A 56,826-nucleotide genomic window follows, 5' to 3' on the forward strand; every position below is an offset into this window, starting at 1 on the left:
CGGTTTTTCTTTGGTCCTGTGGTGCATTTTTGAACACCTGGGAGAGAGAAGCCGCCGCACGAACCCTGTCGTGGAAACTGGGCACTATATATAGGGCGTGCGACGGTCGCGCTACCCCGCTTGCCGAATTGTTGCGGAAAGTCTGATATGCCCATCATGCAAGGCTTGGGCGAAGCTTAGGCAAAGCTCAGACGTGCGGACATAAAATGCATGAACTCATGCGCAAAGATGAGCGACAATCCGGGCTTAGTTTGATTGACATTTTTTTCGCGAGCGCCAATATACGCCCATGAATAATTGTGCCGCCCGGTGGGCGGCTTTTTATTTCGGCAGGCTTTTCACGCGCGAGGCGCATGATCCACCTGCTGCAATCCTGTGATGACCGGCCGGAGAGAGGGTCGGATTATCGCTCAAAATGGCAAAGGCTGACAGTCCGTTTTCCTCGGATATGCAGCATTTAGAAGGGCTTATGGAGGCCTGATTGCAATGACCGACGCTACGACCGTGCAACCGCTTTACGACACCTATAATCGTGCGGCTCTGCGCTTCGAGCGAGGTGAGGGCATCTGGCTGATCACCGAAACCGGCGAGCGCTATCTTGATTTTGCGGCTGGCATCGCGGTGAACTCCCTTGGCCATTCGCATCCACATCTGGTCGAAGCCCTGAAAAATCAGGCTGAAAAGCTGTGGCATCTGTCCAATCTTTATGAAGTTCCCGGACAGGAAAAGCTCGGCCAGCGTCTGGTCGACAACACATTTGCCGACAAGGTCTTCTTCACCAATTCCGGCGCGGAAGCGCTTGAATGCGCGATCAAGACCGCGCGTCGCTATCATTTCGCGAACGGCCATCCGGAGCGTTTCCGGATCATCACCTTTGAAGGCGCATTCCATGGCCGCACGCTTGCGACCATCGCTGCCGGTGGTCAGGCCAAGTATCTCGAAGGTTTCGGCCCTAAGGTCGAAGGCTTCGATCAGGTGCCGTTCGGCGACGAAGCCGCCTTGCGCGCCGCTATTACCGATGAAACCGCCGGTATCCTGCTTGAGCCCGTGCAGGGCGAGGGCGGTCTGCGCGGCTTCCCGGAAGAATTCATGCGCCTTATCCGTCAGATCTGTGACGACAAGGGCCTGCTGATGATCCTTGATGAAGTCCAGACCGGCGTTGGCCGTACCGGCAAGCTGTTTGCCCATGAATGGTCGGGCGTCACGCCGGACATCATGGCTGTGGCCAAGGGTATTGGCGGCGGTTTTCCGGTTGGCGCCTGCCTTGCGACGGCTGAAGCCGCCAAGGGCATGGTTGCCGGTGTGCATGGCACGACCTATGGCGGCAATCCGCTGGCTATGGCTGTCGGTAATGCCGTGCTGGATGTCGTGCTGTCTGACGGTTTCCTGGAAAATGTTCAGGCCACCGCGCTTGTCATGAAGCAGGGCCTTGCCTCGATCATCGACCGGTTCCCGAATGTGGTTTCCGAAGTTCGCGGTCGCGGTCTCCTGATGGGCATCAAGTGCGTTGTTCCGAACACCACGCTCATTCAGGCGCTGCGTGACGAGCATTTCCTGAGCGTTGGCGCTGGCGATAATGTCGTTCGTCTGCTGCCGCCGCTGGTCACGACGCCGGAAGAAGCCCGTGAGGCGCTGAACCGCATCGAAATGGCCGTGGAACGGCTTTCCGTCGCAAATCCGATCAGCAAGACGGCGTAATCATGGCTCAGGATAACGGTATCAAGCACTTCCTCGATCTGTCTTCCGTCCCGGGAAGCGAATTGCGCTCCATCCTTGAGGACGCCAAGGTGCGCAAGGCGCGCCTGAAGGCAGGCGAGATTGAAAAGCCATTTGCCGGCAAGGTGCTGGCGATGATTTTCGAAAAACCGTCGACACGCACCCGCGTGTCGTTCGATGTGGGCATGCGCCAGCTCGGCGGTGAAACGCTGATGCTCACCGGCTCGGAAATGCAGCTCGGCCGCAGCGAAACCATCGCTGATACGGCGAAGGTCCTGTCGCGCTATGTGGATGCGATCATGATCCGCACCACATCGCATGACCGTATGCTGGAACTGGCCGAATATGCGACCGTTCCCGTCATTAATGCATTGACCGACGACACCCACCCTTGTCAGATCATGGCCGACGTTCTTACATATGAGGAACATCGCGGCTCGATCAAAGGCAAAACCTTTGCCTGGATGGGGGACGGCAACAACGTCCTGCATTCGCTTGTGGAAGCCGCGGCGCGGTTTGACTTCAACGTCAATATCGCGACGCCGGAAGGCAGTGAGCCAAACCAGCACTTTATTGACTGGGCCAGGGCGCATGGTGCGGACATCATGTCTACGACAGACCCGGAGAAAGCGGCAAGCGGTGTGGATTGCATCGTGACCGACACCTGGGTTTCGATGGGGCAGGAAGACCGCGCCCGTGGACACAATGTGTTCATGCCCTATCAGGTCAATGCAAGGCTGATGGCACAAGCTGATCCGAAGGCGCTCTTCATGCATTGCCTGCCTGCGCATCGCGGGGAGGAAGTGACCAACGAAGTGATCGACGGGCCGCAATCGGTCGTGTTCGACGAAGCCGAAAACAGGCTCCACGCCCAGAAGGCCATTCTGGCCTGGTGCTTGCAAGGCGCGTGATTGGAGTTTTCTGTGGCTGAGGATACCAGCAACATTCATATCGAAGCCGAAAACGGCCAGTCGGGTCCCAAGCTCGATCTGGGTGATTTCGGCTTTGCAGGCGACAATGCGGTCGTGCCCTTCCAGGTGGAAGGGCTCGATGTGCGCGGTCGCGCGGTTCAGCTTGGCACGAGCATCGACGCCATTCTGAAACGCCATAAATATCCCGAGGAAGTGGCCCGCCTGCTGGCTGAGGCGACGGTTCTGACTGTTTTGCTCGGCACTTCGCTCAAATTCGAAGGCAAGTTCATCTTCCAGACCCAGTCCGACGGTCCGGTGGACATGCTGGTGGTGGATTTCAGCACGCCGCATGCGGTGCGCGCCTATGCGCGTTTCGATGATGAGCGCCTGAAGGATGCCATCGCCGCTGGCAAGACAGAGCCGGAAGAGCTGCTCGGTCGCGGCACGCTGGCCTTCACGGTGGATCAGGGCGCCTATATGCAGCGCTATCAGGGCATCGTGGCGCTTGACGGCTCGACGCTGGAAGAAATCGCGACGACCTATTTCCGCCAGTCGGAACAGATCCCGACCGATCTGAAGCTCAGCGTCGCCAAGCTGGTCGAACGGGGTGCCGATGGCAAGCTCGTCGAACAATGGCGCGCTGGCGGACTGATCATCCAGTTCCTGCCGGAATCGGAACTGCGCGCGCGCATTCCCGATCTGCCGGGCGGGGACGGCGACGAAAATGAAGCCGTGCATCATCCGGTGGATGACGCCTGGGATGAGGCGCGGTCGCTGGTTGGAACCATCGAAAGCTCGGAACTGACCGATCCGACGATTGGCTCTGAACGGCTGCTCTATCGCCTGTTCCATGAACGCGGCGTGCGCGTCTTCAACGCCATCAAGGTGGTGGACGAATGCTCCTGCTCGCGTGAGAAAATCCAGGGTGTTCTCGCCGGTTTCACCGCCGAGGAAATTCAGGACAGCATTGAGAACGGCAAGGTTTCGGTGACCTGCGAATTCTGCTCGACCAGCTACGAGTTCGATCCCGCGCTGTTTGCGAAGTAATGAATGAGAATAATGAAAAGCCGGGGCGGTTCAGGAGAGCCGCCCCGGCTTTTCTATGTCTTGTGATGCAGTTGCGGCTCGGCTTGGCTTAATTCAGCGTGCGGCGCTGCTCGGGCACATCCAGCGAGAAAGCCGGAATATCCACTTCGAATGTGTTGCCGGTCGGATTTTGCATCTGATAGCGGCCAACCATCACGCCGGACGATGTGGTCAGCGGGCAACCGGACGAATACTGGAACGAGTCACCCGGATCGAGAACAGGCTGTTCGCCCACGACACCGGCGCCGCGTACTTCCTCAACGCGGCCATTGGCGTCGGTAATCTGCCAGTAGCGCGAGCGCAGCTGCACCGTATCGGATGAATTATTGGCGATAGTAATGCGATAACCCCAGACATAGCGATTGTCTTCGGGAGCCGACTCTTCTTCCAGATAAAACGGCTCAACCGTTATTTCGATCCCCTGCGTCACCGCCCTATACATCGCATCCGCCTTTATCATGTGCCTGATGTCCACCTATCGCCAAAGTTGCGTTGGAGGTCAACGCGAAGCGGTAATCTGGACAGGGTCAGCGAGGTAGATTTTCTGCGTTTGGATCGTTCTTGCGGGGGATTGCAGCGAAAAGGTCACATTTTTTAAGACGAAACACCGTCTTTTACATGATCCCGAGATGCTTCAGGATGAAAATGGACAGAAATCGAGCTGATTATCCGGCCCGATTCCATTGAGCCGGATAATCAATTTATGTGGGTTTAGCGAACCGCTGCCTTCAGCGCTTCTTCGACGTCTTCCAGGAGATCGTCGGTGTCTTCAAGGCCGACCGAAATGCGCAGCACGCCATCGGAAATACCCAGCTCGGCCTTGGCCTCATCGCTGAGGTTCTTGTGCGTCGTGGTGGCCGGATGGGTGATCAGGCTCTTGGCATCGCCCAGATTGTTGGAGATGCTGAACACCTGTAGCGCGTTTTCGAACTTGAATGCAGCATCCTTGCCGCCTTCCAGTTCCAGCGCGATCAGGGTCGAACCGCCCGTCATCTGCTTGGCGATGATATCCGCCTGCGGATGGTCGGCGCGGCCCGGATAGATGACGCGCTTGACGCCCGGCTTGCCTGCGAGAACATCGGCAACGGCAGCCGCCGACTGCGTCATCTGGCGCACGCGCACGGACAGCGTTTCCAGACCCTTCAGCATGATCCACGCATTGAACGGGCTCATGCCGGGGCCGGTGTGGCGGTAATAGTCCTGAAGCGTGGTCTCGACCCATTCGCGGTCCGACAGCACGATGCCGCCAAGGCAGCGGCCCTGACCGTCAATATGCTTGGTGGTCGAATAGACGACGATATGCGCGCCAAGCTCCAGCGGCTTCTGGTAAAGCGGGGTCGCAAACACATTGTCGACGATGAGCTTCGCACCGGCTTCATTGGCCACCTGGGCCACGGCGGCGATGTCGATGATTTCGAGCGTCGGGTTCGACGGGCTTTCGAGGAACATCACCTTGGTGTTCGGGCGAACGGCGGCTTTCCAGTTTGCGATATCCGAGCCGTCGATGATCGAGATTTCCACGCCATAGCGCGGCAGCAGGGTCTCGACGATATAACGACACGAGCCAAACACGGCGCGCGCGGAAATCACATGATCACCCGCCTGCACCTGGCACAGAATGGCGGCGGCGACAGCAGCCATGCCGGAAGCCGTGGCACGGCCTTCCTCGGCACCTTCCAGCGCGCACATGCGCTTTTCGAACATGTCCGTGGTGGGGTTGGCATAACGCGAATAGATGAAACCCGGATTTTCGCCCTTGAAGCGCGCTTCGGCAGCTTCGGCATCGGGATAAAGGAAACCCTGCGTGAGGAACATCGCTTCCGACATTTCGGCGAAACCGGAGCGGAGCGAACCGGCGTGCACGAGCTGTGTCGCGGGGCGGAACTTGCGGGTAGTCTCAGTCGTCATTTTTCCAACCTGTCAAAAGCTGGTCGGCCGGGACGCCCAAAAGCGTTTAGTGGCATCTCGGCGGCCAATAAAAAACCGGCCCAAAAGGCCGGTAACGAACCGCGGCCCTTTTTAGCGAATTCTTTAACGTGGCTGCAAGCCGGCCGGCCAAATCACCACGGAACACATTTTCATTATGCCTGTTGTGCAAGGTCGTCAATGCTAGAAGAACCAGATTCGCGGAAAAGCCTGCCTCGTTGGTTTGCGATTGGCTTCGATTCCTGCGGAAAACCCCGTTTCTCCGGGTGCGAAGGGTTGGCATCGGGCCTTTGAGTGGTCAAAGGTCTTTTGAAGAATTGCTCAGACTATGGAGTACGAGGTCGATGGCGCTAAGAGATGCGGGAATTCTGGCGGATGCGGATATCGCTGCGCTGTTCGAAAGCGGTTTGCTGGCTTCGCCGCGTCCATTGGATGCCGACCAGATCCAGCCTGCGAGCCTCGATCTTCGCCTTGGCGCAAAGGCCTATCGTGTTCGCGCCTCCTTCATGCCGGGTCCGGGCACGCCGGTCATCGACAAACTCGAGCGCCTCAAGCTGCACGAGATCGACCTGACCGCAGGCGCGGTTCTCGAAACCGGCTGCGTCTATATCGTGCCACTGTTGGAAAGCCTTTCACTGTCGCCGGAACTGTCGGCTTCCGCCAATCCGAAAAGCTCGACCGGTCGTCTCGATATCTTCACCCGTGTAATTGTCGATGGCGCGCAGGAATTCGACAAGGTGCCCGCCGGTTACAAGGGCCCGCTTTATCTGGAAGTCAGCCCGCGCACATTCCCGATTGTTGCGCGCACCGGTTCGCGCCTGTCGCAGATCCGCTTCCGCAAGGGCCGTGCCCAGCTGGATGAGGCGGAACTGGCCGCGCTGCACGATTCCGAGACGCTGGTGGCTGCTGAAATGCCGAATATTTCCGGTGGTGGCATTGCGCTTTCCGTCGATCTTTCCGGTGGCCCGGACAGGCTGATCGGCTATCGCGGCAAGCACCACACCGGGGTTGTCGATGTGGACAAGCGCGCCGCCAATGATGTGCTCGATTTCTGGGAGCCGATCTATGATCGCGGCGCGCGCGAACTGGTGCTCGACCCGGATGAATTCTATATCCTCGTCTCGCGTGAAGCCGTGCATGTGCCGCCGCTCTACGCCGCGGAGATGACGCCTTTCGATCCGCTGGTCGGTGAGTTCCGCGTTCATTATGCGGGCTTCTTCGATCCGGGCTTCGGCCATAGTGCTGCTGGCGGCACGGGCAGCCGCGCGGTTCTCGAAGTGCGCAGCCATGAAGTGCCGTTCATTCTGGAACATGGCCAGATCGTCGGTCGCCTTGTCTATGAGCATATGCTGAACCGCCCGAAGGCGCTTTACGGCACCGATCTTGGTTCCAACTATCAGGCGCAGCAGTTGAAGCTTTCCAAGCATTTTCGTTGACGGCACGAGTAACTCCGCGCAGATATGTGACAAGGGCGGAGGAGAGCGACTGACGTGGCAAACGGAACGGGATTGGATACAAGCCGAAGGCCGGATTTACAAAACGCGCAAGGCGAAGCTCAGCCACGCAGGCTGTCGGTTGGCATTGTCGCGCTGCCGGGTTTTACGCTGACGGCGCTGAGCCTGTTCCTCGATCCCTTCCGTCTGGCTGCCGATGATCGTGACAAGAGCCGCCAGATCCGTTGCGCCTGGAAAATCTGCACGCTGTCCGGCGATCCGGTTGCGTCCAGCTCCGGCATGGTGATCGAGCCGACGGCTCCCATCGGCGAACTTGACGAATGCGATTATGTCGCCGTCGTCGGCGGGGTGCTTGCCCAGTATCGTCCGCGCCAGCAGGCATTGATCGATCTCATCAAGCGCGCCGACAAGCGCGGCAAAACCGTGGTGGGGCTGTGCACCGCCGCTTTCCTGCTTGCCGAGGGGAGCCTGCTTGAAGACCGCAATTGCTGTGTGAATTGGTTCCACCGCGACGATTTTCTCGACCTGTTCGACGGCTATACCGCGGACACGACCAGCCTTTTTCACCGCAGCGGGCGGCACTATACCTGCGCGGGCGGGCTGGGAGCGGCGTCGCTGGCTCTCTCCATCATCCAGAACGAGATTTCCGAAGAACTGGCGCGCAAGAGTGCGTCGATCCTGATGATCCCTTACGAGCTGGTGCGCTCCGAGCAGCCAGCGCTCAGCTTCAACGGCGTGCGCTCGCCGATGATCCGCAAGGCCATCCGCATTTTCGAGGAAACGCTGGAAGACCCGGTGCCGATGATCGATGTGGCGCGCAGGCTCGGCATTTCGGTGCGGCAGATGGAGCGCGGCTTCCGGCTGGCGCTGGAACGCACGGCCTTCGAAGTGCGCGAGGAACTGCGCGTCAAAAAGGCAAAGGAACTGCTGGCCGAAACAGGATTATCGCTTCTGGAAGTGGCCGTCGCCAGCGGCTTTACCGATACGCGCAGCATGAACCGGTCCTTCTCGCGCCAGAAGCAGAAGGCTCCACGCGATTATCGTAAGCAAAGATAGAGCCTGTTCCAAAAGTCGCCCTGTGTGGCTGCAAATGGCAATTTTCTACGTTCCGGTGCTCACGTACCTTTAAGTACGCTGCGCTCCGGTACTCGAAAATCACCATTTTCGCACACACATGCCGCTTTTTGATTCAGGCTCTTTAGGTTCAGACGCTCAAAACTTGCGGATGTCATCATCACAGCCTATGTCTTGCGCGATGAATCTGTCCGCATGGCGGCAATCGAGACGCAGGAGAGTTGCATGTCTGATGGTGTAAACCGTTTTCTTGGCGATACGCCTGCTCGCATCATTGTCAAACTGGTGCTGATCTCGCTGGTGGTCGGCGTAGTCATGAGCGCTTTCCACTGGACGCCCTATGATATTCTATGGGGCATTCGCGATTTCTTCCTGCGCCTGTGGAATATGGGCTTCTCCGCCGTCGCGCGTTTTGCGGATTATCTCATTCTGGGCGCAGCCGTTGTCATCCCTGCCTTTATTTTGCTCCGTATCCTCAGCTATCGCAAATAGCAGATATTGGCAGCAGGTTAGGAGCATTTCCAGCAAAAGTGCGAAGCGGTTTTGCGTTGGACAATGCGGCAAACAAAGACATTCGGACGATGCAGCAAAAACAAGGATTAATGCTTTCCCGGCGTGGCTTTCTGGTGCTCGCCGGGGGCGCGGTTTCGCTCTCCGCCTTGCCGTTTGACGCGGCTGAGGCGGCGACAAATGTGGTAAGCGCTGGCGATCCTACCGGGCTTTTCAACGCCATCCGCAAGGCAAATGGCCTCTCATTGATGGCGACCGATTCCAAGCTGGAACAGGCTGCGCTTTTTCAGGCGAAGCGCATGGCAAGCTATGGCAAGATTGGCCACAGCGTGGGCTGGGGCAATGGGTTCGTTGCGCGGTTGCGTCAGGCGGGCATTCGCGGGCCAGCGGCAGAAAACGTCGCATCCGGCCAGTCGAGCACCGAGGCGGTGTTTGACGCCTGGATGAAATCGCCCGGTCATCGCAAGAATATGCTCGATCCCACATTCAGCCATTACGGCCTTGCCTGGGCAACGCCGGAAAACAAGCCCAATCGAATTTACTGGGCGATGATGCTCGGTCTCTGATCTCCACAAACTCCTGACAGATAGCTGTCAGGAGCTGCGACAATCTATGGGCCGAATTCTCTGTAGTTTCGAGCGATTCCAGAGTAGACGTTCTCGAACAACAGGCATGAATTCGGGGACAGTTGACTATGGATCAGTCGCAGCGCGTTGGAAGCGTTACGAGGCCGTTCGATGTGACGCATCGCATGGTCATGCTGATCGCTATTCCCATGACACTTGCCGCCGTCACGACGCCACTTCTCGGCCTCGTCGACATGGGCGTGGTCGGCCAGATGGGCAAGGCCGAGCTGATCGGCGGATTGGCCATTGGCGCGCTGGTGTTCGACTTCCTGCTGTCCATGTTCAATTTCCTGCGCTCCGGCACCACCGGTCTGGTGGCGCAGGCCATGGGTGCTGATGACGCCGTCGAAGAACAGGCGATCTTCTGGCGCGCCATCATCATCGCTGTCGCTGCCGGCGTGCTGATGATCCTGACACTGCCGCTGACACTGGCGGCGGCTTCAAGCTTCATGCATCCGACAAGCGCGACCCAGGAAGCCATGGCGACCTATGTGTCGATCCGTATGCTGGCGGCCCCGGTTGCTCTCATCAATTACTCCGTGCTGGGGCTGGTACTCGGGCGCGGGCAGGGGCTGCTCGGCCTTGGCCTTCAGGTTCTGCTCAACGGCATCAATATTGTGCTGTGCATTGTTCTCGGTCTGGAACTCGGCTGGGGTGTGACGGGCGTGGCATGGGCCACGGTCACCGGCGAAACGGTCGCGGCGATTGTCGGCCTTTTTCTGGTGGTCCGGCATTTCCGCAAGGATGCAACCAAGCGCCCGAGCCGCCAGCGCATTTTCCAGAAGGAAGGCATTGTGCGCATGTTCGCGGTCAATCGCGATATCATGATCCGCTCCTTCCTGCTTCTGACCGCTTTTGCCTTTTTCACACGTGCGGGTTCCGATCTCGGACCGGTGACGCTTGCGGCCAATGCCGTGCTGATGAATTTCTTCCTTGTGGCGGGCTTCTTCCTCGATGGCATGGCCGCCGCCGCCGAACAGATCGTTGGGCGGTCCATCGGTGCTCGCTATAGCCCGGCCTTTGTGCGCGGTGCGAAACTGACCTTTGTCTGGGGGCTGGTGATGGCAAGCATCATCGCCTTCGCGCTTCTGGTTTTCGGTGATCCGATCATAGGCCTCTTGTCCAAGGCCGAGGATGTGCATGCCGAGGCGCTCAAATATCTGCCATGGGCCGCACTGACCGGGATGACCGGGCTGCTCGCCTTCCATATGGACGGCGTCTATATCGGGGCCACATGGTCGCGCGACATGCGCAACATGATGTTCCTGTCGCTGGCCTTCTTCATGGCCGTGCTTTATGCCGCAAAGCCCGCGATGGGCAATCACGGGCTTTGGCTGGCGCTCAATCTGTTCCTGTCGGTGCGCGGCATCACGCTTCTGGCGATGCTGCCACGCCGTTACAGGCTGGAATTCACGAGATAATCAGGCAGGCAGCTGACGGGCTGCCCAGTCTTTTGCGTCGCGGTTGCGCAGCTCGGCAATATTGGCAACGCCTTCGCGTTTGACCGCTGCCGACAGCCCACGCAGGATATCACTCGGCAGACCCGGGCCACGATAGATGAGACCCGTATAAAGCTGCACCAGATCTGCTCCGGCCTTGATCTTGGTCAGGGCGGTTTCAGCGCTGTCGATGCCGCCAACGCCGATCAGCGGCATGTCGGGGCCGACGCGCTCACGCATGCGGGCCAGCACCACGGTTGACCGTTCAAACAGCGGCGCACCGGAAAGTCCGCCGGTTTCATCGCGGTTTTCGGCGCTTTTCAGCCCCGTGCGCGACAGGGTCGTGTTGGAAACGATGATCCCGTCCAGCTTCTGCTCGGTGGCCTCGGCGGCGATGTCGTCCAGTTCCTCATCGGCCAGATCAGGCGCGATCTTGAGGAACACGGGGCGCTTCAGCGTGCACATGCTGCCTTCTTCGTTACGCGCTTCCAGCACGCGGCTCAAAAGCTCGCGCAAGCTGTCGCGCGCCTGAAGATTGCGCAAGCCCGGTGTGTTGGGCGAGGAAATATTGACGGTGAAATAGCGCGCCAGCTGGTAGAACCGGCGAATGCCCGCCACATAATCGGCAATGCGATCTTCCGCATCCTTGTTGGCGCCGATATTGACACCGACAATGCCGCTCTTGCCTGCGCGTTGCGACAGGCGCTTGAAAGCCGCTTCGTGGCCCTCATTGTTGAAGCCGAGGCGATTGATGACGGCCTTGTCATCCACGAGGCGGAAAATGCGCGGACGCGGATTGCCGCTTTGCGGGCGCGGCGTGATGGTACCGATCTCGGTGAAGCCGAAGCCGAGCTTCAAAAGCGCATCCGGCACTTCGGCATTCTTGTCGTAGCCGGCGGCCATGCCGAGCGGATTGGGAAACTGCAAGCCCGCAACCTTCACCGACAAAGCGGGGTCGCTCGGCGCGCTGCAGCTGACGAGCCCGGTTTTCAGCCCGGCAATGGACAGGCCATGCGCCTGTTCGGCGTCGAAAGAGAAGAGGGCGCGTCGGCCGAGAGTTTCAAAAAGTCCGCTCATTCGTCTTTCAGCTCCGGGAAAATATGAAGTCCGTCGTCATCGAGCAGCAAGGGCTCGACAGTCACGACCGCATCAAGCGGAAGATCCGCATAGAGATGAGGGAAAAGCGCGCCGCCGCGCGAGGCCTCATATTTAAGGTTTTCACCAAGACGGGTCGCGTCCACGCTCACAAGAACCAAGTTGTTCTGGTTCGCAAAATGCTTAGCCGCTGTTTCGCGCACCTGTGTTGCAGTAGAGAAATGGATATAGCCATCGGCAATATCAACCGGCGCGCCCGTAAAGCTTCCCGCCTTTTCCGCTTGCGCCCAGAGGTCGCGCGGGGCGATCTTGTAGATGATCTTGTTGGTCATGGCTGCTCTCTAGACCGAAATTGTCAGGAAATCAAAGTCTCCAACGTTCGATTTTCGTCGCAAAGCTCCCATATGATGACAGGAAGCCAAAGGGAGATCGGATTATGTCGAACAAAAACACCTTTTTTGCTGCGCGTCCCGTCATCCGCGGTCTGGCGGCGGTGGCTCTGGTCGCGCCGGTTCTGACCGCATCCGGAGCAGTCGCGCAGGAAACTGGCCGCTATCGTCTCGAACAGACCGAAACCGGCTATGTGCGCCTCGATACCAAGACCGGCGCGATTTCGGTTTGCACCGAACAGTCGCAGGGTCAGATGGTCTGCAAGATGGCGACGGAAGACCGCGAGGCTTATGAAAACGATCTGGCGGATTTGCAGGATCGCGTGAAGGTGCTGGAAGACCGGCTGGCGGCCATCGATCAGAAGGGCAGCGGCAACACGGCATCGGGCCTGCCGAGCGAACAGGAGTTCGAACAGTCCATGAGCTATATGGAGCGCTTCATGCGCCGCTTCATGGATATCGCCAAGAGCTTCGATAGCGAGCCGGAAAAGCCTTCAAATCAAGCTATGCCTGATAAATCATGACGGCCACAACATGTGTTTTCTACAATCCTCGATGAGGGCTGGAATTAGGGACAATATAGCGGCGATAAGTGCAAATTTTAGGAACGCTACGCCTTGGATTGGTGCATTTGTTACAAACGGCCCTATGGAAAACCCGACAAGATATCCGGCTTTGCGAAAATAATAATTAGATAATGATAAATTAAAGCCAGAAATACTGTTGTAAAAAATAAGCGGGATTATCACTGTCACAGGGATAATATGGAGAAAGAAACGTATTATCAAATCGTACGAATTGTGGCCTGTCCAGCAAAGTATGGACGAAGTGAAGCCAAGGAAAATTGGGAAATGGAGATTTGAGAAATATCTCATATTGCATGACCTGAATGATAAAAATTGATGATAAAAAGACGGCGCCATTTGGCGCCGTTTATTGTTTCAATGAGAATATCAGGCTGCGAAGCGCTTTGTCGCTTCGATCAACTCATGCACAATGCCCGGCTCGGTCACGGCATGGCCGCTATCCTCGACGATCTTCAGATCGGCTTCCGGCCACAGCTTCTTGAGCTGCCATGCATTGATGAACGGCGTGCAGATATCGTAGCGGCCATGCACGATGACACCCGGAATATGCCGGATACGCTCGACATTGCGCAAAAGCTGGTCGTCGGAATCGAGGAAGCCGCGATTCTGGAAATAGTGGCATTCGATGCGCGCAAAGGCGATTGCATATTCATCCGCGCCGAAGGCATCCACGCGCGATGGGTCTGGCAAAAGCGAAATCACCGAGCCTTCCCAGCGCGCCCAGCGACGGGCGGCTTCCAGCTGCACTTTCGGATCGCGATCCGTCAGGCGCTTGTAATAGGCAGCAATCATGTCGCCGCGCTCGGCTTCCGGAATATGGTCCTGATAGGCTTCGAAGTGATCCGGGAAAATGATGCTGGCGCCGTTGGTATACATCCAGTCGATTTCGAACCGGCGCAGCATGAAGATGCCGCGCAACACCGCTTCCGACACGCGCTCCGGATGGGTCTGGGCATAGGCGAGGCCAAGCGTCGAACCCCACGAGCCGCCAAAGACCTGCCATTTATCGATGCCGAGATGCGCGCGGATATGCTCCATATCGGCGACCAGATCCCAGGTGGTGTTTTCGCGCAATTCGGCATGGGGCGTAGAGCGACCGCAACCGCGCTGGTCGAACAGGATGATGCGATAGCGCTCCGGATCGTGCAGGCGGCGCATGGCGGGCGTGATGCCGCCGCCGGGGCCGCCGTGAATCATGATCACCGGCTTGCCGTCCGGGTTGCCGCACTGCTCAACATGGATGCGATGCAGCGGTGACACCTGCAGCATCTCTTCCTTGAAGGGTTCAATCTCGGGATAAAGCGTATTGCGCGTCATGAAATGCCTTCTGGTTCCCGCCCTCTGCTCACGTGTCTGGCGGGGCCTGTGTTTTTAATTGCCGGCGCAACCCTACCACACAATGCGGCCAGATGGCGGCAATGAGAAATGCGAAAACACGTTAGCAACGTGATTTTTGGTTGCTCCGGATAAAAATAGGCATAAAAACTTGATTGGTCGCATTGGATGCACCGCACGGGGAGGAACCACTTGAAATTGGCGCGCGAGGCACATGCACTTTATCATCGCTGACGATCACCCGCTTTTCCGCGGCGCATTGAGACAGGTTCTGTCGGGGCAATCCGAAAACGTGGAGATTGTCGAAGTTGGCGATTTCGATGCTGTCAGGAAACTGGTTGCCGAGCGCGACGATATTGACCTTCTGTTGCTCGATCTGACGATGCCCGGCGGCGCAGGTCTTTCAGGACTGGTCGCGCTGAAGGCGTTGCAGCCGGCTTTGCCGGTGGTGATCGTTTCCGCCACGGATGACGCCGCCACCATCCATCATGCGGTGGAACTGGGCGCATCGGGCTTCATTTCCAAATCGGCCAGCATGGAAACCATCGGCGAGGCGGTTCGCGCCGTGCTGGCTGGCGATATCTGGACGCCGGAAGGTATCGATCTCGATCACCCGAAAGACCCGGAAATCGAAGGACTGATTGCGCGCCTGCGCACGCTGACACCACAGCAGACCCGTGTGTTGACCATGCTTGCCGAAGGTCTCCTCAACAAGCAGATCGCCTATGAGCTGAGCGTATCGGAAGCGACCGTCAAGGCGCATGTTTCGGCAGTGTTGCAGAAGCTTGGCGTCGATAGCCGCACCCAGGCCGTCATTCTTCTGTCGCGCATCGGCAGTGATGTAATCAGCAGCTGATCCAGTTTTACTGCGCAGCCGTCTGTGCCGAGCTGCTGTCCTGTCGCGCATGATAGAAATGCGACAGCAGCGAGCGCAGGGCCGCCGGACGAAGCGGCTTGTTCAACAGGGTTATATTCTCTTCCTCGGCGCGCTGGCGCACTTCCTTGGACCGGTCGGCGGTCAGCAATATGGCCGGTATCTCCGTTTTGAAATGCTCTCGCGTGTAACCGATCATGTCGATCCCGTTTTCATGGATCAGGTGATAATCGGCGACGATCACATCCGGCGCGGTGCTGCGATTGGCGCAGAACGCTCTCAACGCCGCTCCGTTGCGCAGCGTGGTCACATTGCAGCCCCAGCCGGAAAGCAGCGTTTCCATGCCGGACAGGATGTCGGCATCATTGTCGATGCACAGTACGTCCAGGCCGGTCAGTTCCAGCGCACGTGCATGGCCGCGACGGCTTCTGGTTTCCTCCACCGGAACCGGCGCGTTTGAAACGGGAATGCGCAAGGTGAACGTGGTGCCTTTGCCCTGAACCGAGCGCACCGACAGCGGGAATGCCAACAGCCGGGCGATGCGGTCGACGATGGACAGGCCAAGCCCCAGCCCTTCCGCCTCGCGCATGCCTTCATCAAGGCGGGTGAACTCACGGAAAACGAGCTTCAGCTTGTGTTGTGGAATGCCGATGCCGGTGTCGAGCACCTGCAACTCGACAAAAGCCCCGCGGCGCCGCACGCCGAGCAGTATGCCGCCGCTGCGGCTGTATTTGATCGAATTGGAAACGAGGTTCTGGATCAGGCGGCGCAGCATGTTGCGGTCAGTTTTCACGACGATGCTCGACGGTACCACGCGCAGTTTCAGCGCCTTTTTGCGTGCCAGCGGGGTGAAATCGGTGGCGATCTGGGTCAGCAATTTGTCCAGCCGGAACACCGAGACTTCCGGCTTTAGCGCTCCGGTATCGAGGCGCGAAATATCCAGCACCATGCCCAGAATGGCCTCGACCGCCTCCAGCGAGGAATCGATGTTGCGGGCAAATTCGCTGGTTTCAGAACGCCCCAGTTTTTCCGAAAGCGCGGTGGAATAGAGGCGGGCGGCATTGAGCGGTTGCAGAATGTCGTGGCCAGCGGCAGCGAGAAAGCGCGTCTTGCCGAGATTGGCCTCTTCGGCAGCAGCCTGCGCACGCGCCAGCGCCTGGTTCACATGCGTCAGCTCCGCCGTGCGGTCGGCCACGCGCTGCTCCAGCATTTCGGCAGCTTTCTGGCGCATCAGGTCCGCTTCAACGGCAGCGGTGATGTCGGTATAGGTCGCGACGATGCCGCCATCCGGCATTGGATTGGACTGGATTTCGAGGGTCTTGTTGGTGGATTTCATCTTCATGCGCAACGGCTTGCGGCTGGCCGTCAGCGAATGAATGATGGTGTTGCGCGTGTTGAAGGCGATATCTTCGCGGCGGATCAGATGCTCGACGATCTCCGAAACCGGTATGCCGACCTGCATCACCTCGTCGGGCAGGTTGAGCAGGGTGCGGAACTGGCGGTTCCAGAATGCCAGCCGGAAATCCTTGTCGAACACCGTGATGCCCTGTTCCATCTGGTCGAGCGCGATCTGCAACAGGTCACGATTTTGTTGCAGTGCGGCGGAGGCGTCATCGAGAAGCTGGCGCGCATCCCGCCCGGAAGCATCGTTGCGTTGCAAAAGCAGCGACAGTACAAGCCGCGCCGACGCCGTGCCTACCGCCGTGCCGAGCAATTGTTCGGCATAGCGGATCAGGGGCGTGTCCACCGTCATGCCCGGATCGAGCCTGCGCTGCTGATGCCCTTCAAATCGCAGCAAGGCGCGCTCGACACGCTCGGAGCCCAGATAGCGCGCCATGGTGGCTTTCAGTTCGGCCACGGTGACCGTGGTGCGAAAGCGTTTCAGGGTTGGCGCGGCGATGGAATAGCGCGGCAGGAAGATGCTGGCCTGAATGCGCTCCAGCGGCGTCGAGGCGCGCGACAGCGAACCCAGAACATAGAACAGCGTATTGGCGGCAAGGCTCCAGATCACGCCATTGGTCAGCGGCAGCGCATCGGTGCCGAACAGCGCTTCGGGGCGCAGTGCTGTGAAGCCGAGAAAACCGTCGCGCAAAATGGCGGCGTCTTCCGGCGCCATGGTGGGCAACAGCAGCGTATAGGCCCAGACGAGGAACCCTGCGGAAAGGCCAAGCATCGCGCCGCGCCCATTGGCATTGCGCCAGAACAGACCGCCGATGAAGGCGGGCGCAAATTGCGCAATGGCGGCAAAAGACACAAAGCCGATCGAGGCCAGATGGATATTGTTGGAGGTGAAACGATAATAGGCGAAGGCAAGCGCCAGAATGGCGATGATCGTCACGCGCCTTGTATTGAGAATGACCTTGGTGAGGTCAGGCTGTTCGGCGGGATGGCGCTTGGCCATGCTGCGGATGAAAAGCGGCAGCACGAGATGGTTGGAAATCATGATCGACAGCGCCACGCAGGCGACGATCACCATGGCGGTTGCAGCGGACAACCCGCCGAGGAAGGCAATGAGCGCCATCCAGTGTGCTTCGGCGGCAAGCGGCAGGGCGAGCACGTATAGATCGCCGCTGACCGTGTTGCCGAGCGTCATCACGCCGATCAATGCAATTGGAAAGACGAAGATATTGATCAGCACCAGATAGACCGGGAACAACCAGGATGCGGTGCGCAGTTCCTTGTCGCTGCGGCTTTCAACAACCGTGACGTGGAACTGGCGCGGCAGCATGATGATGGCAGCAGCACTGAGAGCCGTCTGGATAATCCAGGTGCCGATGGAGGTCTGATAGTGAAACGCTTTCAGCGCATCCGTGGATTGGGAAACCTGGCTGATGAGCTGCGAGGGCGAGCCGAACAGAAAGAAGGTGCAGGCGAGACCGACCGTCAGAAATGCGCAGAGCTTGATGACGGATTCCACCGCAATGGCGAGGATCAGCCCATTCTGGTGTTCGGTCGCATCGGTATGGCGCGTGCCGAACAGGATGGCGAAAACGGCCAACACCGCAGCGACGGCCAGTGAAATATCGCCGAAGATGAAGGCTGGCGGGGCAAGGGTGCGGCCATAATGGTCCATCACCAGCCCGACGCTGCCCGCAACCGCTTTCAGCTGCAAGGCGATATAGGGGATGGATCCAACGGCGGCGATGCAGGTGGCAAGCGACGCCACGCCGAAACTCTTGCCGTAACGGGCAGCCAGAAAATCGGCGATGGAGGTGATGCGCTCCGCCTTGGCCAGCCGCACGATATGGCGCAGCAGCCGGTTGCCGAGCGTGAAAACCAGAATGGGGCCGATATAGATGCCGAGGAATTCCAGTCCGCGCTGCGCGGACAGACCAACGGAGCCGAAAAAGGTCCACGACGTGCAATAGACCGCGAGGCTCAGCGCATAGACATAGGGGCGTGGCGCACTGTTCCAGCGCGACGATCTGCGGTCACCGATACTGGCGACAGCAAAGAGCAGCAGCAGGTACAAGAAGGCAGCGCCGATGATTCCCCAGCCTTGCATAGGCGGTTTTATTCCTCTCCCAGGTCTTCAAGTCTGTTTGACGCAAGCACTTTCACGCCATGCGCGCAAGAATATTGATGGAAAACCGGATGTTTTACCGGCGGATACACGTGTTTATCTTTTCTTTGAAGATTTTCGAATACAAACTGCGAGCACATCCTGAAAAGTGTGAAACGGTTTTCGGATGGGATGTGCGTGAAAACAAATATCTGGAGCGGCAAGCTGATCCAATCGGATCGAAATGCGCTCTGAGAGTGTGTCGGGATATGTGCGGTTTCGCAAAGATTGTGCAGCCGTTCCTCTCTCGGCAATTGAATGCAGTATAGTTTGATAGAACGGTTCTTCGAGCCTCCCCCAGTCAGGAGCAGTTCTATCGTTCACCGTCAGAGCGATCTGACGCCAGATTAATTCGACGAGCGCACCGCAACAACGACGGCCCGGTTATGCAGTCGCACTCGTGAGGGAGACAGGCTAATGTTGAAAGAATTCAGGGAATTCGCTCTCAAGGGCAATATGGTCGATCTGGCCATCGGTGTGATCATTGGCGGCGCTTTCGGTGGCCTCGTCAATTCCATCGTCAACGATATCATCATGCCGATCATCGGTCTGGTTACCGGCGGTATCGACTTCTCGAACATGTTCATCCAGCTTGCCGGTGAGCCGAAGACAACGCTTGCCGCCGCCCGTGAAGCCGGTGCGACCGTTGCTTATGGTAACTTCGTCACCCTGCTGATCAATTTCCTGATCATCGCCTGGGTTCTGTTCCTCGTCGTCAAGGGCATGAACCGCATGAAGAAGAAGGAAGAAGCAAAGCCTGAGCCGGAAGCCCCGCGCGAGGAAGTGCTGCTGACGGAAATCCGCGATCTGCTTTCCAAGAAGGCCTGATCGGGATTTTTCCTTTGGAATGCAAAGCGGAGCCTGCAAAGGCTCCGTTTTCTTTTTTGCATTCATCAATACCGATGATCGGATCATCACAAAATGCCGAGTGATTTTGTGCTCGCGTCTTGGTAAGGCCGATATACACATACCAAGCAGCGCAGGATCATCATGACACTTTTAGCCAGTCTCCGCCGCGAAGCAGCGCAAGCGCCAGAAAGCGGCATTGTCGCCGTTGCCAATCATGGCCGAGGCCGCGAGGGTCTCATTCCGTTGTGGGTCGGCGAGGGCGATCTGCCGACGCCCGATTTCATTCGCGATGCGGCACAGAAGAGCATTACCGATGGCGAGACCTTCTATACCTGGCAGGCCGGTATTCCTGAACTGCGCGAGGCGCTGGCCCGTTATCATGCGCGTCATTTCCCGCTGCCCCTGAAGCCCGAAAATTTCTATGTCACCGGCTCCGGCATGCACGCCATCGAAATGGCGCTGACGGCGACAGTCGGTGCGGGCGAGGAAGCGATTTATCTGTCCCCGGCCTGGCCGAATTTCGTCGGCGCAGCTGGTCTTGCCGGCGCGGTGCCCGTTGCGGTCGAACTGGAATTCGGCGCGAATGGCTGGGTGCTCGATCCGGAGAAAATCGCCGCCGCCATCACGCCGCGCACGCGCGCGCTGTTCATCAACACGCCGTCCAACCCGACCGGATGGACGGCTGATCGCGAGACGCTGCGTTTCATCCTCGATCTCGCGCGCAAGCACGGGCTATGGATCATCGCCGACGAAATCTACACGCATTTCTATTATGGCGGCGGCCATGCCCCGTCCTTCATGGAAATCATGGAGCCTGACGACCGCATCATCTTCGTCAATTCCTTCTCCAAGAACTGGGCTATGACCGGCTGGCGCGTCGGCTGGATGACCGTGCATCCTTCCGTCGGTCCGGTGATCGAAAACATGATCCAGTATTCCAATTCCGGCGTGGCGCCGTTCATGCAGCGCGGTGCGGTGGCGGCGCTGGATCAGGGCGAACCGTTTATTGCCATGCAGGTGGAGCGCGCCCGCGCCACCCGCGACAGGCTTTGCTCGGCATTGCAGGCAACCGGCAAGGTGCGCCTCACACCGCCACAAGGCGCATTTTATCTGTTCTTCGGCGTTGAAGGTGTAACGGATTCCGTCAAGGCGGCCATCGATATGATCGACCGGGCCAATGTTGGTCTCGCTCCCGGCAGCGCCTTCGGACAGGGCGGCGAGGCGTTCTTCCGGCTTTGCTTCGGTCGTGCGCCGCATCAGATCGACGAGGCCGCAGCGCGGCTCGTAAAATGGATCGAGCAGCTTTAATCTAAAACAAAAGGCCGGTGAAAACCGGCCTTTTTTCATTCAGCACTTTGCGAAGCGCTTAGCCGCCCGCTTTGGAAACCATCAGCGGCACGACGCGGTCAGAACTGGCTGCCTGCGGGGCATCGTTTTCGGCAAAGGGAATGCCAAGCGCGTTCCAGACTTCCAGCAGCGCATCCTTCAACCCGTCGATCAGCGCATCGTCATGCAGCGGCGATGGCGTGATGCGCAGGCGTTCGGTGCCGCGCGGCACAGTCGGATAGTTGATCGGCTGGATATAGATGCCATGGACATCGAGCAGGCGGTCGCTGGCCTTCTTGCAAAGCTCGGGATCGCCGACCAGCACGGGCACGATATGCGTGTCCGAAGGCATGACGGGCAGGCCCGCTGCCGAAAGCACGTCCTTGGCCTGCTGCGCCTGACGCTGCTGACCATCGCGTTCAACCTGTGATGCCTTGAGATGGCGGATCGAAGCGGTTGCAGCCGCTGCTACCGATGGCGGCAGGGCGGTCGTGAAGATGAAGCCCGGCGCATAGGAGCGAACAGCGTCGATGATGGCGCGTGAGCCGGTAATATAGCCACCGAGTGCGCCGAAAGCCTTGGCAAGCGTGCCTTCGATAATGTCGATGCGGTGCGCCAGACCATCGCGGTCCGTGATGCCGCCGCCGCGCGTGCCGTACATGCCGACGGCATGAACTTCATCGATATAGGTCATGGCATTATATTTGTCGGCCAGATCGGCAATCTTTTCGATTGGCGCAATATCGCCATCCATCGAATAGACGGATTCGAACACGATCAGCTTGGCGCGCGCCGGATCGGCGGCCTTCAGAAGCTGTTCCAGATGCTCGACGTCGTTGTGACGGAAAATCTTCTTCTCTGCGCCCGAGCGGCGCACGCCTTCGATCATCGAGGCATGGTTCAGCTCGTCGGACAGGATCAGGCAGTTCGGCAGCAGGCGTGCAATGGTCGAGATCGAGGCTTCGTTGGAAATGAAACCGGAGGTGAAAACCAGACCGGCTTCCTTGCCGTGCAGATCGGCCAGTTCGGCTTCCAGCTCAACCAGCGGATGGTTGTTGCCGGAAATGTTGCGCGTGCCGCCAGCGCCGGAACCGGCATTGCTTGCGGTGTCGCACATGGCCTTGATCACGTCGGGATGGTGACCCATGCCGAGATAATCGTTGGAACACCAGACGGTGATTTCACGGGCCGTGCCGTTGTTCCGCCAGATCGCACGGGGGAAACGTCCGACGATGCGTTCAAGATCGGCGAAAACGCGGTAACGCTTCTCGGCGTGCAACTGATCAATCGCTTCTTCGAAAAACCGGCGATAATCCATCATGCGCTCCTTAGAGGGCCGCGCGTCCTTCCGGGCGCACAAAACTCGCTCTAACTATTTGATTCGACGCACCGTGTTTCCGAAAAATCGCTCCCGATTTTTAGGCCGATGCGCTTGTCTTTGCCTTAACTAGCGCTTTTGGCCTTTGTCGTCCATGGCGCGGTTGCGGGCAATTTGCCACGTTTTATTGAAGCAGCATTGATCGAGATCAAGCAAATGCAGCCAAAAGCGCGGGGCTGGCAGATATCGGTGTTCACGCATTCTTGTCGCGACATAACACAGCGTGATTCGTGCGGGCATAGATTTGCCAGCAAAAAACACCAATATGTCGCTGATTAGTTCCCCGTGAAAGACAACCCACTTATGAAGTCCGCTTTGCCGCCCATGCACTATCCAGCGTCAAACGAGTTGGATTGGGCCGCCTATTGGCGCGCCTCGTCGGCACAGCAGTTCAAGTTGCGCTGGCGTCATGCGCGGTTGTCTGTTCCCAAGAGGCGCGGCAAGGCCAATCTGATTGCGTCGTCTGGAAGTTTTGCAGCTTTGCTGCCGGATGATCTGCCGCTGATCTGCGTGGTGCGCAATGCCGCCGCCTACCTGAATTCGTTCCTGCGTTATTATCGTGCGCTGGGTGTGACGCGTTTCATCGTCGTGGATGACAAGTCGGATGACGGGACGGCTGAGATTCTCACCAATGCCGCCGATGTCGATCTGTTCGTCTCCGATGTTCGCTATGCTGAAGCCGATCGCGGACGCGCCTGGCGCGATGCGCTGTTCAATATTTACGGTCGCCGCCGCTGGTATCTTTCGGTGGATGCCGACGAGTTCTTCGTCTTTCCACGCATGGACCAGCGCAGTCTGCGCGATTTCATTCAGGAACTGGAAGCGAGCGGTATCCGGCGCTGTCTGGCGCCGATGATCGACATGTATCCCGCCGGTCTGCTGCGCGACGGTGTATTCGTCGATGACGGAACGAAATATCCGTTTGAAGTGTCGTCACATTTTGATGGCGACGGCTATACGGTCCGGCAGGAGCGCTTCGGCGTCGCCGTGCGCGGCGGTCCGCGCCAGCGCCTTTTTGGACGCAGCATGCGCCTGTCCAAGTTCCCGCTGATCTGGGTCGATCACAAGACCGACTACCGCCGGGGCAGCATTCACGGGCCGGGGCCCTGCTTCCGCAACTATCTGCCTGTTACCGGGGCGCTGCTGCACTACCGGTTTTCGTCGCGCTCGGTGGAAGAGTTTCAGCGGATTGCGTCGGAAGGAAGCCACGCAGGCGGGTCGGAGCATTACAAGGCTATCGTCGGAAGTGGCCGGTTTTCTGACGACCTGTCGCTGGTCTATTCCGGCTCCGTTCAATATACGGGACCGGAATGTCTGGTCGAACGCGGCTTCATGGTAGATCTCCAGAAGCGGTTAGCCGCGTTTCCTGCGATGAAAGCATAAGTTTGATTGCTAATCTGAGCTTGGCACTGAGATTGGCTTCGGATTGGTGGGAATCTGGACTTAATGATCACCACCACCCTGGTTACGAATGCCAGCGAATGTGATTGTTCGCCATAACGCGCGAACGCCCCTTTTTATCATAGAGCGATTGTGAACGGCGAGTTGTGAGCCAGCCCAGCGCAAGGGTTGAGTGACACGCCAAGACGAGCTGGATCTAAGCGAATTTAACTCGCCTTGGGCTGCTGCAAGCGCGGCCTGCAGATCTAAGACCTTGCTTTCGGTCTCGTTGCGCAAGGCGGTTTCCTGCGTAAGCGCATTTTGCAAAGCCGCTGCCGTGTTTTCAAGGCGCCCCATTTCAACATGAGGAATTCTCAGGACATTGGACAATTGTCCTCGGGTTACATTGGTCTTGCGTTGGCGACTGACGGGCCACTGATGCTTGTCCGTTAGGAACAGATCCATGTCTATACCGTGCGCCGGGAGACCAGTGACAGAAAGAGCATAGTTAAGTGATAATTGGTCTCTTCGCGAATAACGAAGTATCTGATCGTACCATAGGCGCATCGCTTCGCGCAGGTGGGTGGTGTGTCGGCGCGCCATAAAATTGGTCGCGTATGGCTTTTCTTCCAGTACGGCAGGACGTACTGCTGCATAGGTGATCATCTGTTCGTAAATGCGTGATGGATCGTCGTAGCCAGCGGCGTCGACAGCATCGAATTCACCCGCGACGCTTTCGCGAAAACCATGCAGGGGAAGTGCGAAATCCGCATCGGCGATCCATTCATCAAGAATAGACTCAGGCGTTGCGCGAAGAACTATGGAATTATCGATCCATAAGGACTCATCATATTCACCCAGTATATCCGGTCCCATGACTTTCAGATACCGAGCGCTGCGAATAGTGTCCCTTGGGAATCGTGGTTCAATCAATCGAATTTCCCAACTATCGCTGACAAGGACTGGGTCATCTGTAAAGCAGATGAAATCGATGTTGCTACTCTTTGCGATGGGTTGTTCGTTGAGCAGTTCATACGCACCAATCAGCGCCGTATACACCACACGCCTTGGAGCACTTTCCGTTGAATTTGGGTGACCAAGTTTGTGCGCCTGGAGTCCGCCGTTGTCGGCTGGCATCTGGAACAGTATTTTATCGTTGATGATCGTATCGGAACTAACCAAGAGAGCGTCTTGTAGATAAAGCGAAAGGTCAGAAATTTGATGTTCCAGGCGGCTGGGGTTGGCAGCGTCTAGCTTGACAATTTTCTCCGAGTTCTTTTCGAGAACATAGAGGGAATAATCTTTCGCAAGTTTCGATATTTCTGTAGGGCGCATATGTAGAATTTCGAGTACGACCGCCCAATTCGCGGCTTGCTCAAAAAGATTCTTTGCACCTGCCAGAACGGAAAACTCATGGCCCTCGACATCTATTTTGATGCAGATATTCGCTGGCTGGCTTTCCAGAAATTCATGATCCAGCGTAGTCACGGCAACCGAAATATCGGAATGTCTATGATTATGACCAAAAACTGTCTCGTCTGTCTCTTTCGGCAGGCCAGAAGTTCCAGACCAGTCTTCATCGACCACAAAAATGGTCGATTCCTTAACAGTATCGGCGACGGCACGTTCGATCAATCGGACGGGCGTTCCACTCTCTGATAGGGTCTTCCTCAAATAAGGAAGTATGCGTGGGTTCGGTTCAAATGCGACGATCTCGGCATGGACGGGTAAATCCGCAGAAACCAGCATCTCTCCATAATTGCACCCGACATCAATCACGTAGTCCCACGGACACAGCTTCAATGCGACATTCCAAAGGGCCAAAGAATGCGGGGCTAATGTCCCTTCGGAACCCGCAAGTTGTTCACCACGCTTATCGGTGGGATCAAAGTAAATCCGTTTCCCAGATCTATTGATAATGCTTTGGTCGATTTGCATCGGTGAGTTGCCTAGATTGTTGTCATTGCGATTCGGTGAATTCCGATTGTCTAAATTAGACATTACGCAATTAGATCGGGCAACGAATGAGTAGGGTGGAATCACATTTTGTGAGGCCAATGTAGACTAAGAATATCTAAAGCTAACCCAACATGCACTTCCGCAGGAACTGTAGCCATATATCATTACGCCGGATTGTCAGGCGCGGAATGCCGAATGGGTCGTCTGTCGGCTTTGCGCGACGTCTTTCCGTCGTGGTCGCATATTTATAGCCTGCCTGCTCGACGATCTTGCGCGTTCTGTCGTTTTCGCCGCCATAGGGATAGGCGAAGGAGATCACTTCCTGCCCGAGCATATCCTCGATCTTTTCGCGGGATTGCCGGATCTGCACTTGCGCCTCTGCGTCGCTGGCCTCACGCAGATTGATATGGTCGAGCGTGTGCGACCCCACCTCGTGACCGAGCGCGGCCCATTCCCGCATTTCGGCGGTGCTCATGCAATTGGCCCGCGCCACGCCGATCTTCTGATCCCAGAGGTTGAAGCCGCCGATCTGGTTGGCGACGAAATAATTCGTGGCGGTGAAGCCATGCTCCTGCAAGACAGGCAGTGCGTTACGGAAGACATTTTCAAAGCCGTCATCGAAGGTGATAACCGCGACTTTGCCCCTTTTGCCGCCATAGATGTAGGGCAGCGCATCCTTGAACGACAATCCCTGGTAACCGAGGCGTTTCAGCCAGGTCATCTGGCTGCGAAAGCGGTCGGGATGCACGGTCATGCTGCGAAAGGGCGCCTTGTGCCGGGGTGGAACGTCGATCTGGTGATAAAGAAGAATTGGAACTGACAAGGCAATCCTCACGAGAATATTCCAGCAAAGCTGCGCGGTTTCGCGGATCGCGACATGCGCAAGACAAATAGCTAGGGCAGTTCTATTTCAAAGGAAACCGCTTTATCCTTTAAGAGAGCGGGACTTGATTTTCCAGCGATAGAGCGGACGCAGGATTTCCCGCTTCAGCTTATCCGGCAGTGAACGGGATTTCTGGATAGTGCTGCCACCTAATCGCACTGACACTTCGCGCACGCCGCCGGGCAAGACCGAAAGCGGTTTCAGCCCCGTCACCCAGTTCATCTGCGCCGTGGTGTCGACCGGCCGGTCAAACATCTCGGTCGCGGCCAGCAACCGTCTTGCAGCCTCGCGCCCGACAAGCTGGGCGACCATGCCAAGGCCAACCGGTACAGGCAGGATAACACGGACGCCGTCGATATTCAGCACTTCCCGGCCTGTTTCCCGCTCGCGAAAGGGGAAACGGATGAAGCTGTCATGGTCAACGAGTTGCAGAGCAGCCTGAAAAGCCGCTGCAAATTCCGGCGTCAGTTCGACATCATCTTCCAGCACGAAACCGGCGTCGATCTTCTGATCGACAATGGCCTGCCATGCCTTGCGATGCGACAGAAAGCACGCAATTTCGTTGGTGCTGAGGGGAAAGGGGTAGTGCGGCTTGTGCACTGAGCGGTGATAGACGCGCTGGATGGTGTCTTCATCGAGCACACGCCCGTCAATGGCGTCGATCACTTCAGCCCGCATTGGCAGGCTTTCAATGAGCTGCGCCACCTGCGGCTGGCGATCGCTTGCCCGCTTCAGATGGATGATGAAGGCCTTGACGGCCCTCTTCGGGCCGTCTTTTGACACAACAGAGCTGGCCCTCTTCGGGCCGTCTGGTTTTTGCTGCGCGGCAGGCTTTTGTGGTTCGCCTTGCGCTGGAGATTCATGACGCGTTTCGTTCATGGCATCTATGTAGCGTGGAGCCGGTTAAAAAGCTGTAGGATTTTTCGCGCGATCAAGGCTGGCGATCAGATCGGCTTCCAGCCCGGTTCAACAATGTCGGCCTCGGCGCGCCAGAGATCGGCATAATCGACATTCTGCCAGTCCTTGAACCACGGACCGCCGCTCGTGTAATGCACGACTTTCGGCAGGCCCTGTTCCGGCTTTTCGTTCCAGCCTTCAAGCCAGTTATATTCGGTCGGCAATGCGCCGATTTCATCGTCGCCAGCCCATTGCATGCGATGCAGGAAAGCGCCCGTTTCGCGGTTGATGAGTTCCGGCGTCAGCTGGCGCGTCGAAGGATGTTCGCAGTTGAACAACATGCAGGACGACCAGTTTTTGCGCGGATAGGTGGTCTGCACCTTGCCATCCATCTTGACGCTGTCTTTCGGCTGATAGTCGTGCTGAACGCAATAAACCGCCTTGGACGGGTCGTTATAGGCCTGCAATCCGGCAATATCGCCGAGAAACAGGAAGTCGCAATCGCAGAACAGCGCCCAGCCCTTATAGCCCGCAAGCCATGGAGTGAAGAAGCGCGAGTAGGTGAATTCCGTGGAGGCCAGCGGATCGATGTCGCGTGTATAAACGCCCTGATCAACCAGGTCCTGCAGCTTGATCGGCACTATCTCAAGCGGAATGGAAGAATGCTTCAGCGCCGAGGCCTTGGCGACTTCATATGCGATTGGTTCGCGGGAATCCCAGCCAATGAAAATGCGTAACGGTTCAGTCATTCAAATACTCCTTTAACGAGATCTGCTGCCAAGACCCGAGCTAATCGGGTTATTCGATGATACTGATGCGTCCAGAGGCCACTTTTTTCTCGACCCAGCTGCGCTCGTCGCCCCATGTGTGCCGCTTCCAGCCTTCCCAGGTGAAACCGCACAGCTTCACGTCCCAGCTTTCGGCGGGACACTTGCCCAGCATGTGCCAGATGCCGAAAAAGCCGGTGCTCGGAAACACCTTGCTCAGGTTCTCCTCGTCGACGCCCAGTTCCTTGCAGCCGTTGATGTAGAACTGCGGCGGCATGAGGCGGATTTCCTTGCCTGCGCCGCCGACGACTTCGATGGTCTCGACGGTCCAGTCGGAACGCCGTCCCTTGAGGCGCGAGAGAATGTTCGGCTTGGGGTGATACAGGCGCATGATGCTCGGATGATAAGCGAGCATTACTTCCTTAGCGGCCCTGAATGTCGGGGTTTGCACAAAGCCCGGATCACGCAGGCGGCGCTGCATCGGCTTGCTGGAGGTCGCCAGAATCAGAAGGTCGGTGCGCGTGCCGCTCATGCCGATGGACTGCTTGGGCTCGTTGAAACGAACCACGAAATCCGCTGCATCGACCTCACGCGACAGGTCGCGGGGCAGGGGAGCGTTACCGACTATAATGAGCGTTTTTTTCATTCTTACCGGCTTGCATCGACTTTAGAAGGCACTCGACCTCCCGTCTAACCGGAAAAGTTTCACTTTAAAAGAGCAACCTAAATTAGAAGAAAAATTATTTGAGCTAAATTTGTAGGATTTCGCCAATCACATTGCAGCCATGCAGTAACTGCACTTCTCAAAGAAGCGGGAAAAGCGGAAGCTCATCAATGGGAGGAAGATAAAAACAAGGGGAATATCACCATGAGCCTTCCAATCAATCTTCGTACCCAATTCAATCGCTGGATGCAGTATTGCGAAAACCTGCGCGAGCTTGAAGGCTGCAGCGACCGCGAACTGAGCGATCTGGGTCTCAGCCGCAACGACATCCGTCGTGTCGCGCGCGAAGCTGCCTACGCAGCCGCCTGATCATGCCGACAGAAGGAGCCGCACGCGTTCGGCGCTATACCGGACGCGCGCTCCAATCGCGATTGATTAAGTCAGCCGTTAAACATCTCCGGGCTTCTTAAAGCGGACGTGAATATCGTCGCCCGCAAGGTCAAAGCCGGCATAGTTGCGCTGGAAGGCGATCAAGGCGTCATTGACGCCCTTGGAATAATCGTCGTCCTGCACTTCGATATGATGCCGGTAAAGGATCCTGTCGCCTTTGTAGAATATAACCTGACCGTCCATCATAGCCTCCTTCTTAGTTGATAAGGGTCAAGACGGAACGCCGCCGGATGGCGCGTAGAGTAGGTGTCTATTTGAGATAGGCGCTGGTTCGCGCGCTTCAAGGGCTTTTTGAAGTTCCACTACTAGCAAGTGTGAGCCAGGCTCGCGCCGCATGGGACAGAAACGCGCCTTTGCGCCAGATCAGAGCCATGTTCCAGTTCATGTCCGCATCGGTGATTTTCTGAATGCGGACGCCGGAATGGTGGCGTTGCTCGGCGATCATCAGGGGCAGGAAGCCGACGCCCATGCCCGCCGCCACCAGCTCGACGATGAAATCGATCTGGCTGGAGCGGACCGCGACATTCGGGGCAAAGCCATGCTGCTGGCAGGCATCGAGGATAATATGATTGAGTGCGAAGCCGCTTTCAAAAAGAATGAAGGGCGAGCCTGCGATCTGGTCCAGCGTGACGCCGTCGCCGGAAGCCGCTTCATGGGTCGCGGGGAGCAGGGCCACGACAGGCTCACAGCGCACGTCCTGCCACTCGAAACTGTCTTCGACCGGCAGAAGCGAGGCGGCAAGCTCGACATCGCCCGCCAGCAGAAGCTCTTCCAGACGGCGGCTGCCATGCTCGACCAGCTGAATGTCGATATCCGGGTAAAGCTTGGTATAGGCGGCGAAGACCGGTGCAAACAACATGCTGGAGCCGATGGGCGGCAGTCCGAGACGCAGGAGGCCGCGTTTCAGGCCGCGCAATTCACCAAGCTCCGCCAGCAGATCGTCTTTCTCGGCCAGCATGGCCAAGGCGCGGCGATAAACAATGTCGCCCGCCGCAGTCAGGCGGGGTGGGGAAGCATCGCGGTCGAGAAGGGCAAGGCCCAGCTCTTCCTCCAGCTGCTTCACCGCTTTGCTGACCGTGGACTGGGTCGCGTGAATGGCTCTGGCCGCCGCGGAAAACCCGCCCTGGCGCACCACCTCCACAAATGCCTGAAAGCTCCTCAAATTCATGAGCTATTCTATATCGGAATAGCTGCAATGAAATCAATTCATTTCTAGAATAAGCCAAGACGGCCTATATTGAGCCTCAACAACAGACCGAATGCAAACGGGCAACGGCCCGGGAAGAAGCCCATGAACGCCTCCAGAAATGCTCGTACTCTTGCTGTCCGCTTCCGCTATGCGCTGCACCACAGCCGCATGATGCAGATTGCGACGCTGGTCGGCTTCTGGCTGGCGGGTGAAGCTTTTGTGCGCGCGGTCGGTCTGCCCCTGCCGGGTGGTATCATCGGTATGGGACTGGTGCTGGCGCTGCTGTTGAGCGGTCGCGTCAGCCTGTTCAGCATGAAGCGCGGCGCGGAATGGTTTCTCGCCGAGATGCTGCTGTTCTTCGTGCCCGCCGTTCTGGCGATCCTTGAGCACCGCGAACTGATCGGCGTGCTCGGTCTCAAGATCATGGCTGTCATCCTGCTCGGCACGCTGACGGTGATGAGCGTCACCGCATTGACGGTAGACCTCTGCTATCGCTGGAGCCTCCGTTATGCTGCCAAGTAACCCCTTCGTGGCAACGCTATTCTGGTCGGCGGCCACGATCCTGCTTTATCTTGCGGCAAAGCGCGTTTATCGCCGCTTTCCCATGTGGTGGCTGACGCCTCTGGCCGTCACGCCGCTTCTGCTGATGGGGCTGGTGGTCGCGCTCAACGAAAACTATCGCGGCTATTTTGGCGCAACGCACTGGCTGGTAGCGCTGCTTGGGCCTGCAACGGTTGCCTTCGCAATTCCCATCTATCAGCAGCGCGCGACGATCCGCCGGTACTGGCCGGTTCTGCTGGCTGGCGTGCTGGTCGGCAGTTCGTCGGCCATGGCTTCGGCCTGGGGACTGGCGCATCTGCTCGGCCTCAACGAGGCGATCAGCCTCAGCCTGATGCCGCGTTCGATGAGCACGCCTTTTGCGATGACTGTTTCGGGTGATATTGGCGGTACGCCGGACCTGACCGCCATCTTCGTGGTGCTGACCGGTGTTTTCGGTGCGGCGCTCGGCGAAATGATGCTCAACTGGCTGCCGCTGCGTTCGACGCTGGCGCGCGGCGCACTGTTCGGCATGGGTGCGCATGGCGCTGGCGTGGCGAAGGCCCACCAGATCGGCAGCGAGGAAGGTTCCATCGCCGGTCTCGTCATGGTGCTGGTTGGACTGGTGAATGTGCTGGCTGCGCCGCTGATTGCACAGTTCCTGTAAGTTTCTGATATATAAAGATAAAAAAACTGAACAGGCGCCCGTTTTGCGGGTGCCTGTGCAATTTTGGCGACTGCCTGTTTCTTGAGCATTGTCGAATTTGCATAACTGACATGCATTATTAACCGTTGTTGAAAAATGAGCCACCGGTTAGAACTTGGTCATCGAGTTCACTCCTCCTCCCAGAACTCGATACCGGAATACGGCACTCCTCCTCCCAGCCGTATTCGAAGATCAGGCCGCGCATCCTCCTCCCGCGCGGCCTTTTTCTTTTTCTGAACCTCCCCAGACAAGCACTGTTCCCGTACCGCACTTTGACCGCATGCGTTGACAATCCGTCACCGCATAGCCCCATGGGCAATCTGCGCTGGCTGTATTATCTCTCCTGCAACGCATGAAGCATTTCCAGCAAAAGTGCGAAGCAGTTTTGCGTTGGATAATGCGTGAAAACAAACAGATAGAGCGGTCCCGATGATTCCCTTAAAACAGGGACCGCTCTCGGGAGATCGCAATCATGACCAGTGGCATCCATCATCTCACGCTGATCACGCGCAAGGTGCAGGCGAATGTCGATTTCTATGCGGGCTTTCTGGGTCTGCGTATCGTCAAGCGAACGGGCGGCTTCGAGGATGCGGAGCAGCTGCATCTGTTCTATGGCGACCGCTCCGGCACGCCGGGCTCCCTGATCACCTTTCTGGTCTGGGAAGACGGTTCAAAAGGCCGCGTCGGTCACGGACAGGTCAGCGAAATTGCGCTTTCCATCGACCGGACGGCCATCGGCTTCTGGCTGGAGCGCGCCTTGCGTCATCACGTACAGTCCGAAGGTCCCGTGCAGGAATTCGGCGAACCGGTTCTGCGGCTGCGCGATCCCGATGGCGTGATCGTCAAGCTGGTCGGCAGTGATCTGGCAGCCAATGATCCGTGGTCCGGCGAGGGTATTCCGGCTGAATTCGCCATTCGCCGGATACGCTCCGCCACCATCCTGTCGGAACAGCCAGAACAGACTGTCGCTTTTATCGAGCGCTATTTCGGCTTTCACCGTCAGGGGAAGGAAGAAACCATCGACCGGCTTGTGTCGGATTCCGGCGACGCCATCGATGTGCGCGATGCGAGCGGCTTCTGGCCTGGCATTCCGGGAACCGGCATTGCCGATCATGTGGCCTTTCGCGCCAGCACGACCGACGATGTGACAACGCTGGAAAAGGAGCTGTCGAAGCTCAATTCCAGCGAGGTCAACGTGCACGACCGCAAGTATTTCACCTCGCTCTATGTTCGTGAGCCGGGCGGAACTTTGTTCGAATTTGCCACCGACGCCCCCGGTTTTACCGTGGACGAGCCGGTGGAAACACTGGGGCAGCTTCTGTTCGTACCGCCGGGCAATGAGAAGCAGGCCCATGCGATCCGCGCCCGCATGCCGCAATTCGGCCTGCCGGGTGAGGAGCGGGTGATCTATCGCGATCTGCCCTTCGTCCATCGTGTTCATCAGCCGGAAGACCCGGATGGCAGCACGCTGATCCTGCTGCATGGTTCGGGCGGCAACGAGAATGATCTCATGCCGCTCGCCCGCATGGCTGCGCCGCGTGCTACGCTTATCGGTGTTCGCGGTCGCAGCACGGAAGAGGGTATTCAGCGCTGGTTCCGCCGTTTCGACCAGAAGCGGTTCGACCAGAAGGATATCCGTTTTGAAGCGGAAGCCTTTGAGGCTTTTGTCGAGGGCGCGATTGCGGCCTATGACATCGACCCGGACCGACTGGCCTTTATCGGCAATTCCAACGGGGCAAACCTGCTTGCAGCCTTCATGCGGCTTCATCCGCATATCGTGCACAAGGCGGTTCTCCTGCGTGCTTCGGAAGTGCTGGAAGAACAGCCGGATGCCGATCTGTCCGATGCTTCCGTTCTTCAGTTGAACGGTGCAGCCGATCCGTTCGGCGATGCTTCTGGCGCATTGGCAAAGGCGTTGCGGGATGATGGTGCCGATATCGACGTTCGCGCAATCGAGGGTTGGCATGGTCTGACCGACGACGATATTCGGGTCACGGCTGAATGGCTGAAACAGAAACTCTGAGTGCTTGTCGATCAAACAACGAAAAGGGCCGCCGGATCTCTCCGGCGGCCCTTTTTACTTTTTAGTCTAATGGCTTGAGGCCTTTTTCGATGGCTGCGCGCTTGCTTTCCAGGAAAGGCGGCAGCGACAGGCTTTCACCGAGGCTCTCCAGCGGTTCGTCGACGGCAAAGCCCGGGCCGTCGGTTGCGATCTCGAACAGGATGCCATTTGGTTCGCGGAAGTAGAGCGAACGGAAATAGTAGCGTTCGACTTCACCGCTGGATGGCACCCGCAGCGACCGCAGGCGTTCGACCCATTCCTGCATGCTTTCCTGATCGGGCGTGCGGAAGGCGACATGGTGCACCGCGCCCGCACCCTGCCATGCTGTTGGCAGGTTTGGCTGTACGGCGACATGCAGTTCGGCTGCCGCGCCGCCCGGTCCCATCGAGAAGACATGGACATGGCCTTCGCCATCGGGCGAGGCATAGTCGCCGGTCTCGCTCATGTTCATCAGCTTTTCGAGCACGATCCTGGTCGGCGCGAGATCTGGAACGCTGAGCGTGATCGGGCCGAGGCCACGAATCTGCCTGTCGGCAGGAACAGGGCTTCTGTCCCAGCTATGGGCGTCGCCTGCGCCGCCATCGTCGGTCAGCCGCAGACGCTGGCCTTCAGGGTCTTCGAAATCGAGTACGGCGCGGCCAGCCACTTCAAAAATATCGCCGGTTTCGATGCCTTGTTCGTTCAGGCGCTTCTGCCACCAGTCGAGACTTTCGACGCCATTCACGCGCAGACCCGTGCGGGCCACGCTGTTGGTGCCGCGGCGTTCGCGCTCAACCGGCCAGTCGAAGAAGGTGATGTCGGTGCCCGGCGATGCCAGACCATCGGCATAGAACAGATGGTAGGCGCTGGTATCGTCCTGATTGACGGTCTTCTTGACGAGCCGCAGCCCGAGCGTATCGGTGTAAAAGCGACGGTTGCCCGGCGCATTGGCGGTGATAGCCGTCAGGTGGTGCAGTCCGGTAAGTTCCAAAGCCATGATTGCCTCCTTTGTTCAGGGAGTTACGTTTGCTGTTGGTCCCTATATCGGCGGTCAGGGTGTTCGCGAAAAGTGTTAGTTGCTGAACAGTGTGTAACCGATAAGTCGCAGCCGGCCTGTGATCGTTCTGCGGGTGATAAAAGGGGCTTGGCAGAACTTCCCCGGTAAAGAATATGTTAATTTGCAGAATTCGCGGTGTAAAAGAAACTCGGGTTTATTGACGTGGCGCGTCTTGGCTTCCAGAAATCGGTTCTGGTTTTTGGTTGAAGCGGTGGCGTAAAGGGAGCTTGGTTTTGCAGAGCATGTTTCGTCGGGCTGTGCCTGCATTGCTTGTTTTGATGACACTGCTCGCAGGCTGCGCTGGCCGTCCTGAAGGCGTGCTTCTGCCTGTTGGCAACGTGTCCACGCCCGGAGCGACCAAGGTCGACCTCCTCGTCGCGACTACCCGCCGCCCGTCCGACAATCCCGGCATTCTCTTCTCCGGCGAGCGTGACAAGCTGGTCTCTATCAATGATATCGTCGTGTCCATTCCGCCGGAAAAGAACCGCAAGGCGGGTGAGGTGCAGTGGCCGAAGAAGCTGCCGCCCAATCCGCAGACCGATTTTACCACCGTCAGCGTGACGCCGATCAAGACCGATGTTGAAGTGGCAGGCTGGGTTCGCCCGCATCTTACCAAGAGCCGCCGCGTGATGGTGTTCGTGCACGGCTTCAACAACACGTTCGAGGATTCCGTCTATCGCTTTGCGCAGATCGTGCACGATTCCGGGGCCGATGTTGCGCCGGTGATTTTCACCTGGCCGTCGCGCGCCAGCGTGTTCGACTATAATTACGACAAGGAAAGCACCAACTATTCCCGCGATGCGCTGGAGCAGGTGCTGCGCGCCATCGCCCGCGAGCCGGAGGTGAAGGACATCACCGTCATGGCCCATTCGATGGGCAGTTGGCTGACGGTTGAAGCACTGCGCCAGATGGCGATCCGCGACGGGCGTGTGAATGCCAAGGTCACAGACGTCATTCTGGCTTCGCCCGATCTGGACGTGGATGTGTTTGCCAAGCAGTTTCTGGCGATGGGCAAGGATCATCCGCGCTTCACGCTGTTCACGTCGCGCGATGACCGCGCGCTTGCGCTGTCGCGGCGCATTTCGGGCAATATCGACCGCCTTGGCCAGATCGACCCGTCGATCGAACCTTACCGCTCGGGACTTGAGAAGGCGGGTATTACCGTCATCGATCTCACCAAGCTGAAATCGGGCGACAGGCTCAATCACGGCAAATTTGCCTCCAGTCCCGAGGTCGTGCAGCTAATCGGTCAGCGTCTTGTCGCGGGCCAGACCATCACGGATTCGCAGATCGGCCTTGGCGATCGTCTGGGAGCGGTGGCGATTGGCACGGCGCAGGGCGTTGGTACGGCGGCCTCTCTGGTGGTCACAGCGCCGATTGCCGTGTTCGATCCGAAAACGCGCAAGACCTATGACGAGCAGATCGACCGTTTCGGTCGTGCTGTCGGCAATACGGTAGGCGCGGTGGCGACGCCCCAATAAGCAGCCACATACGCCATGCCTTCGCTGTTGTCATATCTGAGCTGACGCTGTAGAACTCGCGCCCATGCATTTTGAGCCGCATTTATGCAATGCCAAATGTTGCATTTGGCTGCAAAATGCGCTGGCCGCGAGGAGGAACGCGCATGCAGATTATCCGCACCATCGAGGAGTTGCGGCAGGTGCTTGCGCCTGCGCGTCGTGCGGGCAAGCGCATCGGCTTCGTGCCGACCATGGGCTATCTTCACAAAGGCCATCTGGAACTTGTTCACCGGTCGCGTGCCGACAATGACGTGACTGTCGTGTCGATCTTCGTCAATCCGCTGCAATTCGGCGCGAACGAGGATCTCGATAAATATCCGCGTGATCTGGAGCGCGATGCCACTCTGTTGCGCGGAGCAGAGGTCGATTACCTCTTCGCGCCAGCAGTCAGCGACATGTATCCGCGCCCGATGCAGACCGTGGTGGATGTGCCCACCCTTGGCAACCAGATGGAAGGCGAGGCGCGTCCCGGCCACTTCGCCGGTGTCGCAACCGTGGTCAGCAAGCTTTTCAACATTGTTGGTCCCGATGCCGCCTATTTCGGTGAGAAGGACTTTCAGCAGCTCGTCATCATCCGCCGCATGGTGGACGACATGGCCATTCCGGTCCATGTGGTCGGCGTCAAGACCGTGCGGGAGGATGACGGGCTCGCCTGTTCGTCGCGCAACGTCTATCTGTCGCCGGAGCAGCGCGCCGCAGCCATCATCGTGCCGAAAGCGCTCGATGAAGCCGAGCGGCTTTATCGGTCCGGTGTGGACGATCCTGACGCGCTGGAAGCGGCAATTCGTGCGTTTATTGCTACAGAACCGCTTGCTGCTCCGGAAGTTGTGGCGCTGCGCGACCCCGAAACGCTGGAACGCCTGACGGCGGTGCAGGGGCGGCCCGTGCTGATTGCGCTGTTCGTGCGGCTTGGCTCAACGCGGCTTCTCGACAATCGCGTTATCGCGCATGTCGCGCAGGAACAGGCGGCCTGAGATGAGCGCACCCGTCAAACAGAAGCGACTGACGCCCAAGGCCGTTTCGGCCCTGAAGGGTGAACGCCCGATTGTCAGTCTCACTGCCTATACGACGCCGATTGCGCGGCTGCTCGATCCGCATTGCGACCTGCTGCTGGTGGGGGATTCGCTCGGCATGGTGCTTTACGGCATGGATTCCACCCTTGCTGTCACGCTTGATATGATGATCGCCCATGGGCAGGCGGTGATGCGCGGGGCCGAGACGGCCTGTGTCATCGTCGATATGCCGTTCGGTTCCTATCAGGAATCCAAGGAACAGGCGTTCCGCAATGCTGCCCGCGTGATGCAGGAAACCGGTTGTGATGGCGTCAAGCTCGAAGGCGGTGAGGAAATGGCCGAAACGGTCGATTTTCTGGTCCGGCGGGGCATTCCGGTGTTCGGTCATGTCGGCCTGATGCCGCAACAGGTCAACACGGTTGGCGGTTTCCGCTCGCTCGGACGCGATGACGATGAGGCCGACCGTATTCGTCGCGATGCGCAGGCTATCGCCGATGCCGGTGTGTTTGCGCTGGTCATTGAGGGCACAGTAGAGCCGTTGGCGCGCGAGATCACCGCATCGCTTTCCGTCCCGACGGTTGGCATAGGCGCGTCGGCTGCCTGCGACGGGCAGATACTTGTTTCGGACGATATGCTGGGGCTGTTTCAGGATTTCACACCGCGCTTCGTGAAGCGCTTTGCACAATTGGCGCCGCAAGTGTCCGATGCTGCAAAAGCCTATGCCGAGGAGGTGCGAGCGCGCACATTCCCTGGGCCGGAGCATGTTTTCGGTGCTAAACCGAAAGCCTGACCTCTCTTTGCTTTTCGCATTATCCTACGCATCGGAGCGGGATCAGAAATCAGTCCAGTGGACTGATTTCCCCGCGTAGGCGCTTCGCACTTTTGCTGGAAATGCTTAAAACCTGTGCCGTATGGCGGTAGCGCCTTGTAATTATTCGTCAATCGCGTTCAATGTCGGAAGTGTTTTCCGGAGTTGCTGTGACCGACGATATTGCCCATACCGAACTGATTGCCGTGCTGGCCGCCGTAACCAGTGAACAGCCGCGCGTCATGACTGTGCGACAGGGGCAGGCTCTTCCCTCTGGCCCGTTCGAAAGTGAGCACCGTTCGTTGCAATCCGGTCTGCGCGCCTGGGTACAGTCGGAAACCGCACATCCGGTCGGCTATCTGGAGCAGCTCTACACCTTTGCCGACCGTGACCGTCACGCACAGGGCGAACGTATCATCTCGATCAGCTATCTCGGCCTTGTGCGCGAAAGCGATGCGGCAGCGGGGCAGGCAGGCTGGCGCGGCTGGTATGATTATCTGCCGTGGGAAGATCACCGTCAGGGCGAACCGGCCATCATGGAGCATCTCAACAATGCGCTCCTTGTCTGGGCCTATCGGGCCGAAACGCCGGAACTCACCGCGCAGCGCATGCGGCGCATCTCGTTCACATTCGGCTTCGACAATGGAGAATGGGGCGGACGCTGGAACGAAGACCTCGTGCTGCAACGCTATGAACTGCTGTTCGAAGCCGGTCTGGTGGCGGAAGCCGGGATGAAGGAAGACGAGAACGGTCGCTCCATGTTTGCCGATCATCGCCGCATCCTTGCCACGGCGATTGCGCGGCTGCGCGCCAAGATCAAATATCGCCCGGTGGTGTTCGAATTGATGCCGGACAGTTTTACGCTTTTACAACTCCAACGGACTGTCGAAGCGCTGGCGGGCCTGCGCCTGCACAAACAGAATTTCCGCCGCCTGATCGAGCAACAAGATCTCGTCGAGGAAACCGGCGAAAGCGACAGCGAAACCGGCGGTCGCCCGGCAAAACTGTTCCGTTTCCGTTACTCGATTGTCGAGGAACGTGCCCTTTCCGAGCGCCATCTGGCCGGAGCCAAGCTGCCAATCTCCCGCGATTGACAATATACTCGAATCGAGTATAAGTTCGTAAACATGAAATACTCAAATTGAGTATAAATGAGCATGCCAGCGTATTTCCAGCAAAAGCGCAAAACGCTTTCGTGTGAGGTTGATGCGTAAACGCATGTCGATGAGCTGGGAGGCTCGCACATGAACGATCATGTTTCCGTTTCGCAACTCTATGACCGCGTGGCCAAGGTGCTGCCCAAGGCGGAGTGGCTGGGCTTCGAAGACGATGTCGCGGCCATTCTCGAGCTGAAGAAAAAGCGCAATGCCGTCATCCTTGCGCATAATTACCAGACGCCGGAAATCTTCCACTGCGTGGCCGATATTGTCGGCGACAGTCTGGCGCTGGCGCGCAAGGCTGCGGAGGTCGATGCCGATGTGATTGTGCTGGCGGGTGTGCATTTCATGGCCGAGACGGCCAAGCTGCTCAATCCAGGCAAGACGGTGCTGATTCCCGATATGGCTGCGGGCTGTTCGCTGGCCGACAGCATCACGCCGGAAGATGTGGCGCTGTTGCGCGAGGCGCATCCCGGCGTGCCGATCATCACCTATGTCAACACATCTGCTGCCGTGAAGGCGGCATCCGATATTTGCTGCACCTCCGGCAATGCCAAAAAGGTGGTGGAGTCGCTTGGCGTACCGCGCGTGCTGATGATCCCCGACGAGTTTCTGGCGCAGAATGTGGCCCGCGAAACCGATGTCGAAATTCTCGCCTGGCATGGCCATTGCGAGGTGCATGAGCGGTTCACGCCCGACGATATCCGCGAATTGCGCGAAAGCCACCCCGGCGTGGTGGTTCTGGCCCATCCCGAATGCCCGCCGGAAGTGGTGGCGGTTGCCGATTTCGCCGGTTCCACGGCGGTCATGTCGGACTATGTCGGCGAGAAGAAGCCGCAGCGTGTCGTGCTTTTGACTGAATGCTCGATGAGCGACAATGTTGCTGTCGATCACCCGGATGTCGAGTTCATCCGACCGTGCAATCTCTGCCCGCATATGAAGCGGATCACGCTCGCCAATATTCGCGATGCGCTGGAAAACAATCGCCACGAAGTGACGGTCGATGCCGCACTGATGGAGCCTGCCCGGCGCGCCGTCGAGCGGATGCTGGCGGTATGACTACGACCCCGCTCCCGGTCCTCGTCATTGGCAGCGGCCTTGCCGGTCTGATGACGGCGCTGACGCTGTCTCCACAGCCGGTGTTGCTGGTGACAGCGGGAAGCCTCGGCCTGTCCGGTTCCAGCACGCTGGCGCAAGGCGGCATTGCCGCAAGTGTTGGCGCGGATGACAGCGCGGCATTGCATCTGGCCGATACGATTGCGGCTGGCGACGGCCTGTGTGACCGGGGCGTGGCTGCCGAAATCATAGCAGCAGGCGCGGACGTCGTTGCTGCGCTGGAAGCGCATGGCGTGCACTTCGACCGCAAGACGGACGGTTCATTTTCACTCGGTCTGGAGGCCGCCCATAGCCGCCATCGCATTGTGCATGTGGATGGCGATGCGACAGGGGCGGGCATCATGCGTGCTCTGACCGCCAAGGTTCTGGCGACGCCTTCAATCACCGTCATGGAAAACACCCGCGCTCTCCGGCTCATGCGGCAGGATGGTCGTGTCGTCGGTGCCTGTCTTGAAAATGTCGGCCCGGTTGCAGCAACTGCCGTGGTACTGGCGACGGGCGGGATCGGCGGACTTTATAACGCAACAACCACGCCGCTCGGCAATCTAGGCCAAGCTGCGATATTGGGGGCCGCTCTGGCAGGCCGCGCAAGCGCTGTGCTTGCCGATATGGAATTCGTGCAGTTCCACCCGACCGCGCTAGCCGTTTCTGCGCCGCGCCTGCCGCTGATCAGCGAGGCCGTGCGCGGGGAGGGCGCTCAACTTGTCAATGATCGCGGTGAGCGCTTCATGGCGGATGTTCCGGGCCGCGAGCTTGCGCCCCGTGATGTGGTGGCGCGTGCCATTGGCAGCGAGATAGCGCAAGGGCGCAAGGTCTATCTCGATGCACGCTTGGCTCTGGGTGCGCGGTTTGCAACGCGGTTTCCCGGTATCGATGCGCTTTGCAAACAGCATGGCATCGATCCGTCCCGCGATCTGATCCCGGTCAGACCGGCCACGCATTACCATATGGGCGGGATCAGGGCCGACGCCGACGGGCGCAGCAGCCTGCCGGGTCTCTGGGCCGTGGGCGAAGCGGCCTGTACCGGCCTGCACGGCGCCAACCGGCTTGCCAGCAACTCGGTGCTTGAAGCCGCCGCGATGGGGCTGCGCGCCGCCCGCGCGCTTGGCGATGAAGAGGCGGTCGCCGTGCGGCATCCCGTGCCTGTCAGCCTGCCCCAGAGTTCCGATCCCGAACCGGTTCGGCGCATTGTTTCCAGTCATCTTGGCCTGCTGCGTGATGAAGAAGGTTTGCGCTCTGCAATCACCACCCTTCTCCCCCTCGCGGAGACCGACGATGCCGCAGCCGTAGCGCTGGTCGCTGTGGTTGCGGCATTTGAACGACGCGAGTCGCGCGGCAGCCATGCCCGCACCGACCACCCGCAGAAACATGCGGAGGCCAAGCGTCGCTTCCACACTTTCGAGACGGCATTCGCCCTTGCCCGCGACATCGCCGCCCCCGAACGCTTACTTCAACGAATTTCAAGGACTGCATGATGAACCTGCCGCGCTTGTCTCCGCTTGTCGTCGAACCGCTGGTGCGCGCCGCACTTCTGGAAGATCTGGGGCTTGCTGGCGATATTACCAGCAATGCGGTGGTGCCGGAGGATCACCGCTCGGCCATGCTGTTCAGCTTGCGTCAACCGGGCGTCATCGCCGGGCTGGATGTGGCCGAAATGGCGTTTCGTCTGGTCGATCCGGATGTCACATTCGAACGTCTGGCGCGGGACGGTCAGTCTCTTGAAAAAGGGGCGGATGTCGTCCGCGTTTCTGGCTCCTCCCGCTCCATTCTGGCGGGGGAGCGGACGGCGCTCAATTTTCTCGGTCACCTCTCCGGCATTGCCACGGCGACGGCCAATCTGGTCAAGGCTGTTCAGGGCACCAAGGCGTCCATCGTCTGCACGCGCAAGACGACGCCGGGGCTGCGCGCCTTGCAGAAATATGCGGTGAGGGCAGGCGGCGGCATGAACCACCGTTTCGCGCTCTATGATGCGGTGCTGATCAAGGACAATCACATCGCGGTCGCTGGCGGTGTGCGTGAGGCCATCGAACGCGCCAAGGCCGGTGCCGGTCACATGGTCAAGATCGAGGTCGAAGTCGATACGCTGCAACAGCTCGACGAAGCCATGGCGACGGGCGTGGATGCGGTGCTGCTCGACAATATGTCACCTGCGCAATTGCGCGAGGCGGTATCGGTGATCGGCGGGCGCGCCATTTCGGAAGCCTCCGGCGGCATCACGCCGGAAACAGTGGCGGCGGTCGCTGCCAGCGGTGTCGATCTGATCTCGGTTGGCTGGACCACGCACAGTGCTCCGAACCTCGATATCGGGCTCGATTTCGAAGAGCTGAAATGAAAAAAGGGAGGCGATTGCCTCCCTTTTCTATTTGCAGACCTGCAAAATTTACTTTTCGACGAAAGCCTTTTCGATCACGAAATGACCGGCTTCGCTCTGGCTGCCTTCCTTGAAACCGCGCTCTTCCAGAAGCTGCTTGGTTTCAGCCAGCATTTCCGGGCTGCCGCACAGCATCACACGATCATCTTCCAGATTGAGTTCCGGCATGTCGATATCGGTGAAAATCTGGCCGGAGCGAATGAGATCGGTCAGGCGTCCGCGGTTCTTGTAAGGCTCGCGGGTGACGGTCGGGTAATAGATGAGCTGCTTTGCCGCCATCTCGCCGAGGAATTCGTCCTGCGGCAATTCGTTGGAAATGAAATCCGTATAGGCCAATTCTGCTACCTGACGCACGCCATGAACGAGAATGATCTTCTCATAGCGCTCATAGGCTTCCAGATCGCGAATGATCGACAGGAACGGCGCGAGGCCGGTGCCGGTCGAGAGCAGCCACAGATTCTTGCCGGGTTTCAGATTGTCATAGAGCAGCGTGCCGACCGGCTTCTTGGACAGGATGATCTGGTCGCCAACTTTCAGATGCTGGAGCTTGGAGGTCAGCGGACCGTTCGGCACCTTGATCGAGAAGAATTCCAGCCCGTCCTCATAGAGGCTCGAGGCAATGGAATAGGCGCGGGTGAGCGGCTTGCCGTTCACTTCAAGGCCCATCATGATGAACTGGCCGCTCTGGAAGCGGAAGCCCGGATCACGCGTCGTACGGAAGGAAAACAGCGTGTCGGTCCAGTGATGGATATCGGTGACGGTTTCCTGATTAAAGTTGCTGCTCATCTTCGGAACTGTCTCTGTTGTTCTCCGGCACCACGCTTGGGAGGACGGCGCCTTATGGATTGGGTCGGTTGGTTTGGTCTTTATCGGTCATTGCTGCGGCCCGCCCGCATAGATGCAACTCCGTGGAGTTTGCATCCTGAACAGGCAAGCCGCTTTGACCGCAATCAATATAAGCGCGTCAGGCTGCCTTCAGGGTGGCTTCCGCGAATTCGTAGTTGGCCAGCTTGTCGAGGAAGTTCGTTACATAGTCAGGCCGACGATTACGGAAATCGAGATAATAGCTATGCTCCCAGACATCAAGCCCTAATAGCGCCTTGCCTTCACCGGTTGCCAGCGGATTGGAGCCATTTGGCGTCTTGGTGACCTTCAACTTGCCGTCATTGGCCAGAACCAGCCACGCCCAGCCCGAGCCGAACTGGCCGACAGCCGCCGTCTTGAAGGCTTCCTTGAACTGGTCGACGCCGCCGAAATCCTCGACGATCTTCTTTTCCAGCGCGCCCGGAAGGCGTCCGCCGTTTGCCGACAGGTTCTGCCAGAACAGATCATGGTTCCAATGCTGGCCGGCATTGTTGAAGACCGGAGCGAGATCGGCCTTGTCTTTCGCAAAGAGCACGATTTCCTCAAGCGACTTGCCCTTGAGCGCATCGTTCTTCTCGACGAAGCCGTTCAGCGCCGTTACGTAGGCCTGATGATGCTTGCCATGGTGCAGCTCAAGTGTTTCGGTGCCCATGCCGACGCCTTCAAGAGCGTTGGTCGCATAGGGAAGCGGAGGCAAGGTGAAGCTCATTTTAGACTCCTTGATATACAACTATCTTGATAATTCAGATCGGATCGCTTAATTTAACAAGATAATGCTTCTTTAAATCGAAAACAGGCAATATGTCAAGGAATGACTTTCTAAATACGGACCTTTCGGGAGCACGTTCGCCCGCAGAACGCATCATGCTGGCGCTCAAGATGCGCGGTGCGCAGACGGCTGCCGCAATCGGCGAACATCTCGGCACGACGGGCGAGGCGGTGCGCCAGCAGCTGGTGCGGCTGGCCGAGGAAGGTCTCGTTGCGCCGCATTCCGTTTCGCAGGGCGTTGGCCGTCCGTCGCAGTTCTGGGATCTGACGGAAACCGGCAATAAGCGCTTTCCCGATACCCATGCCGATCTGACCGTGCAGCTTCTGCATTCCGTGCGCACCATCCTTGGTGAAGACGCGCTGGAAACGCTGGTTGCGCATCGCGAGACTGAAACCCGCCGCCAGTATCATGCGCGCCTCAAGGACATGGCTTTCGACGAGCGCGTCAAGGCGCTTGCAGATATCCGCTCGACCGAAGGCTATATGGCCGATGCCGAGCGGCAGGAGGATGGTTCGTGGCTTTTTGTCGAGAACCATTGTCCCATCTGTGCCGCCGCTGATGCTTGTCAGGGTTTTTGCCGGGCGGAGCTTCAGGTGTTTGAAGCGGTTCTCGGCCCGGATGTGTCTGTTGCCCGTACCGAGCATATTCTGGCCGGGGCGAGGCGCTGCGCCTATGTTTTTACTCCGGCCAGTCCTTCCTGATCAGCACGATGCCGCTTGCGGCTGTCTTGCGCTGTGCACCAAAGCCAGCGCGGACAGGAATGCCAGCGTCGACATGACCGCAAAGCCGGAGAACAGCCACATGGCGGCATTGGCGGTGCCTGCAAACCCGCCCGGATTGCTGAGGCCTGCCATATTGGCGATCATGCCTGCCAGCGATGCGCCGAGCGCAGTGGTGAAAAGCTGCACGGTGGTGACGGAGGCTGACGCCAGATTCTGGTCGTCCGCATCGGCGCGCTTGAAAATACGCGTCAGAAGATGCGGCCATGTCATGCCCACGCCGAAGCCGATGACCGCCAGCGCCAGACAGATCGGCAGCAGGCTGACCCAATGACCGTCGCTGCCGACGGGGACCAAAGCGGCAAGCGTGACCATGCCCGCTATGCCCATCAGCGGCGCGGCGATGATCACCCGGTCAACACGACCGGAGGAAACACCTGAAGAACCGATGGAGCCGAGCGTCCAGCTTCCGCCCATGATGGCGGCCAGATAACCGGCGACCAGGGGCGACTGGTTGTGCAGCACCTGGAAGAACAGCGGCACGAACACTTCCGCGCTGGTTACCGAGGCGCTGAGGAAGGCGAGCGTGAGATAGAGCGCGCCGAGGCGGTGAAGGCTGAACGATCCTTTGGGAAGAATACGCCGCGACGAATTGCGCTCGATGATGAAGAGCAGGAGCAACAGCACGACAGCCAGCGCGACGCCTGCCGCATTCATGACGGCATTGACCGAAATACTGGCGGCTGAAACGGCAAGGACTGCCGCCGTCAGCAGAATGAGCTGCGGCCAGGCCAGTGGTGCGCGGCTGCCAGCATCGCCGGAGGCGCGCGGCAGCACAACCATGGCCATGATGGCGAAGATGCCGATCACCGGCGCCAGCGACCAGAAGGCGGCGCGCCAGATGCCAAGCTCGGCGAATATGCCGCCAATCGCCGGACCGACGAGGGTTGCAACGCCCCACATGCCGGAAACAAGGCCAATCGCGCGGGGCCACAGGTTTTCGGGAAAGACGATGCGGATCATCGCATAGGAAAGGGCCAGCATCATGCCGCCGCCAAGGCCTTGCACCGAGCGCCCGGCCAGCATGACCGGCATGGATGGCGCGAGACCGCAAGCCAGCGTACCGGCTGCAAAAATAATTGCCGCCATCAGATAAGCACTGCGCGGACCCGCTTGCGAAAGCAGGCGCGGAACGAGCGCCGAACCGAGAATGGATGCCGTCACGAATAGCGCCGTGTTCCAGGCATAATAATCCATACCGCCAATATCGGCGACGACCGTTGGGAGGATGGTCGTCGCGATGAATACGTTGATGGCGTGCAATGCGACGCCGCCGACAAGGGTGAGCGACCGGATGGCATTCTTACCGGCAAACAGGTCTCCCCAACCGGCGGGCTGGCCGCTAGCGGATGTTTGGTCCTGCATGATTTTTTCCTTACACATCTGAATAACCGGACATGGAGGGCCAAAAATGCCCCTCGATCCGAACTGCATGCCAATCGCTACGCCTGCCCTATTAATTTGTCAAGCAAATGCTTGTTTAATTATCCGGGTGACTTTTCAGGCAATGATAGAGCCGTCAATCGAGCGCAGGAAGCAGGGCCTGTGCACAAAGACTTTCAATCAAAACAAGGGAGAAGCTTGTAAGGGGTTCAAATTCTGGCGAAAAGCTCTATATCAGGGCCAACCGTTGAAGGCAGGGCAGCCAAAACAGAAGTGATCCGCGACAGCTTATGGGGAAATTTTTCTCGATGGCGCTGTGGCGGATTTGTGTTTCTGTCACAAGCTTCCTATAAGCCTTTGAATAATTCCAGAAGAAGCGTCTGACGCTCCTTCCCAACGTGGCGACCAGCCTTGCTGGACAGGCCAGATTTCCCCATTGGACGACCCGAAGAGCCATGATCCAGACGCCTTATTACCTGATCGACAAGACCAAGCTGAAGCGCAACATGGAAAAGATCGCCTATGTGCGCGAGAAATCCGGTGCGAAGGCGCTTTTGGCGCTGAAATGCTTCGCGACATGGTCGGTGTTCGATTTTATGAGCCAGTATATGGACGGCACCACCTCGTCCTCGCTCAATGAAGTGCGTCTCGGCCACGAGAAATTCGGCGGCGAAACCCACGCCTATAGCGTTGCCTATGCCGATCACGAGATCGACGAAGTCATCGCCAATGCCGACAAGATCATCTTCAATTCCATTGGCCAGCTGGAACGCTTTGCGGATCAAGCGGCGCATATCAAGCGCGGCCTGCGCCTCAATCCGGGCGTGTCGTCATCGAGCTTCGATCTCGCCGATCCGGCGCGTCCGTTCAGCCGCCTTGGCGAATGGGATGTGGCGAAGGTCGAGACGGTCATGGACCGCGTCACCGGCTTCATGATTCACAACAATTGCGAAAATTCCGATTTCGGTCTGTTCGACAAGATGCTGACGGAGATCGAAGACAAGTTCGGCTCGCTTCTGCACCGGGTTGAATGGGTCAGCCTTGGCGGCGGCATTCATTTCACCGGTGAGGATTATCCGGTCGATGAATTCTGCGCGCGCCTGAAGGTGTTTTCGGAAAAGTTCGGCGTACAGGTCTATCTGGAGCCGGGCGAAGCCTCGATCACCAAGACCACGACGCTGGAAGTGACGGTTCTCGACACGCTGTTCAACGGCAAGAACCTCGCCATCGTGGATAGCTCGATCGAGGCCCATATGCTCGATCTGCTGATCTATCGCGAAACCGCGAAGATGGAGCCGAATGAAGGCGAGCATCGTTACATGGTCTGCGGCAAGTCGTGCCTGGCGGGCGATGTGTTCGGCGAGTTCAATTTCGGTCAGGAGCTGAAGGTCGGCGACCGTCTCTCTTTTGCGGATGCCGCCGGTTATACGATGGTCAAGAAAAACTGGTTCAATGGCGTGAAAATGCCTGCGATTGCCGTGCGTGAACTTGATGGCACGGTCAATGTTGTCCGCGAATTCACCTTCGCGGATTTTGAAGGGTCGCTTTCCTAAAGATCCTGTTGCGGCTTCACGCTGCAACGAACTCATGTGTTCCGAATGAGAAGGCAATCGGGACGGTCAATAGATGGCGGGAAACCGCTGGAAGAGGAAGCATCGACAGAAAATGAAGAAGAACGTTCTCATTATCGGCGCCGGGGGCGTGGCACAGGTTGTTGCACATAAATGTGCGCAAAACTCTGACATATTGGGCGATATCCATATTGCGTCCCGCACGGTTGAGAAATGCCGCAAGATTATCGATAGCGTGCATGAAAAGAAGAGCCTCAAGACCGAGGTGAAGCTGGAAGCGCATGCGCTGGATGCTCTGGATGTTGAAGCCACCAAGGCTTTGATCCAGAAGACGGGCGTTCAGATCGTCATCAATGTCGGCTCGGCCTTCCTCAATATGTCGGTCCTTCGCGCCTGCATCGATACGGGCGTTGCCTATATGGACACGGCCATTCACGAAGATCCGAAGAAGATCTGCGAAACGCCGCCATGGTATGGCAATTACGAATGGAAGCACCTCAAGGAATGCGAAGAGAAGGGCATCACCGCCATTCTCGGCATCGGCTTCGATCCGGGCGTGGTTAACGCCTATGCGCGTCTGGCCGCTGACGATTATCTGGATGAAGTGAAGTCCATTGATATCGTCGACATCAATGCCGGTTCGCATGGCCGCTGGTTCTCGACCAATTTCGACCCGGAAATCAATTTCCGCGAATTCACCGGCACGGTCTATTCCTGGCAGAAGGGTGCCTGGCAGTCGAACAAGATGTTCGAAGTCGGCCACACGTTCGATCTGCCCGTCGTCGGCCCGAGCAAGGCCTATATGACCGGCCATGATGAAGTGCATTCGCTGTCCAAGAACTATCCGAATGCGGATGTCCGCTTCTGGATGGGCTTTGGCGATCACTACATCAATGTCTTCACGGTGCTGAACAATCTCGGCCTTCTGTCCGAGCAGCCGGTCAAGACCGCTGAAGGTCTGGAAGTCGTGCCGCTCAAGGTGGTCAAGGCTGTACTGCCCGATCCGTCTTCGCTGGCGCCGGATTATACCGGCAAGACCTGCATTGGCGATTTCGTCAAGGGCACCAAGGACGGTAAGGAAAAGGAAGTCTTCATCTACAACGTTGCCGACCATAAGGACGCTTATAACGAAGTGGGTTCGCAGGGCATTTCCTACACGGCTGGCGTTCCGCCGGTTGCCGCTGCAATCCTGATCGCTTCCGGCGAATGGGACGTGAAGAAGATGGTCAATGTGGAAGAGCTGAACCCGAAGCCTTTCCTGAACATCCTGAACCATATCGGCCTGCCATCCCGTATCAAGGATGAAAACGGCGACCGCGCGCTGGACTTCGCGTGAGGTTATACTCTTACCGTCGGTGAGATGTAGTTTTGAAAAAGGGCATCCAGCGATGGATGCCCTTTTTTATAAGTCGGTCAGATTGTCTCGAAGCCGCCGCTTGCTGCGGTAAAGCCGCCCGCGATGCGCAAGGTTTCGATGGCTCCATGCTGCTCGATCGGGGTGACGCCCTTGCCATTCGTGCGAACTCCGCCTGCAATATCGATCTCGCGCGCCGATCCGCCCGGCTTGATGCTGAGGCCAATGGCGGAAAGCTCCACCACGACGCCTTTCACCAGCGAAGGGCCGGTTCCGCCGAAAGTTTCGATGCCGCGGCGAACCGTCAGTTTGCCGATAGGGCGGCTGATCTGAATTCCAACTGCACCGTCGGCATGGGTAACGACGCGGTCGAATTCTGCCAGATCGACAGTGCCGGTATAGACGTTGAAGCCGCGCGCACCCTGACCGAATGTTTCAATGGGTGCGTGGACCGTCAATTCGTTGATCGTGCCAAAATTGACAAAGCCGATGCCGCTTGGTCCGTAGGACGTGATCTTCGCGTCGGCGGTCCAGCGATCCACGGCTCCCCAATTGTCGAGCACCATATCGTTGACGCCATATGTGACGACCGGGCCGCGATTGTGAACCGCATCGACATAGGCGCCGTAGACGGTGAACACGCCGCCGGTAATCTGATCCGGCGTTCCGGCCTTGATGCCGCCGTCGCTATAAACGGCGTCGGTTTCGAGGTTGCGCACCGCCAGCCGCCCAGCCTTATCGCCGCCGCCGCTGACGAAAATTCCGCTGCCGCGCACCGGCGCACCGTCGCGCCCGGCTGAAAGGCCAAGCAGATTGGCGCTGATAGTGACGCTTTCGTCGTCATGCATGTTCCACAGGGTGAAAGCGCCTTGCAGCACATAGACGCCGTAGCCCTTTGGACGGTCCGTTTCCCCGCGCGCATCAGCGGCGATAATGTCCAGCCCATCCACGTCCACATGCCCGGCGCGCAGCCTGTCGCGAAACAGAATCTGTACTCGCCCGATTGTCGTGACGCCCGCCAGTTCGGCGCGTCCGATCGTATCGACGGTGGTGTCATTGAAAATGGCGCGCTTTTCCGGCGATGTCTCCAGCCGGATATTGCTGATGCGATTGTTCGAAGAAAGCTCCACACCATCATTGTCAGCAAAACGGAGAAGCGCATCATTGCCGCTGCCTTGCAGGGTCTGGCCGGGCCTCAGTCTGATCACCGGCAGGTTGTCGATTGCACCGCTGATGACAATATGTCGGACAGTTTCGTTCCCTGTGGCCGCAACCAGTGCTTCGACTGTTGAAATCGTCTTCTCGGAATTACTCATGGCTTAACTCTCTCAAACGGTTACGCTTGCTCCAAACTAACACAATGAGTTGGCAGCAAATAGTAACGGTAGGGATGGCCGCAGTAACATTCCCGTTTGTCGCCAGAATTGCTTCATTTTCTGGTGCTGTGGCGCGTATTCGCAAATGTAATTGTGGTGGGTGCTGTTCAAGAGCCGCGGTTTGAGAGAATTCGAGAAATATCTACTTCCGCGAAGATTTCCTTCTGCTGGTGTCGGGGTTCAATCGCCCCGGGGCCAGGTGTCAGACAGCCGATACCCGCCCGGAAACGGATCGCTTGGATCAAGCATCAGCTGCGAGGTGCCCGTGACCCATCCACGCCCGGAAATGATCGGGCTGATGGCGGGCTTGCCGCCAAGTTCGGTCAGCCTGTCCAGCCGGCAGTGAAACTCGGTGCCAAGCACAGATTTGCCAATGAAGCGCTCACCCACTTTCATCTGGCCCTTGGCGTGCAGCACGGCCATGCGGGCCGAGCAGCCGGTGCCCGTCGGGGAACGGTCGAGCTTGGCCGGACGGATCGCCACCGTGTTGACGCCCGTCAGAACATCGCCGTCGCGCGTCACTGGCTCGGTGATCTGGCAAAAGGAAATGTGGTTCCAGTCCTTTTCCGGGTGGCGGAAACCAAGCTGCTCATTGGCGGCCTTGGTGATCTTCACGCCAATCTCGGCCAGTTCACGCGCCTGACCCGGCTCGATCTTCATGCCGATCTGCGCGGCCTCGATAATGACGAAACTGTCGCCGCCATAGGCCGTATCGACGGTGACGGTGCCAAGTCCTTCGACTTCAAGCGCGGCATCCAGCCGGTCGGCGAAAGACGGCACGTTGCGTACGCTGATGCGCTCGGCCCTGCCGTTGCGGCATTCAGCTTCCACCTCAATGAGGCCGCCGGGCGCTTCCAGCACCATGCGCGTCACCGGCTCCTGCATCGGGATGATGCCGCTATCGAGCAGCACAGTTGCAACGCAGATCGAGTTCGAACCCGACATTGGCGGCGTATCGGCTGGCTCCATGATGATGAAACCCATCTGCGCGCGCGGATCTTTTGGCGGCACCAGCAGATTGATGTGACGGAACACGCCGCCGCGCGGCTCGTTCAGCACGAAGTTGCGCAAGGTCTCGTCGCTGGCAATGAAGCGCGACTGCTCCCACACTGTGTCACCCGGAGGCGGCGCGACACCGCCGACGATGACATCGCCGACTTCGCCTTCCGCGTGACAGCCGACAATATGGATGACCTTGGTGCTGCGCATGGGAACCTCGCAAAATACAACAAGTATATTTGTAGCCGGGTGTGGCGCCGGGTCAATCAATAATCGGGTGGTGAATGGCTCTTTCACGGCAGCAGTGAAAACTGGTTTCCCGGCGTGTCGGCATGTTAGAATTTACGTCTCAAGATGTGTTGCTCTTTTAAGCAAGTCTGATATCCATGTGCTGCTAAATTGTGCATATCGATGCGCGGTGGGCGCCTTTGTCTTCAACAGTAAGGCTGCTCGCAGAGCCTGAATCGAAAAGCGGCATGTGTGTGCGAAAATGGTGATTTTCGAGTACCGGAGCGGAGCGTACTTAAAGGTACGTGAGCACCGGAACGCAGAAAATTGCCATTTGCAGCCACACAGGACGACTTTTGGAACAGGCTCTTAGCCGACATTGGGACGGTCGATGACCGGTAACGCGACGCCACTCTCCTCAGATTGACCCGGTCTCTGAGTCTTTGATGTCTCGGCGCGTGGTTTTCAGGTTTTGAATTTTCCGGCGGGGTGACGACTCTCTGGATGATTCTGGGGAGTGGAATGTGAGCAGTACAACCAATGTGGGCTTTCATGAGCCCCACCAGAACAGCGTGCAACGTTTGCGCAGAGAACTTTCCGCAGCGCTGAAACTTGGCTGGCCGCTGATCCTGACCAATGTTTCGCAAGCCGCATTGACGGCAACCGACATTATCTTCATCGGACGACTGGGCAAGGATACGCTGGCCTCGGCGCTTCTGGCCACGAGCTTCTACCACACGCTGGTCATCTTCTCGATGGGACTTGTTTCGGCTGTCATGCCGATGATCGCCATCGCGCTCGGCAAGAACCGCCATTCGGTGCGCGATGTGCGCCGCACGGTCCGTCAGGGCTTCTGGACGGCGATCATCATCTCGATCCCGATCTGGGTCGTGCTGTGGCATTGCGAGGAGATATTCCTGTTCCTCGGACAGCAGCCGGATATCGCCGCGCGCTCGACCGACTTCATGCACACGCTGCAATGGGCGCTGCTGCCCTATCTGTTCTACATCGTGTTGCGCTCGTTCTTCGCGGCGATGGAAAAGCCCATGTGGACATTGCTGATTGCAGGCGCAGCGATCGGCTTCAATGCGCTGGCCGGGTGGACGCTGATCTTCGGTCATTTCGGATTTCCGCGCATGGAACTGCATGGCGCTGGTATTGCGACCACGCTTTCCAGCACAATGATGTTTCTCGGCATGGCGGCGATCACGCTGCGTCATCGCCGCTTCCGTCGCTATCACCTGTTCGGCCGTTTCTGGCGTCCCGACTGGCCGCGCCTGCGTGAGCTGTGGCGCATCGGTTTTCCGATGGCGCTGACTTTCGTGTTCGAAACCTCGATCTTCTATGCAGCTGTGGTCATGATGGGCCGGATCAGCGCGACCGCCATGGCGGCCCATGCGGTAGCGATCCAGATTGCATCGCTCAGCTTCATGGTGCCGCTCGGTTTCGGGCAGGTGGCGACCGTGCGCGTCGGACGCGCTTATGGTGCGGGCAATCCCAGGGCGGTGGCTTATGCGGGCTGGAGCGCCTATGCGCTGGGCGTCGGCTTCATGATGATCATGGGTCTCCTGATGGTGCTGATCCCGCGCCTGTTCATCGGCGTGTTTCTCGATCTGCACGATCCGGAAAATCTGGCCGTTATGGAGCTGGCCGTCAGCTTCCTTGCGCTGGCCGCTCTGTTCCAGACGGTCGATGGCGCGCAAGCGGTTGCTGCGGGCATGTTGCGCGGCATGCGTGACACCCGTGTTCCGATGTTTCTGGCGCTGCTTGGCTATTGGGGCGTGGGCCTGCCACTCGGTGCGCTGCTGGCTTTCAAGGTCGGTATGGGCGGGCAGGGCATCTGGCTCGGTCTTGCCGCTGGTCTCGGCATCGTTGCCGTGATGATGACCTTGCGCTGGCGCAGGCATCTGGCCCATATTTCCAGAACGCTCGCATAAAACAAAAATGCCGTACGGCCTGAAGGTCGTACGGCATAGTTGCATGCTGCGGATATCATACCGTATCCGCGATCTCGCTTCTGCGATTACTTTGTCAGATTGCTGATACGATCAAGCGCGCTGCCGAAGCCCTTCAGGGAAATCTTAAAGGCAACCGGTTGGCTAGGGCTGAGCGCCGTTGCCGTCACGTTGATATTGGCGCCCGCCTTGATGGCTGCAACCTGCTTGGCATCGAAGCTGATCGGTGCGAGGCAACCCTGCGGAAGGCAGGTGGAAAATGCCAGGTTCGGGCCAGCCGCATCATCGACCTTGATGGTCGCACCCTTGGCCAGATCAAGACCGAATGGCATCAGGATGACGCCGTCGACCTTTCCGCCGGCCACATTGCGCAGCTCGACGGTCAAGACGCGCTGGCCGGTCTGAGAGCTGTTCTGTTCCTGGCGGATAGCACAGGCGGACGCGTCCTTCTGCGTCTGGCAGGAGACAGTCCAGTCCTGATAGGTTTCCTGCAAGGTGCTTGCGCCGCCCGGAAGGGGGGCTGCAAAAGCAGGCGTTGCCAGAAGTGCTGCCAGCGTGCAAGCAAGGCCGAGCGCGCGATGGTTTTTCATAAATATATTTCTCTCTAAAAAACAATCTTGTGAAGCCGGTTACCCAAAAGGGAGGGCTTTGAAAATTTATTGAGCACAATTCAGCTGTGCATTCAACTACATTCCCGTCAAATTATCTTGTTTCTGCGAATAATCGCAAAAGGTTATCGAAGTCTAATATAGTCTTCACTGCAACGTTTGCTTGAAAACAGCAGGGCGGCAGTTGTGACCGGCAGGTATCCGGCGCATTTTGGCCGGATACCGTGCTGAAACGACAGTCTATCGCGTCAGTTTCATATGGCGGTTCACGTCCTTGTACAGCAGATAGCGGAACTTGCCCGGACCACCTGCATAGCAAGCCTGCGGGCAGAAAGCGCGCAGCCACATGAAATCACCGGCTTCCACTTCCACCCAATCCTGATTGAGCCGATAGACCGCCTTGCCTTCCAGCACATAGAGGCCGTGCTCCATGACATGGGTTTCGGCAAAGGGGATCACGCCGCCCGGTTCAAGGGTGACGATGGTGACATGCATGTCGTGGCGCAGATCGTTCGGATCGACAAAGCGCGTCGTCGCCCAAACGCCATTGGTGTCCGGCATGGGCGAGGGGGCGATGTCGTTTTCATTGAGGAATAGCGGCTCCGGCACATCGAGCCCGTCCACATATTCATAGGCCTTGCGGACCCAGTGGAAACGCGCGGTCTTGCTGGCGGTGTTGCGCAGGCTCCAGCCGCTCTTGGGCGGCAGATAGGCATAACCGCCTTCGGTGAGCGTGTGGGTCTTGCCTGCGATGGTGACAGTCACTTCGCCTTCGACCACGAACAGAACGCCTTGCGCCGTGTCGTCAAGCTCGGCGCGGTCGCTGCCGCCGCCTGGCTGCACTTCCATGATATATTGCGAGAAAGTCTCGGCAAAACCGGACATCGGACGCGCAATCACCCACAGTCTGGTCTTTTCCCAGAAAGGCAGGAAGCTCGTCACGATATCGCTGAACGTGCCTTTCGGAATGACGGCATAGGCTTCCGTGAACATGGCGCGGTCGGTCAGAAGCTGCGTCTGGGGCGGCAATCCGCCGGTCGGTGCGAAATAGGTGCGGGTCATTTTCCTGTTCCTGATCAGTAAAGTGTCTCTGGAAGGATGTCCTTCAGTCGCAAAAGCGCGATGCGCTCGACTTGCGCGCAAGCGGTAGCGAATTCGGTCTCGCGGTCATTGGCGACGCGGCGCTGGAACGTGTCGAGGATTTCCTTTTTGTTGCGCCCCTTCACGGCGATGATGAAGGGAAAGCCGAATTTCTGCGTATAGGCATCGTTCAGTTGGGTGAATGTCTGCTTTTCCGCATCGGTCAGTGCGTCCAGACCGGCACCGGCCTGTTCGGCGGTGGATTCGGCGGTCAGGCGTTTGGCCTGCGCCAGCTTGCCGGCGAGATCCGGGTGGGCATTCAAAACGCCAAGCCGTTCTTCCGGCGAGGCAGTACGGAAGATTTTCGTCATCGCGCCGGCAAGACCGGAGGCCGTGTCCTCGGCGGCGGCGAAGCCTGCATCATAGGCGCGCTCGGCGATCCACGGCGAATGCTCGAAAATGCTGCCATAGCGGGCCACGAAATCGGCCTTGCTGGCCTTCGATGGCACCACATCAGCCACTTTCGGCTTGTGATGTTCGTGCCAGTGATTGGCAATGTCGATGCGCTTGGCGACCCAGACCTTGTCATGGCTCTGGACATAATCGAGGAAACGTTCAAGTGCTGCCGCGCGACCCGGACGTCCGACCAGACGGCAGTGCAGGCCGATGGACAGCATTTTTGGCGCGCCTTCCGCGCCTTCGCGGTAAAGCACGTCGAAGGCGTCTTTCAGATAGGTGTAGAACTGGTCGCCGGAATTGAAACCTTGCGGGGTTGCAAAACGCATATCGTTGGCGTCAAGCGTGTAGGGCACGATCAAATGCGGACCTTTGGGTCCCTTGACCCAATAGGGCAGCTCATCGGCATAGGAATCGGCGGAATAGACAAAGCCGCCTTCTTCCATCACCAGCTTCAGCGTGTTGTCGGACGGCTTGCCCTGATAAATGCCCAGCGGGCGCGAGCCGGTGACTTCGGTGTGCAGGCGCACGGCTTCGCGAATATGCTCGCGTTCCACCTCTTCCGGCACGTCCTTATATTCCCACCAGCGCAGGCCGTGGCTGGCGATTTCCCAATCGGCTTCCTTCATCGCGGCGACGGCTTCGGGATTGCGCGCCATGGCCAGCGTCACGCCATAGACGGTGACGGGCATGTTGCGTCGCGTGAAGGCGCGCCAGAGACGCCAGAAGCCGGAACGCGCACCATATTCGTA

General features: G+C 58.2%; 51 protein-coding genes, 2 pseudogenes and 1 riboswitch (1 of these 54 running past the window's edge). Of the genes and pseudogenes, 29 read left to right on the forward strand and 24 right to left on the reverse strand.

Features of this window, described 5'->3' with window-relative positions; translation table 11 throughout:
* Window positions 1–486: 486 nt before the first annotated feature.
* From FGI60_RS15755 to FGI60_RS15765, 3 genes are read left to right on the forward strand one after another with little or no spacing between them, the layout of a single operon-like run.
* Window positions 487–1,698, forward strand: a complete 1,212-nt coding sequence (locus FGI60_RS15755) for an aspartate aminotransferase family protein (protein WP_138786002.1) — start codon at window positions 487–489, stop codon at window positions 1,696–1,698.
* Between the two features lie 2 nt (window positions 1,699–1,700).
* The gene (gene argF, locus FGI60_RS15760; RefSeq protein WP_078337911.1) at window positions 1,701–2,627 is read left to right on the forward strand and encodes an ornithine carbamoyltransferase; all 927 of its coding nucleotides are present in this window, start codon (window positions 1,701–1,703) and stop codon (window positions 2,625–2,627) included.
* Between the two features lie 12 nt (window positions 2,628–2,639).
* A complete protein-coding gene (locus FGI60_RS15765) occupies window positions 2,640–3,674 on the forward strand; it encodes an Hsp33 family molecular chaperone (RefSeq protein WP_138786003.1) in 1,035 nt (344 codons plus the stop codon).
* Window positions 3,675–3,762: 88 nt separating this feature from the next.
* Here the strand turns inward: FGI60_RS15765 and apaG are convergent, their stop codons facing one another.
* Both apaG and FGI60_RS15775 read right to left on the reverse strand, forming a co-directional pair.
* Entirely contained in the window at window positions 3,763–4,155 is a 393-nt protein-coding gene (apaG, locus tag FGI60_RS15770; protein ID WP_078337912.1) for a Co2+/Mg2+ efflux protein ApaG, read from the reverse strand.
* Window positions 4,156–4,424: 269 nt separating this feature from the next.
* Window positions 4,425–5,621, reverse strand: coding sequence for an O-succinylhomoserine sulfhydrylase (locus tag FGI60_RS15775; protein WP_138786004.1), 1,197 nt, complete (start codon window positions 5,619–5,621; stop codon window positions 4,425–4,427).
* An 89-nt stretch (window positions 5,622–5,710) separates the two neighbouring features.
* Window positions 5,711–5,790, reverse strand: a riboswitch (SAM riboswitch).
* 193 nt (window positions 5,791–5,983) lie between these two features.
* Between FGI60_RS15775 and FGI60_RS15780 the strand changes: the two genes are divergently transcribed.
* The 6 genes and pseudogenes from FGI60_RS15780 (at window position 5,984) to FGI60_RS15805 (ending at window position 10,724) form a co-directional block, all read left to right on the forward strand.
* The gene (locus tag FGI60_RS15780; protein WP_138786005.1) at window positions 5,984–7,075 is read left to right on the forward strand and encodes a 2'-deoxycytidine 5'-triphosphate deaminase; all 1,092 of its coding nucleotides are present in this window, start codon (window positions 5,984–5,986) and stop codon (window positions 7,073–7,075) included.
* A gap of 72 nt (window positions 7,076–7,147) precedes the next feature.
* The gene (locus tag FGI60_RS15785; RefSeq protein WP_078337915.1) at window positions 7,148–8,149 is read left to right on the forward strand and encodes a GlxA family transcriptional regulator; all 1,002 of its coding nucleotides are present in this window, start codon (window positions 7,148–7,150) and stop codon (window positions 8,147–8,149) included.
* Between the two features lie 34 nt (window positions 8,150–8,183).
* Window positions 8,184–8,292, forward strand: a pseudogene (locus FGI60_RS15790) (flagellar basal body P-ring protein FlgI); the annotation flags it as partial.
* A gap of 100 nt (window positions 8,293–8,392) precedes the next feature.
* Window positions 8,393–8,659, forward strand: coding sequence for a DUF6460 domain-containing protein (locus FGI60_RS15795; RefSeq protein WP_078338112.1), 267 nt, complete (start codon window positions 8,393–8,395; stop codon window positions 8,657–8,659).
* An 89-nt stretch (window positions 8,660–8,748) separates the two neighbouring features.
* Window positions 8,749–9,243, forward strand: coding sequence for a CAP domain-containing protein (locus FGI60_RS15800; RefSeq protein ID WP_138786006.1), 495 nt, complete (start codon window positions 8,749–8,751; stop codon window positions 9,241–9,243).
* Between the two features lie 128 nt (window positions 9,244–9,371).
* Entirely contained in the window at window positions 9,372–10,724 is a 1,353-nt protein-coding gene (locus FGI60_RS15805; RefSeq protein WP_138786007.1) for an MATE family efflux transporter, read from the forward strand.
* Here the strand turns inward: FGI60_RS15805 and FGI60_RS15810 are convergent, their stop codons facing one another.
* Both FGI60_RS15810 and FGI60_RS15815 read right to left on the reverse strand, forming a co-directional pair.
* Window positions 10,725–11,819: a quinone-dependent dihydroorotate dehydrogenase gene (locus FGI60_RS15810; protein WP_138786008.1), complete on the reverse strand. Its 1,095-nt coding sequence runs from the start codon at window positions 11,817–11,819 to the stop codon at window positions 10,725–10,727.
* Window positions 11,816–12,169, reverse strand: coding sequence for a DUF952 domain-containing protein (locus FGI60_RS15815; protein WP_138786009.1), 354 nt, complete (start codon window positions 12,167–12,169; stop codon window positions 11,816–11,818). Before FGI60_RS15815 ends, FGI60_RS15810 begins: the two co-directional genes overlap by 4 nt.
* Window positions 12,170–12,273: 104 nt before the next feature.
* On the opposite strand from FGI60_RS15815, the gene FGI60_RS15820 reads away from it, so the two are divergent.
* Window positions 12,274–12,750, forward strand: a complete 477-nt coding sequence (locus FGI60_RS15820; RefSeq protein WP_138786010.1) for a hypothetical protein — start codon at window positions 12,274–12,276, stop codon at window positions 12,748–12,750.
* 429 nt (window positions 12,751–13,179) lie between these two features.
* Here the strand turns inward: FGI60_RS15820 and pip are convergent, their stop codons facing one another.
* Entirely contained in the window at window positions 13,180–14,130 is a 951-nt protein-coding gene (gene pip, locus FGI60_RS15825; protein ID WP_078337920.1) for a prolyl aminopeptidase, read from the reverse strand.
* Window positions 14,131–14,362: 232 nt separating this feature from the next.
* Here pip and FGI60_RS15830 point away from each other — a divergent pair, with 232 nt between their 5' ends.
* The gene (locus FGI60_RS15830) at window positions 14,363–15,004 is read left to right on the forward strand and encodes a response regulator transcription factor (protein WP_138786011.1); all 642 of its coding nucleotides are present in this window, start codon (window positions 14,363–14,365) and stop codon (window positions 15,002–15,004) included.
* Between the two features lie 7 nt (window positions 15,005–15,011).
* Here the strand turns inward: FGI60_RS15830 and FGI60_RS15835 are convergent, their stop codons facing one another.
* Entirely contained in the window at window positions 15,012–18,527 is a 3,516-nt protein-coding gene (locus FGI60_RS15835) for a hybrid sensor histidine kinase/response regulator (RefSeq protein WP_138786012.1), read from the reverse strand.
* Window positions 18,528–19,001: 474 nt separating this feature from the next.
* On the opposite strand from FGI60_RS15835, the gene mscL reads away from it, so the two are divergent.
* Entirely contained in the window at window positions 19,002–19,412 is a 411-nt protein-coding gene (gene mscL / locus FGI60_RS15845; protein ID WP_138786014.1) for a large conductance mechanosensitive channel protein MscL, read from the forward strand.
* 162 nt (window positions 19,413–19,574) lie between these two features.
* Window positions 19,575–20,741 (forward strand): pyridoxal phosphate-dependent aminotransferase, encoded by a 1,167-nt coding sequence (locus FGI60_RS15850; protein WP_078337925.1) that lies wholly within the window; start codon window positions 19,575–19,577, stop codon window positions 20,739–20,741.
* A 58-nt stretch (window positions 20,742–20,799) separates the two neighbouring features.
* Here the strand turns inward: FGI60_RS15850 and hemA are convergent, their stop codons facing one another.
* A complete protein-coding gene (hemA, locus tag FGI60_RS15855; RefSeq protein ID WP_138786083.1) occupies window positions 20,800–22,077 on the reverse strand; it encodes a 5-aminolevulinate synthase in 1,278 nt (425 codons plus the stop codon).
* A 363-nt stretch (window positions 22,078–22,440) separates the two neighbouring features.
* On the opposite strand from hemA, the gene FGI60_RS15860 reads away from it, so the two are divergent.
* The gene (locus FGI60_RS15860) at window positions 22,441–23,520 is read left to right on the forward strand and encodes a glycosyltransferase family 2 protein (protein ID WP_138786015.1); all 1,080 of its coding nucleotides are present in this window, start codon (window positions 22,441–22,443) and stop codon (window positions 23,518–23,520) included.
* Between the two features lie 60 nt (window positions 23,521–23,580).
* Here FGI60_RS15860 and FGI60_RS15865 read toward each other — a convergent pair whose 3' ends face one another.
* From FGI60_RS15865 to FGI60_RS15885, 5 genes are all read right to left on the reverse strand, one after another.
* Complete coding sequence (locus tag FGI60_RS15865; protein ID WP_171058785.1) at window positions 23,581–25,455, reverse strand: FkbM family methyltransferase; 1,875 nt, start codon at window positions 25,453–25,455, stop codon at window positions 23,581–23,583.
* A 142-nt stretch (window positions 25,456–25,597) separates the two neighbouring features.
* A complete protein-coding gene (locus FGI60_RS15870) occupies window positions 25,598–26,299 on the reverse strand; it encodes a polysaccharide deacetylase family protein (RefSeq protein WP_138786017.1) in 702 nt (233 codons plus the stop codon).
* Window positions 26,300–26,401: 102 nt separating this feature from the next.
* Window positions 26,402–27,238, reverse strand: coding sequence for a glycosyltransferase family 25 protein (locus FGI60_RS15875; RefSeq protein WP_138786018.1), 837 nt, complete (start codon window positions 27,236–27,238; stop codon window positions 26,402–26,404).
* Window positions 27,239–27,303: 65 nt separating this feature from the next.
* Window positions 27,304–28,005, reverse strand: coding sequence for a glycosyltransferase (locus FGI60_RS15880; protein ID WP_138786019.1), 702 nt, complete (start codon window positions 28,003–28,005; stop codon window positions 27,304–27,306).
* Window positions 28,006–28,054: 49 nt separating this feature from the next.
* Entirely contained in the window at window positions 28,055–28,669 is a 615-nt protein-coding gene (locus FGI60_RS15885; protein WP_138786020.1) for a hypothetical protein, read from the reverse strand.
* A 222-nt stretch (window positions 28,670–28,891) separates the two neighbouring features.
* Between FGI60_RS15885 and FGI60_RS26310 the strand changes: the two genes are divergently transcribed.
* Window positions 28,892–29,056: a DUF1127 domain-containing protein gene (locus FGI60_RS26310; RefSeq protein ID WP_210277130.1), complete on the forward strand. Its 165-nt coding sequence runs from the start codon at window positions 28,892–28,894 to the stop codon at window positions 29,054–29,056.
* Window positions 29,057–29,134: 78 nt separating this feature from the next.
* On the opposite strand, the gene FGI60_RS15895 is transcribed toward FGI60_RS26310, so the two are convergent.
* The gene (locus tag FGI60_RS15895) at window positions 29,135–29,320 is read right to left on the reverse strand and encodes a hypothetical protein (RefSeq protein WP_078337933.1); all 186 of its coding nucleotides are present in this window, start codon (window positions 29,318–29,320) and stop codon (window positions 29,135–29,137) included.
* Window positions 29,321–29,417: 97 nt separating this feature from the next.
* Window positions 29,418–30,305 (reverse strand): LysR family transcriptional regulator, encoded by an 888-nt coding sequence (locus tag FGI60_RS15900; RefSeq protein ID WP_138786021.1) that lies wholly within the window; start codon window positions 30,303–30,305, stop codon window positions 29,418–29,420.
* A 123-nt stretch (window positions 30,306–30,428) separates the two neighbouring features.
* On the opposite strand from FGI60_RS15900, the gene FGI60_RS15905 reads away from it, so the two are divergent.
* The 3 genes from FGI60_RS15905 to FGI60_RS15915 all read left to right on the forward strand — a co-directional run bounded on the left by FGI60_RS15905 (window position 30,429) and on the right by FGI60_RS15915 (window position 33,592).
* The gene (locus FGI60_RS15905; protein ID WP_138786022.1) at window positions 30,429–30,848 is read left to right on the forward strand and encodes a CidA/LrgA family protein; all 420 of its coding nucleotides are present in this window, start codon (window positions 30,429–30,431) and stop codon (window positions 30,846–30,848) included.
* Complete coding sequence (locus tag FGI60_RS15910) at window positions 30,835–31,530, forward strand: LrgB family protein (RefSeq protein WP_078337936.1); 696 nt, start codon at window positions 30,835–30,837, stop codon at window positions 31,528–31,530. The genes FGI60_RS15905 and FGI60_RS15910 overlap by 14 nt, the downstream gene beginning before the upstream one ends.
* Window positions 31,531–32,041: 511 nt before the next feature.
* The gene (locus FGI60_RS15915; protein WP_138786023.1) at window positions 32,042–33,592 is read left to right on the forward strand and encodes a VOC family protein; all 1,551 of its coding nucleotides are present in this window, start codon (window positions 32,042–32,044) and stop codon (window positions 33,590–33,592) included.
* A 61-nt stretch (window positions 33,593–33,653) separates the two neighbouring features.
* On the opposite strand, the gene FGI60_RS15920 is transcribed toward FGI60_RS15915, so the two are convergent.
* A complete protein-coding gene (locus FGI60_RS15920; RefSeq protein WP_138786024.1) occupies window positions 33,654–34,607 on the reverse strand; it encodes a ring-cleaving dioxygenase in 954 nt (317 codons plus the stop codon).
* Window positions 34,608–34,909: 302 nt separating this feature from the next.
* On the opposite strand from FGI60_RS15920, the gene FGI60_RS15925 reads away from it, so the two are divergent.
* From FGI60_RS15925 to nadC, 7 genes are all read left to right on the forward strand, one after another.
* The gene (locus FGI60_RS15925; protein ID WP_138786084.1) at window positions 34,910–36,148 is read left to right on the forward strand and encodes an alpha/beta hydrolase; all 1,239 of its coding nucleotides are present in this window, start codon (window positions 34,910–34,912) and stop codon (window positions 36,146–36,148) included.
* A 143-nt stretch (window positions 36,149–36,291) separates the two neighbouring features.
* Window positions 36,292–37,161, forward strand: a complete 870-nt coding sequence (panC, locus tag FGI60_RS15930) for a pantoate--beta-alanine ligase (RefSeq protein ID WP_138786025.1) — start codon at window positions 36,292–36,294, stop codon at window positions 37,159–37,161.
* Between the two features lies 1 nt (window position 37,162).
* Window positions 37,163–37,990 (forward strand): 3-methyl-2-oxobutanoate hydroxymethyltransferase, encoded by an 828-nt coding sequence (panB, locus tag FGI60_RS15935; protein ID WP_138786026.1) that lies wholly within the window; start codon window positions 37,163–37,165, stop codon window positions 37,988–37,990.
* Window positions 37,991–38,151: 161 nt separating this feature from the next.
* On the forward strand, window positions 38,152–39,102 hold the full coding sequence (locus FGI60_RS15940) for an NUDIX hydrolase (protein ID WP_078337943.1): 951 nt from the start codon (window positions 38,152–38,154) through the stop codon (window positions 39,100–39,102).
* A gap of 150 nt (window positions 39,103–39,252) precedes the next feature.
* Window positions 39,253–40,224 (forward strand): quinolinate synthase NadA, encoded by a 972-nt coding sequence (nadA, locus tag FGI60_RS15945; protein ID WP_138786027.1) that lies wholly within the window; start codon window positions 39,253–39,255, stop codon window positions 40,222–40,224.
* On the forward strand, window positions 40,221–41,756 hold the full coding sequence (locus FGI60_RS15950) for an L-aspartate oxidase (protein ID WP_138786028.1): 1,536 nt from the start codon (window positions 40,221–40,223) through the stop codon (window positions 41,754–41,756). Before nadA ends, FGI60_RS15950 begins: the two co-directional genes overlap by 4 nt.
* A complete protein-coding gene (nadC, locus tag FGI60_RS15955) occupies window positions 41,756–42,613 on the forward strand; it encodes a carboxylating nicotinate-nucleotide diphosphorylase (RefSeq protein ID WP_138786085.1) in 858 nt (285 codons plus the stop codon). The genes FGI60_RS15950 and nadC overlap by 1 nt, the downstream gene beginning before the upstream one ends.
* Before the next feature lie 48 nt (window positions 42,614–42,661).
* Here nadC and FGI60_RS15960 read toward each other — a convergent pair whose 3' ends face one another.
* Window positions 42,662–43,438, reverse strand: a complete 777-nt coding sequence (locus tag FGI60_RS15960) for a ferredoxin--NADP reductase (RefSeq protein ID WP_078337945.1) — start codon at window positions 43,436–43,438, stop codon at window positions 42,662–42,664.
* A 178-nt stretch (window positions 43,439–43,616) separates the two neighbouring features.
* Window positions 43,617–44,225, reverse strand: a complete 609-nt coding sequence (locus tag FGI60_RS15965; protein ID WP_078337946.1) for a superoxide dismutase — start codon at window positions 44,223–44,225, stop codon at window positions 43,617–43,619.
* Between the two features lie 155 nt (window positions 44,226–44,380).
* Here FGI60_RS15965 and FGI60_RS15970 point away from each other — a divergent pair, with 155 nt between their 5' ends.
* On the forward strand, window positions 44,381–44,986 hold the full coding sequence (locus FGI60_RS15970; RefSeq protein WP_138786029.1) for a helix-turn-helix transcriptional regulator: 606 nt from the start codon (window positions 44,381–44,383) through the stop codon (window positions 44,984–44,986).
* Here the strand turns inward: FGI60_RS15970 and FGI60_RS15975 are convergent, their stop codons facing one another.
* Entirely contained in the window at window positions 44,987–46,429 is a 1,443-nt protein-coding gene (locus FGI60_RS15975; protein WP_138786030.1) for an MFS transporter, read from the reverse strand. It lies immediately after the preceding gene.
* A gap of 473 nt (window positions 46,430–46,902) precedes the next feature.
* On the opposite strand from FGI60_RS15975, the gene nspC reads away from it, so the two are divergent.
* Window positions 46,903–48,000 carry a carboxynorspermidine decarboxylase gene (gene nspC / locus FGI60_RS15980; protein WP_138786031.1) on the forward strand — a complete coding sequence of 366 codons (1,098 nt, stop codon included), beginning with the start codon at window positions 46,903–46,905 and terminating at the stop codon, window positions 47,998–48,000.
* A gap of 112 nt (window positions 48,001–48,112) precedes the next feature.
* Entirely contained in the window at window positions 48,113–49,354 is a 1,242-nt protein-coding gene (locus FGI60_RS15985; RefSeq protein ID WP_138786032.1) for a saccharopine dehydrogenase family protein, read from the forward strand.
* A gap of 77 nt (window positions 49,355–49,431) precedes the next feature.
* On the opposite strand, the gene FGI60_RS15990 is transcribed toward FGI60_RS15985, so the two are convergent.
* The 3 genes and pseudogenes from FGI60_RS15990 to FGI60_RS16000 all read right to left on the reverse strand — a co-directional run.
* A complete protein-coding gene (locus tag FGI60_RS15990; protein ID WP_138786033.1) occupies window positions 49,432–50,688 on the reverse strand; it encodes a hypothetical protein in 1,257 nt (418 codons plus the stop codon).
* A 240-nt stretch (window positions 50,689–50,928) separates the two neighbouring features.
* Window positions 50,929–51,957 (reverse strand): trans-3-hydroxy-L-proline dehydratase, encoded by a 1,029-nt coding sequence (locus FGI60_RS15995; protein ID WP_138786034.1) that lies wholly within the window; start codon window positions 51,955–51,957, stop codon window positions 50,929–50,931.
* A 240-nt stretch (window positions 51,958–52,197) separates the two neighbouring features.
* Window positions 52,198–52,309: pseudogene (locus FGI60_RS16000) on the reverse strand (flagellar basal body P-ring protein FlgI); the annotation flags it as partial.
* A 190-nt stretch (window positions 52,310–52,499) separates the two neighbouring features.
* Here FGI60_RS16000 and FGI60_RS16005 point away from each other — a divergent pair.
* Entirely contained in the window at window positions 52,500–53,912 is a 1,413-nt protein-coding gene (locus FGI60_RS16005) for an MATE family efflux transporter (protein ID WP_138786035.1), read from the forward strand.
* 86 nt (window positions 53,913–53,998) lie between these two features.
* On the opposite strand, the gene FGI60_RS16010 is transcribed toward FGI60_RS16005, so the two are convergent.
* The 3 genes from FGI60_RS16010 to puuE all read right to left on the reverse strand — a co-directional run.
* Window positions 53,999–54,520, reverse strand: a complete 522-nt coding sequence (locus FGI60_RS16010; RefSeq protein WP_138786036.1) for an invasion associated locus B family protein — start codon at window positions 54,518–54,520, stop codon at window positions 53,999–54,001.
* Window positions 54,521–54,778: 258 nt separating this feature from the next.
* Window positions 54,779–55,600: a bifunctional allantoicase/(S)-ureidoglycine aminohydrolase gene (locus FGI60_RS16015; protein WP_138786037.1), complete on the reverse strand. Its 822-nt coding sequence runs from the start codon at window positions 55,598–55,600 to the stop codon at window positions 54,779–54,781.
* A gap of 14 nt (window positions 55,601–55,614) precedes the next feature.
* Window positions 55,615–56,826: the 3' portion of an allantoinase PuuE gene (gene puuE / locus FGI60_RS16020; RefSeq protein WP_138786038.1), read on the reverse strand. 216 nt of this gene lie beyond the right edge of the window; 1,212 of the gene's 1,428 nt are visible here — the last part of the coding sequence; its start codon lies beyond the right edge, outside the window; its stop codon occupies window positions 55,615–55,617.

It is taken from the genome of Brucella haematophila (assembly GCF_005938105.1).
Classification (GTDB): Bacteria; Pseudomonadota; Alphaproteobacteria; order Rhizobiales; family Rhizobiaceae; genus Brucella; species Brucella haematophila.

What these genes read in the sequence shown, in the direction of transcription:
- FGI60_RS15895 (WP_078337933.1), bottom strand. Translation starts at nt 29,320, where the DNA reads ATGGACGGTCAGGTTATATTCTACAAAGGCGACAGGATCCTTTACCGG.
- FGI60_RS15920 (WP_138786024.1), bottom strand. Translation starts at nt 34,607, where the DNA reads ATGGCTTTGGAACTTACCGGACTGCACCACCTGACGGCTATCACCGCC.
- FGI60_RS15865 (WP_171058785.1), bottom strand. Translation starts at nt 25,455, where the DNA reads ATGCAAATCGACCAAAGCATTATCAATAGATCTGGGAAACGGATTTAC.
- apaG (WP_078337912.1), bottom strand. Translation starts at nt 4,155, where the DNA reads ATGTATAGGGCGGTGACGCAGGGGATCGAAATAACGGTTGAGCCGTTT.
- FGI60_RS15780 (WP_138786005.1), top strand. Translation starts at nt 5,984, where the DNA reads ATGGCGCTAAGAGATGCGGGAATTCTGGCGGATGCGGATATCGCTGCG.
- FGI60_RS15965 (WP_078337946.1), bottom strand. Translation starts at nt 44,225, where the DNA reads ATGAGCTTCACCTTGCCTCCGCTTCCCTATGCGACCAACGCTCTTGAA.
- FGI60_RS15970 (WP_138786029.1), top strand. Translation starts at nt 44,381, where the DNA reads ATGCTGGCGCTCAAGATGCGCGGTGCGCAGACGGCTGCCGCAATCGGC.
- FGI60_RS15990 (WP_138786033.1), bottom strand. Translation starts at nt 50,688, where the DNA reads ATGAGTAATTCCGAGAAGACGATTTCAACAGTCGAAGCACTGGTTGCG.
- nadA (WP_138786027.1), top strand. Translation starts at nt 39,253, where the DNA reads ATGAACGATCATGTTTCCGTTTCGCAACTCTATGACCGCGTGGCCAAG.
- FGI60_RS15925 (WP_138786084.1), top strand. Translation starts at nt 34,910, where the DNA reads ATGTTTCGTCGGGCTGTGCCTGCATTGCTTGTTTTGATGACACTGCTC.
- FGI60_RS15815 (WP_138786009.1), bottom strand. Translation starts at nt 12,169, where the DNA reads ATGACCAACAAGATCATCTACAAGATCGCCCCGCGCGACCTCTGGGCG.
- FGI60_RS15910 (WP_078337936.1), top strand. Translation starts at nt 30,835, where the DNA reads ATGCTGCCAAGTAACCCCTTCGTGGCAACGCTATTCTGGTCGGCGGCC.
- FGI60_RS15950 (WP_138786028.1), top strand. Translation starts at nt 40,221, where the DNA reads ATGACTACGACCCCGCTCCCGGTCCTCGTCATTGGCAGCGGCCTTGCC.
- panC (WP_138786025.1), top strand. Translation starts at nt 36,292, where the DNA reads ATGCAGATTATCCGCACCATCGAGGAGTTGCGGCAGGTGCTTGCGCCT.
- mscL (WP_138786014.1), top strand. Translation starts at nt 19,002, where the DNA reads ATGTTGAAAGAATTCAGGGAATTCGCTCTCAAGGGCAATATGGTCGAT.
- FGI60_RS15905 (WP_138786022.1), top strand. Translation starts at nt 30,429, where the DNA reads ATGAACGCCTCCAGAAATGCTCGTACTCTTGCTGTCCGCTTCCGCTAT.
- FGI60_RS15880 (WP_138786019.1), bottom strand. Translation starts at nt 28,005, where the DNA reads ATGACTGAACCGTTACGCATTTTCATTGGCTGGGATTCCCGCGAACCA.
- FGI60_RS15810 (WP_138786008.1), bottom strand. Translation starts at nt 11,819, where the DNA reads ATGAGCGGACTTTTTGAAACTCTCGGCCGACGCGCCCTCTTCTCTTTC.
- FGI60_RS15830 (WP_138786011.1), top strand. Translation starts at nt 14,363, where the DNA reads ATGCACTTTATCATCGCTGACGATCACCCGCTTTTCCGCGGCGCATTG.
- panB (WP_138786026.1), top strand. Translation starts at nt 37,163, where the DNA reads ATGAGCGCACCCGTCAAACAGAAGCGACTGACGCCCAAGGCCGTTTCG.
- FGI60_RS15795 (WP_078338112.1), top strand. Translation starts at nt 8,393, where the DNA reads ATGTCTGATGGTGTAAACCGTTTTCTTGGCGATACGCCTGCTCGCATC.
- FGI60_RS15775 (WP_138786004.1), bottom strand. Translation starts at nt 5,621, where the DNA reads ATGACGACTGAGACTACCCGCAAGTTCCGCCCCGCGACACAGCTCGTG.
- nadC (WP_138786085.1), top strand. Translation starts at nt 41,756, where the DNA reads ATGAACCTGCCGCGCTTGTCTCCGCTTGTCGTCGAACCGCTGGTGCGC.
- FGI60_RS15860 (WP_138786015.1), top strand. Translation starts at nt 22,441, where the DNA reads ATGAAGTCCGCTTTGCCGCCCATGCACTATCCAGCGTCAAACGAGTTG.
- hemA (WP_138786083.1), bottom strand. Translation starts at nt 22,077, where the DNA reads ATGGATTATCGCCGGTTTTTCGAAGAAGCGATTGATCAGTTGCACGCC.
- FGI60_RS15995 (WP_138786034.1), bottom strand. Translation starts at nt 51,957, where the DNA reads ATGCGCAGCACCAAGGTCATCCATATTGTCGGCTGTCACGCGGAAGGC.
- FGI60_RS15850 (WP_078337925.1), top strand. Translation starts at nt 19,575, where the DNA reads ATGACACTTTTAGCCAGTCTCCGCCGCGAAGCAGCGCAAGCGCCAGAA.
- FGI60_RS15875 (WP_138786018.1), bottom strand. Translation starts at nt 27,238, where the DNA reads ATGAACGAAACGCGTCATGAATCTCCAGCGCAAGGCGAACCACAAAAG.
- FGI60_RS15915 (WP_138786023.1), top strand. Translation starts at nt 32,042, where the DNA reads ATGACCAGTGGCATCCATCATCTCACGCTGATCACGCGCAAGGTGCAG.
- FGI60_RS15805 (WP_138786007.1), top strand. Translation starts at nt 9,372, where the DNA reads ATGGATCAGTCGCAGCGCGTTGGAAGCGTTACGAGGCCGTTCGATGTG.
- FGI60_RS15820 (WP_138786010.1), top strand. Translation starts at nt 12,274, where the DNA reads ATGTCGAACAAAAACACCTTTTTTGCTGCGCGTCCCGTCATCCGCGGT.
- FGI60_RS16010 (WP_138786036.1), bottom strand. Translation starts at nt 54,520, where the DNA reads ATGAAAAACCATCGCGCGCTCGGCCTTGCTTGCACGCTGGCAGCACTT.
- FGI60_RS15755 (WP_138786002.1), top strand. Translation starts at nt 487, where the DNA reads ATGACCGACGCTACGACCGTGCAACCGCTTTACGACACCTATAATCGT.
- argF (WP_078337911.1), top strand. Translation starts at nt 1,701, where the DNA reads ATGGCTCAGGATAACGGTATCAAGCACTTCCTCGATCTGTCTTCCGTC.
- FGI60_RS15975 (WP_138786030.1), bottom strand. Translation starts at nt 46,429, where the DNA reads ATGCAGGACCAAACATCCGCTAGCGGCCAGCCCGCCGGTTGGGGAGAC.
- FGI60_RS15800 (WP_138786006.1), top strand. Translation starts at nt 8,749, where the DNA reads ATGCAGCAAAAACAAGGATTAATGCTTTCCCGGCGTGGCTTTCTGGTG.
- pip (WP_078337920.1), bottom strand. Translation starts at nt 14,130, where the DNA reads ATGACGCGCAATACGCTTTATCCCGAGATTGAACCCTTCAAGGAAGAG.
- nspC (WP_138786031.1), top strand. Translation starts at nt 46,903, where the DNA reads ATGATCCAGACGCCTTATTACCTGATCGACAAGACCAAGCTGAAGCGC.
- FGI60_RS15835 (WP_138786012.1), bottom strand. Translation starts at nt 18,527, where the DNA reads ATGCAAGGCTGGGGAATCATCGGCGCTGCCTTCTTGTACCTGCTGCTG.
- FGI60_RS16015 (WP_138786037.1), bottom strand. Translation starts at nt 55,600, where the DNA reads ATGACCCGCACCTATTTCGCACCGACCGGCGGATTGCCGCCCCAGACG.
- FGI60_RS15940 (WP_078337943.1), top strand. Translation starts at nt 38,152, where the DNA reads ATGTCGGAAGTGTTTTCCGGAGTTGCTGTGACCGACGATATTGCCCAT.
- FGI60_RS26310 (WP_210277130.1), top strand. Translation starts at nt 28,892, where the DNA reads ATGAGCCTTCCAATCAATCTTCGTACCCAATTCAATCGCTGGATGCAG.
- FGI60_RS15985 (WP_138786032.1), top strand. Translation starts at nt 48,113, where the DNA reads ATGAAGAAGAACGTTCTCATTATCGGCGCCGGGGGCGTGGCACAGGTT.
- FGI60_RS15960 (WP_078337945.1), bottom strand. Translation starts at nt 43,438, where the DNA reads ATGAGCAGCAACTTTAATCAGGAAACCGTCACCGATATCCATCACTGG.
- FGI60_RS15885 (WP_138786020.1), bottom strand. Translation starts at nt 28,669, where the DNA reads ATGAAAAAAACGCTCATTATAGTCGGTAACGCTCCCCTGCCCCGCGAC.
- FGI60_RS15900 (WP_138786021.1), bottom strand. Translation starts at nt 30,305, where the DNA reads ATGAATTTGAGGAGCTTTCAGGCATTTGTGGAGGTGGTGCGCCAGGGC.